This is a genomic window from Sphingomonas kyeonggiensis, from assembly GCF_014204495.1.
GTDB classification, from domain to species: Bacteria; Pseudomonadota; Alphaproteobacteria; order Sphingomonadales; family Sphingomonadaceae; genus Sphingomonas; species Sphingomonas kyeonggiensis_A.
Genome location: NZ_JACHLN010000004.1, coordinates 507,703 through 561,602, shown reverse-complemented (window position 1 = coordinate 561,602; position 53,900 = coordinate 507,703). Strand labels below are relative to the sequence as shown.

At 68.3% G+C, this 53,900-nt stretch carries 41 protein-coding genes (1 of these 41 running past the window's edge); 25 read left to right on the top strand and 16 right to left on the bottom strand.

Annotated features, from left to right (window positions below):
* Window positions 1-326 precede the first annotated feature (326 nt).
* From HNP52_RS21705 to HNP52_RS21675, 7 genes are read left to right on the top strand one after another with little or no spacing between them, the layout of a single operon-like run.
* Window positions 327-887, top strand: coding sequence for a TetR/AcrR family transcriptional regulator (locus HNP52_RS21705; protein WP_221416616.1), 561 nt, complete (start codon window positions 327-329; stop codon window positions 885-887).
* 20 nt (window positions 888-907) lie between these two features.
* Window positions 908-1,909 (top strand): 3-oxoacyl-[acyl-carrier-protein] synthase III C-terminal domain-containing protein, encoded by a 1,002-nt coding sequence (locus HNP52_RS21700; RefSeq protein ID WP_184170639.1) that lies wholly within the window; start codon window positions 908-910, stop codon window positions 1,907-1,909.
* Complete coding sequence (locus tag HNP52_RS21695) at window positions 1,906-2,886, top strand: NAD(P)-dependent oxidoreductase (RefSeq protein WP_184170636.1); 981 nt, start codon at window positions 1,906-1,908, stop codon at window positions 2,884-2,886. The genes HNP52_RS21700 and HNP52_RS21695 overlap by 4 nt, the downstream gene beginning before the upstream one ends.
* Entirely contained in the window at window positions 2,879-3,715 is an 837-nt protein-coding gene (locus HNP52_RS21690) for an MBL fold metallo-hydrolase (protein WP_184170633.1), read from the top strand. The genes HNP52_RS21695 and HNP52_RS21690 overlap by 8 nt, the downstream gene beginning before the upstream one ends.
* Window positions 3,712-4,845: a hypothetical protein gene (locus tag HNP52_RS21685; protein ID WP_184170630.1), complete on the top strand. Its 1,134-nt coding sequence runs from the start codon at window positions 3,712-3,714 to the stop codon at window positions 4,843-4,845. Before HNP52_RS21690 ends, HNP52_RS21685 begins: the two co-directional genes overlap by 4 nt.
* Window positions 4,842-5,969 (top strand): GNAT family N-acetyltransferase, encoded by a 1,128-nt coding sequence (locus HNP52_RS21680; protein WP_184170627.1) that lies wholly within the window; start codon window positions 4,842-4,844, stop codon window positions 5,967-5,969. Before HNP52_RS21685 ends, HNP52_RS21680 begins: the two co-directional genes overlap by 4 nt.
* The gene (locus HNP52_RS21675) at window positions 5,966-6,967 is read left to right on the top strand and encodes a Rieske 2Fe-2S domain-containing protein (RefSeq protein WP_184170624.1); all 1,002 of its coding nucleotides are present in this window, start codon (window positions 5,966-5,968) and stop codon (window positions 6,965-6,967) included. Before HNP52_RS21680 ends, HNP52_RS21675 begins: the two co-directional genes overlap by 4 nt.
* Here HNP52_RS21675 and HNP52_RS21670 read toward each other — a convergent pair.
* The gene (locus HNP52_RS21670; RefSeq protein WP_221416591.1) at window positions 6,958-8,214 is read right to left on the bottom strand and encodes a F390 synthetase-related protein; all 1,257 of its coding nucleotides are present in this window, start codon (window positions 8,212-8,214) and stop codon (window positions 6,958-6,960) included. The two genes, HNP52_RS21675 and HNP52_RS21670, sit on opposite strands and share 10 nt — an antisense overlap.
* 133 nt (window positions 8,215-8,347) lie before the next feature.
* Here HNP52_RS21670 and HNP52_RS21665 point away from each other — a divergent pair, with 133 nt between their 5' ends.
* From HNP52_RS21665 to HNP52_RS21620, 10 genes are all read left to right on the top strand, one after another.
* Entirely contained in the window at window positions 8,348-8,929 is a 582-nt protein-coding gene (locus tag HNP52_RS21665; RefSeq protein ID WP_184170618.1) for an ANTAR domain-containing response regulator, read from the top strand.
* Entirely contained in the window at window positions 8,926-10,134 is a 1,209-nt protein-coding gene (locus HNP52_RS21660; protein WP_184170615.1) for a CmpA/NrtA family ABC transporter substrate-binding protein, read from the top strand. Before HNP52_RS21665 ends, HNP52_RS21660 begins: the two co-directional genes overlap by 4 nt.
* A gap of 225 nt (window positions 10,135-10,359) precedes the next feature.
* Window positions 10,360-11,649 carry a NarK/NasA family nitrate transporter gene (locus HNP52_RS21655; RefSeq protein ID WP_184170611.1) on the top strand — a complete coding sequence of 430 codons (1,290 nt, stop codon included), beginning with the start codon at window positions 10,360-10,362 and terminating at the stop codon, window positions 11,647-11,649.
* The gene (locus HNP52_RS21650) at window positions 11,649-12,830 is read left to right on the top strand and encodes an alginate export family protein (RefSeq protein ID WP_184170608.1); all 1,182 of its coding nucleotides are present in this window, start codon (window positions 11,649-11,651) and stop codon (window positions 12,828-12,830) included. The genes HNP52_RS21655 and HNP52_RS21650 overlap by 1 nt, the downstream gene beginning before the upstream one ends.
* Window positions 12,831-12,840: 10 nt before the next feature.
* The gene (gene nirB, locus HNP52_RS21645; protein WP_184170605.1) at window positions 12,841-15,306 is read left to right on the top strand and encodes a nitrite reductase large subunit NirB; all 2,466 of its coding nucleotides are present in this window, start codon (window positions 12,841-12,843) and stop codon (window positions 15,304-15,306) included.
* The gene (nirD, locus tag HNP52_RS21640) at window positions 15,303-15,641 is read left to right on the top strand and encodes a nitrite reductase small subunit NirD (protein WP_184170602.1); all 339 of its coding nucleotides are present in this window, start codon (window positions 15,303-15,305) and stop codon (window positions 15,639-15,641) included. The genes nirB and nirD overlap by 4 nt, the downstream gene beginning before the upstream one ends.
* A gap of 1 nt (window position 15,642) precedes the next feature.
* On the top strand, window positions 15,643-18,231 hold the full coding sequence (locus HNP52_RS21635; protein ID WP_184170599.1) for a nitrate reductase: 2,589 nt from the start codon (window positions 15,643-15,645) through the stop codon (window positions 18,229-18,231).
* A complete protein-coding gene (cobA, locus tag HNP52_RS21630) occupies window positions 18,224-18,994 on the top strand; it encodes a uroporphyrinogen-III C-methyltransferase (RefSeq protein WP_184170596.1) in 771 nt (256 codons plus the stop codon). The genes HNP52_RS21635 and cobA overlap by 8 nt, the downstream gene beginning before the upstream one ends.
* Complete coding sequence (locus HNP52_RS21625; protein ID WP_311768527.1) at window positions 18,991-20,223, top strand: molybdopterin molybdotransferase MoeA; 1,233 nt, start codon at window positions 18,991-18,993, stop codon at window positions 20,221-20,223. The genes cobA and HNP52_RS21625 overlap by 4 nt, the downstream gene beginning before the upstream one ends.
* A gap of 61 nt (window positions 20,224-20,284) precedes the next feature.
* A complete protein-coding gene (locus HNP52_RS21620; RefSeq protein WP_184170593.1) occupies window positions 20,285-20,956 on the top strand; it encodes a TonB family protein in 672 nt (223 codons plus the stop codon).
* Between the two features lie 3 nt (window positions 20,957-20,959).
* On the opposite strand, the gene HNP52_RS21615 is transcribed toward HNP52_RS21620, so the two are convergent.
* The 9 genes from HNP52_RS21615 to HNP52_RS21575 form a co-directional block, all read right to left on the bottom strand.
* Window positions 20,960-22,039: a cytochrome-c peroxidase gene (locus HNP52_RS21615; protein WP_184170590.1), complete on the bottom strand. Its 1,080-nt coding sequence runs from the start codon at window positions 22,037-22,039 to the stop codon at window positions 20,960-20,962.
* Entirely contained in the window at window positions 22,039-24,525 is a 2,487-nt protein-coding gene (locus HNP52_RS21610; protein ID WP_184170587.1) for a TonB-dependent siderophore receptor, read from the bottom strand. Before HNP52_RS21610 ends, HNP52_RS21615 begins: the two co-directional genes overlap by 1 nt.
* 112 nt (window positions 24,526-24,637) lie before the next feature.
* Complete coding sequence (locus HNP52_RS21605; protein WP_184170584.1) at window positions 24,638-26,119, bottom strand: tryptophan halogenase family protein; 1,482 nt, start codon at window positions 26,117-26,119, stop codon at window positions 24,638-24,640.
* A gap of 10 nt (window positions 26,120-26,129) precedes the next feature.
* A complete protein-coding gene (locus tag HNP52_RS21600) occupies window positions 26,130-27,167 on the bottom strand; it encodes a cupin-like domain-containing protein (RefSeq protein WP_184170581.1) in 1,038 nt (345 codons plus the stop codon).
* Window positions 27,164-27,901 carry a SapC family protein gene (locus HNP52_RS21595; protein ID WP_260396301.1) on the bottom strand — a complete coding sequence of 246 codons (738 nt, stop codon included), beginning with the start codon at window positions 27,899-27,901 and terminating at the stop codon, window positions 27,164-27,166. The genes HNP52_RS21600 and HNP52_RS21595 overlap by 4 nt, the downstream gene beginning before the upstream one ends.
* Window positions 27,902-27,990: 89 nt before the next feature.
* Window positions 27,991-31,101, bottom strand: a complete 3,111-nt coding sequence (locus HNP52_RS21590; RefSeq protein WP_260396300.1) for a TonB-dependent receptor — start codon at window positions 31,099-31,101, stop codon at window positions 27,991-27,993.
* A 466-nt stretch (window positions 31,102-31,567) separates the two neighbouring features.
* Window positions 31,568-32,236 (bottom strand): nitroreductase, encoded by a 669-nt coding sequence (locus HNP52_RS21585; protein WP_184170575.1) that lies wholly within the window; start codon window positions 32,234-32,236, stop codon window positions 31,568-31,570.
* A 52-nt stretch (window positions 32,237-32,288) separates the two neighbouring features.
* The gene (locus HNP52_RS21580; protein ID WP_184170572.1) at window positions 32,289-33,431 is read right to left on the bottom strand and encodes an acyl-CoA dehydrogenase family protein; all 1,143 of its coding nucleotides are present in this window, start codon (window positions 33,429-33,431) and stop codon (window positions 32,289-32,291) included.
* Between the two features lie 134 nt (window positions 33,432-33,565).
* Window positions 33,566-35,653, bottom strand: a complete 2,088-nt coding sequence (locus HNP52_RS21575; RefSeq protein ID WP_184170569.1) for a 3-hydroxyacyl-CoA dehydrogenase NAD-binding domain-containing protein — start codon at window positions 35,651-35,653, stop codon at window positions 33,566-33,568.
* An 82-nt stretch (window positions 35,654-35,735) separates the two neighbouring features.
* On the opposite strand from HNP52_RS21575, the gene HNP52_RS21570 reads away from it, so the two are divergent.
* Genes HNP52_RS21570 through HNP52_RS21560 form a run of 3 tightly spaced genes read left to right on the top strand, consistent with a single transcriptional unit; the run spans window position 35,736 to window position 38,713 of the window.
* A complete protein-coding gene (locus HNP52_RS21570) occupies window positions 35,736-36,497 on the top strand; it encodes an SDR family NAD(P)-dependent oxidoreductase (RefSeq protein ID WP_184170566.1) in 762 nt (253 codons plus the stop codon).
* A 12-nt stretch (window positions 36,498-36,509) separates the two neighbouring features.
* Entirely contained in the window at window positions 36,510-37,499 is a 990-nt protein-coding gene (locus HNP52_RS21565; RefSeq protein WP_184170563.1) for a nitronate monooxygenase family protein, read from the top strand.
* Between the two features lie 11 nt (window positions 37,500-37,510).
* Window positions 37,511-38,713, top strand: a complete 1,203-nt coding sequence (locus HNP52_RS21560) for an acyl-CoA dehydrogenase family protein (RefSeq protein ID WP_184170560.1) — start codon at window positions 37,511-37,513, stop codon at window positions 38,711-38,713.
* 146 nt (window positions 38,714-38,859) lie between these two features.
* Here HNP52_RS21560 and HNP52_RS21555 read toward each other — a convergent pair whose 3' ends face one another.
* Together HNP52_RS21555 and HNP52_RS21550 are read right to left on the bottom strand one after the other, a co-directional pair.
* Window positions 38,860-39,948, bottom strand: coding sequence for an acyl-CoA dehydrogenase family protein (locus HNP52_RS21555; protein WP_184170557.1), 1,089 nt, complete (start codon window positions 39,946-39,948; stop codon window positions 38,860-38,862).
* Between the two features lie 228 nt (window positions 39,949-40,176).
* The gene (locus tag HNP52_RS21550; protein WP_184170554.1) at window positions 40,177-40,920 is read right to left on the bottom strand and encodes a helix-turn-helix transcriptional regulator; all 744 of its coding nucleotides are present in this window, start codon (window positions 40,918-40,920) and stop codon (window positions 40,177-40,179) included.
* Between the two features lie 118 nt (window positions 40,921-41,038).
* Here HNP52_RS21550 and HNP52_RS21545 point away from each other — a divergent pair, with 118 nt between their 5' ends.
* Window positions 41,039-41,617, top strand: a complete 579-nt coding sequence (locus tag HNP52_RS21545) for a DUF3617 domain-containing protein (RefSeq protein ID WP_184170551.1) — start codon at window positions 41,039-41,041, stop codon at window positions 41,615-41,617.
* Window positions 41,618-42,087: 470 nt separating this feature from the next.
* A complete protein-coding gene (locus tag HNP52_RS21540; protein WP_184170548.1) occupies window positions 42,088-44,103 on the top strand; it encodes a hypothetical protein in 2,016 nt (671 codons plus the stop codon).
* Window positions 44,104-44,176: 73 nt separating this feature from the next.
* Here the strand turns inward: HNP52_RS21540 and HNP52_RS21535 are convergent, their stop codons facing one another.
* A complete protein-coding gene (locus HNP52_RS21535) occupies window positions 44,177-45,709 on the bottom strand; it encodes an acyl-CoA synthetase (RefSeq protein WP_184170545.1) in 1,533 nt (510 codons plus the stop codon).
* 145 nt (window positions 45,710-45,854) lie between these two features.
* On the opposite strand from HNP52_RS21535, the gene HNP52_RS21530 reads away from it, so the two are divergent.
* From HNP52_RS21530 to HNP52_RS21520, 3 genes are read left to right on the top strand one after another with little or no spacing between them, the layout of a single operon-like run.
* A complete protein-coding gene (locus HNP52_RS21530) occupies window positions 45,855-47,324 on the top strand; it encodes an acetyl-CoA acetyltransferase (RefSeq protein WP_184170543.1) in 1,470 nt (489 codons plus the stop codon).
* Complete coding sequence (locus tag HNP52_RS21525) at window positions 47,321-47,956, top strand: glutathione S-transferase family protein (RefSeq protein WP_221416590.1); 636 nt, start codon at window positions 47,321-47,323, stop codon at window positions 47,954-47,956. Before HNP52_RS21530 ends, HNP52_RS21525 begins: the two co-directional genes overlap by 4 nt.
* Complete coding sequence (locus HNP52_RS21520) at window positions 47,953-49,104, top strand: CaiB/BaiF CoA-transferase family protein (protein ID WP_184170540.1); 1,152 nt, start codon at window positions 47,953-47,955, stop codon at window positions 49,102-49,104. The genes HNP52_RS21525 and HNP52_RS21520 overlap by 4 nt, the downstream gene beginning before the upstream one ends.
* 62 nt (window positions 49,105-49,166) lie before the next feature.
* Here the strand turns inward: HNP52_RS21520 and HNP52_RS21515 are convergent, their stop codons facing one another.
* The 3 genes in view from HNP52_RS21515 to HNP52_RS21505 are tightly spaced (at most 5 nt apart) and all read right to left on the bottom strand, a layout consistent with a single transcriptional unit that may run on beyond the window.
* A complete protein-coding gene (locus HNP52_RS21515) occupies window positions 49,167-50,831 on the bottom strand; it encodes a GMC family oxidoreductase (protein ID WP_184170537.1) in 1,665 nt (554 codons plus the stop codon).
* Complete coding sequence (locus tag HNP52_RS21510) at window positions 50,831-51,745, bottom strand: oxygenase MpaB family protein (RefSeq protein ID WP_184170534.1); 915 nt, start codon at window positions 51,743-51,745, stop codon at window positions 50,831-50,833. Before HNP52_RS21510 ends, HNP52_RS21515 begins: the two co-directional genes overlap by 1 nt.
* Before the next feature lie 5 nt (window positions 51,746-51,750).
* Window positions 51,751-53,900, bottom strand: partial view of a TonB-dependent receptor gene (locus HNP52_RS21505; RefSeq protein WP_184170531.1) — the 3' portion only. The gene runs 325 nt beyond the window's last position; the window shows 2,150 of its 2,475 coding nt (coding positions 326-2,475); the start codon falls outside the window, past its right edge — the gene reads right to left on this strand; its stop codon occupies window positions 51,751-51,753.

Sequence of the window (53,900 nt, the reverse complement as noted above, 5' to 3'; positions counted from 1 at the left end):
GACCTGGCGGGCAATGGCTGGAAGCGCGAGCAGCTCCAGCTGAGCATCGGCACGCGCTTCGACATCCTGAGCAGCGGCTGGTCGTTCGACTTCGAAACCGGCCTGCGCGCCGGCCAGGGCGAACGCGCCGGTACCCTCCAGATCCGGCTGTCCAAGCGCTGGTAACGGCTGCAAACCCCCGGGGCGGCTAACGCCGCCCCGGGAGCGTTCCGGAAACATGAACGCGCATACCCTCCGCGCGCAAATCTATTGAACAGTGTAAAGTTCGGGAGCAGGTTGGACCCGTGGCACGCCGGTCCGATCATACCCGGGACGAGCTCCGGACCATGATAGTCCATGAGGGGCATCGTCAGATATCAGAAGTCGGCTTTGCGCGGTTCTCCGCGCGCGAGGTGGCGAAGCGGATCGGCTACTCGATCGGCACGGTCTACAATGTGTTCGGCAGCCACGACATGCTGGTTGTGGCGATCAACGCCCGGACGCTGGCGCAGTGGCAGGCGCATGTCGAGACACGCCTGGCGGCTGCGACCGGCAATCGGCTTCGCGTGCTGGTCGAGGCCTATTTCGAGTTCGCCATCCTGCATCGCCATGCCTGGACGGCGCTGTACGATCACCGGCTGCCCGACGATGTCGAGGCACCCGAATATTATCGCGACCATATCCGTTCGCTCACCGGGATCGTGCGCGACGAGATCGCCGCCGCGCTGCCGGCCGAGCGCCGGGACGAAGCCGATGCCCTGACGCGATCGCTGCTGGCGACGGTGCACGGCCATTGCTTCTTCACGCTCAACGGCACCTTCGCGCTGCTCGGCGAAACCGATCCGCTCGACACCGTCCATGCCCGCGTGCTCGAGGCAATTCGTTGCGCCCCCTTTACAAGTAAATAGACACTGTTCAATATATTCGCATGAATGCGACTCGGGGCCTCGGTTTTCGCTTCGCTGGCAGCGGTATCGCGCTGCCGAGGACCGCCGTTCCTTCGGTGGAAATCGATGCCCGGCTCGGCCGGGATCCCGGCTGGACCGAAGCGAATTTCGCGATCGCCACCCGCTATTGGGCGCGGGGCGACGAAACCAGCTCCTCGCTCGGCGCCGCTGCCGCGTCCGCGGCCTTGGCGGCAGCGAACTGGGATGCCGGCGATCTCGATGTGGTGATCTCGGCATGCGGCGTGATGGAGCAGCCGATCCCGGGCAACGCCCCGCTGATCCAGCGCCGGCTCGGCATCGGCGCGAGCGGCATCGCCGCGTTCGACGTCAATGCGACCTGCCTGTCTTTCCTCGTCGCGTTCGACACGCTGTTGATGGGAATGGCGGTCGGCAAATGGCGCCGGGGCCTGATCGTGTCGGTCGACCTCGCCTCCGCCGCGCTCGATTTCGGTTCGCCCGAGTCATCGGTGATCTTCGGCGACGGCGCAGCCGCTGTGGCGATCGAAGCCGACGGCCCCAGCCGCCTGCTTGCCTGCCGGCTCGCGACCTTCGGCGACGGGTCTGAATTGTGCCGGCTCGAATCGGGCGGCACCCGCATGCGCCCGACCGAGGATCTCGACGCCTTCCTGGCGGTATCCAAGTTCCGGATGGACGGCCCCGCATTGTTCGCCGCGACCGCCAAGCGCTTCCCGCGTTTCCTGCGCGACCTGCTCGCCGAAGGCGGTGTGGCGGCCGAAGGGCTCGATACGATCGTGCCGCACCAGGCAAGCGCCGCGGCGATCGAGCATCTCAAGCGCTCGGTGCCGGATGGCCATGCCAGGACGGTCGACATCTTCCGGGACCATGGCAACCAGATTGCGGCGGGCATGCCGCATGCGCTCCATGTCGCGCGTGAGCGAGGCCGGCTCGCGCCCGGTAGCCACAGCCTGCTGATCGGGACATCGGCCGGCGTATCGCTGGGCGGCGCGGTGATCCGCTGGTGACTCGTCATGCGCTGGTGACCGGAGCGACCGGCGGACTGGGGCGCGAACTCGTCGGCCAGTTGCGCGCGGTCGGATATCAGGTGCGCGCGACCGGGCGCGACAGGGCGATCGGTGCGCGGCTCGGAGCGGAATTCCTGCCGGCCGATCTGGTCACCGATCCGCTGGAGCCGCTGCTCGGCGGCGTGGATGTAGTGTTCCACCTCGCCGCGCTCTCGTCCCCCTGGGGATCGCGTGCGGCTTTCGAGGCGATCAACATCACTGCGACCCGGCGGCTGGCCGATGCCGCGCGCGCGGTGGGGTGCGAGGGGCTGGTCTATGCTTCCACGCCCTCCATCTACGCCGAACCGCGCGACCGGATCGGCCTGACCGAGGACAGCCCGGTCGGGCCGCGTTTCGCCAATGACTATGCCGCGACCAAATATGCCGCCGAACGGCTGGTCCTGGCCGCCGACGCGCCGGGCTTCCGCAGCGTCGCGATCCGCCCGCGCGCGATCGTGGGGCCGCATGACACTGTCCTGCTGCCGCGAATCCTGCGCGCCGGGCGTCGTGGGCGGTTTCCGCTGCCGGGCGGAGGCAGGGCACTGATCGAGCCGACCGATGTGCGCGATGCCGCCGCCGCCTTTGTCGCCGCCGACCGCCGATTGGCGGCGGCGGGCGGGCAGGCGATCAATATATCGGGTGGCGATCCGCGGCCGGTGCGCGAACTGCTGGGCCAATTGTTCGCGCGGATCGGAAGCGCGCCGCGCCTGGTGACGGTGCCGACCGGGCTGGCGATGACAATGGCCGGCGCGATGGAACGCGTTGCCGCGCTGCTGCCCGGCAGGCCGGAACCGCCGGTGACGCGTTACAGCGTCATGACCTTCGGCTTCTCGCAGACGATGCAGCTCGATCGCGCGCGCGATCTGCTCGATTGGGTGCCGCGCCACGGGATCGAGGCGATGATCGCCCATGCCCTGCCGGAGGCGATCGATGCGTGAGGTGGAGGTCAGGCTGATCCGCGCCGGGCATTGCGTCCACCCGCAGCGCGCAACGATCCGCGACGGCAGCCTGCGCCCGGCGATCTTCCCCGCGCTTTCGATCCTGATCGTCCACCCGCAGGAGGGGCCGATCCTGTTCGATACCGGCTATGACCCGGCATTCTTCGCCGCGACCCAGCCCTTTCCCGAACGCTTCTATCGCTGGCTGACCCCGGCCACGCTGCCGCCGGGCGCGGACGTGGCGAGCCAGTTGCGGCGCTTCGGCTTCGATCCGGGCGACGTCCGCCATCTGGTCCTGTCGCATTTCCACGCCGATCATATCGCGGGCACCCATGCCTTTCCGAATGCCGCGATCCACTGCGCGCGTGCCGGGCTCGACGCCGCATGTTCGAGCGGGCGGGTGAAGGCGTTGCTCGGTGGCGTGCTGCCGGCGTTGCTCCCCGCCGATATCGCGGCGCGCGCGCGCTTCTTCGAGGATGCGCCGCGCATTGCCCTGCCCGGCGCGTTGCAGCCCTTTGCCGAAGGGGCCGACATATTGGGCGATGGCAGCCTGCTCGCGGTCGAGCTTCCCGGCCATTGCCCGGGGCATTGGGGCATGGTCGTTGCCGACAGCCTGCACGGCGAGCATTTCCTGGTCGCCGATGCCGCCTGGTCGAGCGACGCGATCCGACGGAACATGCCGCCGCCCCGCCTGACCAGCAGCCTGCTGGGCCATGCCGGGCGAGTCGAGCAGACGCTAGCGAAACTGCATGCGCTCTGGCAGCGCAATCCGGCGATCCGGCTAACCCCGACGCATTGCCCCGAACGCGCCGCCGAAGCCGAGGCGTGAGCAGGATCCTCATCACCGGCGCGCGCGCGCCGGTCGCGGTCGATCTGGCGCGATCCTTTGCGGCGGCGGGGCATGAAGTTCATCTCGCCGATTCGATCGCCGGTTGGGCGGCGCGCCTGTCGCGGGCGGTGGCCGCGACGCACCTGCTTCCGCCGCCGCGCAGCGATTTCGCGGGGTTCGCCAGCGCGCTGCGCGACCTCGTGGCCAGGCTCGACCCGGTGGCGATCATCCCGACCTGCGAGGAAGTGTTCTACGTTGCGGCGGCGGGTCTCGGCGATCGCTTGCTGGCGCCACCGCTTGGGACGCTCCGTACGCTGCATTCGAAGCTGGCTTTCGTCGAGCATGCTCGGGGACTGGGCATAGTGGTGCCCGAAACCTGGCGGATCGAGGCTCGTGCCGAACTTGAGGATTTGCCGGTCGCATTCGAAGAGCTGGTGCTGAAGCCCGATTTCTCCCGCTTCGCGACGGAGACTCTGGTCCGGCCTTCGCGTGCGCAACTGGCGGCGTTCGATCCATCCGCCGACCGGGCCTGGGCGGCGCAGCGTTTCGTGGCGGGCGAGGAACTGTGCCTCTGGTCCTTTGCCCGGGCAGGGCGGTTGGTCGCCGCGGTCGTGTACCGCCCGGCCTGGCGGCACGGCAGGGCGGCGTCCTATGCGTTCGAGGCCGTCGATTGCCCGGCGGCGGTCGAAGTCGCACGCAGGCTGGCTGCGGCGAACGCGCTGACCGGGCATCTGTCGCTCGATCTGATCCTCACGCCGGAGGGAGCGGCGGTGCCGATCGAGTGCAATCCCCGTGCGGTGAGCGGGGTGCATCTGTTCGATGCGCGGCCCGAACTCGCGGATGCGATGCTCGGCCGGGGCGAGGTGCAGCCTGTCGAGGGCTTGCGCTATCTCGGTCCTGCGATGGTCTTGCTGGGGCTGCCGGCTGCGATCGGGGGCGGGCGGCTTGGCCAGTTGGCGCGCGACGTCAGGCTCGGGTGCGATGCGGTGGGGCGGCCGGGCGATCGCCGCCCGGTGATCGGTGCGATGCTCGATGCCGCGCACTTCGCCAGGCAGGCGCTGCTATCGCGCGGGAGTGCGGCGGGTGCGACCACGGCCGACATCGAATGGAATGGTGAGCCGATCGCATGATCCTGTTCGATCCGCTCGACCCGCCGCCGGGCGCGTGGCCGGCCGGCTGCGATTCGCGTGCCTATATCGAAGGCATCGCGCGGGCAGGCGTGGGCGCGATGATCCCCAATGTCGCCACGCGCTGGATGGCGCTCCGCTCGGGCGCGCGCGTCTATCCGGTGACGATCAATGAAGGCGGGGTGGGAGGCAGCTATGTCTGCCTGCCGCACAGCGCCTATATCCTCTATGCGCGGGCCGAGCTCGATATCGTCGATACCGGGTGGCTGCGGCCTCTGCTGCGCGCGATGATCGCCGCCGCCGATCGGCTGCTGCGCTGGGGCAAGATCAATCGCGTCGTCCATGTCGACAACTGGATGCTGTCGACCAACCTGCACGGCGACTGGCAGGGTGACGATCTCCCGGCGATCCGCGCCTTCCTGGCCGCGCGTTTTCCGACGCATGCCATCGCGGTCCGCTCGGTTGACGGCTGGTCCTCGCCGGGCCTGCTCGACGCGGCGCGGGAAGACGGCTGGCGGCTGCTCGCCAGTCGCCAGATCTGGGTGACCGGCGACCTGGAAACGCAGTGGCGCGCGCGGCGGAATACTGGGCACGACTTCCGCCTGCTTCGCCGCAGCGGGCTGGCGATCGACGAGTTCGCGGTGATGACCGAAGCCGATGCGGCGCGGACCGCCGAGCTCTATCACCTGCTCTATGTTGGCAAATATTCGCCGCTGAACCCGATCTTCTCGCCGGACTGGATCCTGATGACCTGGCGGGAGGGTATCCTGCGGTATCGCGGGGCACGCGACGCGCGGGGCACTCTGCTGGCGGTGACGGGCGCCCTGGTGCGGGGCGATGTGCTGACCCCGCCGATCGTCGGCTACGACACCGCCCGGCCGCGGCGAGAAGGTCTGTATCGCATCGCCACGCTCCTGTTCACGTCGATGGCGCACGAGCAGGGCATTCGGCTCAACGGTTCGGCCGGTGCCGCGCAGTTCAAGCGCAACCGCGGTGCCACCGGGGTGATCGAATATACCGCGGTCGCCGACGGCCATCTGCCCTGGCGACGGCGCGCCGTGCTGGGCTTGATGCAGGCCGCGCTCGATCGGCTGGCAGTTCCGTTGATGAGGAGGCGAGGGCTATGAGCGAGGCGTGGCCGGTGGCGATTGCGCAGGGCTGGCATCCGTTGGCGGCATTGGACGCGCTCGGCAGCAAGCCGGTGGCGCGGCGGCTGATGGGTACGCTGGTCGTGCTGTTCCTGAGCGCGGGCAAGCCCGTCGTCATGCTCGATCGCTGCCCGCACCGCGCGCTCAAGCTTTCCGACGGCTGCGTGCGGGGCGGCGCAATCGCCTGCCCCTATCATGGCTGGCGCTTCGGCGCGGACGGCCGCTGCGTCGAGGTCCCCGGCTCCGATGAGGTGCCGGCGGTCTCCGCGCGGGTCCTGCCGGTCGAGATACGCGCCGGGCTGGTCTGGACCTGCCTGGCGGAGACCCCGCCGCCATTTCCCCGCCTGCCTGCGCTGCTCGACGATCCGGCGCTCGACCATTTCCGCTGGCTGGTCGCACCCAGCCGGATGCGGTTGCTCGACGGGATCGAGAACATGCTCGACGCCTCGCACCCGCATTATGTCCATCCCTGGTTCCTGCGCGGTACCGGCAAGCGCCGGGCGATGCGGGTGGAGGTGTCGCTCGGGCCCGACGGCGCGCAAGCCGTCTATCACGAGAACGCCCGTGCCGAGGGCATCATGCCGCGCCTGCTTGAGGGCAAGAGGACGGTGTCGATCGGCCGCTATTTTCCGCCGACGATCGGGCAGCTCGAATTCCGCACCGACCGCGGCCTGAGTGTCTCGCTGACCGCGATCTTCGTGCCGGAGGACACGGACCTGGTGCGTCCCTATGCCCTTTTCTCCACCCGCCGGGGCATCGCGCCCAACTGGCTCAAGCGCTGGGTGCTCAAGGCGTTCAACCTGCCGCTGCTGCGCCAGGACCAGCGGGTGCTGGCCGATCAGGTCGAGGCGCTGAAGGACTGGGGGGCGGTCGATTTCGCGATCGGCCCGGCCGACCTGATCGGGCCGACGGTGTGGCGGCTGGCCAATGGCAGGCCGCAGGCGGTCGAGCAGCGCGAGGCGATACTCTACCTCTGACGCCACTCCCGCCGGACGCGGCGCAGCTTCCGGTCGAAATCGACGGTCAGTCCGCGCGTAACGGTGATTTCCGGCCGCACCACGCCGGCGCGATCGAACAGGCCCGCCAGCGAGGCGGACACCCGCGCATCGCTCTCCGGCGAAAGCGCGGGGTCGAGCGCGACGCTGATCCGGTCCGCCGCGGTCTGGACGATGCGGAAGTCGGTGATCGCCCGATCGGCATCGACCACGGCGTTGCGCAGCACATCCGGCGTGATCATGCGCCACTGCCCGCCGGCATCCTGCAGCTCGAACACGTCGTCCTGCCGTCCCTCGATCCGCGCGACCGCCTGTAGCGGAGAACCGCAGGCACAGCGTTCGTCGGACAGGACCAGCAGGTCGTTCATCCGGTATCGCGCCATGATCTGGGTCCGCCGCGTGAAATCGGTGACCAGCGGCGTCACCAGCCCGCTGTCCCCCGATGGCTGCCATTCGAACCGCACCGCATCCTCGGCGAGGTGCAGCGTGCCGTGCGGGCAGGCGACGCCGAACAGTCCCTCGGTCGCCATATAGATCTCGCGCACCCTGGCGCCGGTCGCCGCCTCGATCACCGCGCGGTCCAGCGGATCGAGCACTTCGGCGCCGCTGAACAGGTTGCGCGCGGTCAGCCGGCCGCTCTCCGCCAGCCTGCGCAGCACCTTGGGCGGCGCCACGATCGTGTCGGGCGCGAAGGCGCCGAGCTGGTCGGCCCAGGCATCGACACCCAGCGCCAGGTCGAAGAAGCGCAGGCTGATCCGCCGCCCCCGCTCGGCCGAGCGATAGAGCGTCGAGAAGCCCGGCAGGGCGAGCGCGACCCGGTGCCGCCGCCACAGCACATCGGGCAGGGCCTTGGCGAGAATCGTTCCCAGCCAGACAAAGCGTTCGGCTTCGCTGATGACGTAATAGCCGCGATTGCCGCTCGTCCCGGTGCTTTGCCCGATCGGATGGCCCCGCACCCGATCCGCACCCGCATCGAGGGCCGCGCGGACTTCCTCCGCCGTGATGCGGGGGCGGTTATAGGCGGCGAAATCGGCGGTCAGGATCGCCTTGTCCATCACCGGCAGTTCCTCGAGGCGGCGAACCGGCTCCCCCGCAAAGGCATCGACGCGCGGCACCGCGGCCTTCATCCAGCCGGCAAGCCTCGCGGCCTGCCAGCGTCGCACGTCGTCAGGCGTTGTCAGCCGCCGGGTCAGCCGGCGCGTGCGCACGAAAGCGGAGACGGCGCTCATCACAGCAAGCATGGCGCCAGTGTAGATATCGCCATGGCCGCGTCCACTGCGACGGCGCAGATTTGCGGGAGTCCGAAGTTGACGCCGGGCATGCGCCGGATAAGCCTCGCGCGCGTAGGCTTGGGGACCGGCGTTGCGCATTGCCATCATCGACGACAGCGGGCTGCGCGCCACGATCCTGGAGGAGGGATTGCGCGAGGCCGGCTTCGAGGAAATCGAGATCGTGCCCCCGCACGGTGCCTTTGTCGCGCGGCTCGAGCGGATGGCGCCCGACGTCGTGCTGATGAACCTCGGCAACGCCAATCGCGATTCGCTGGAGGAGATGCTGACGGTGAGCCGCGCGCTCGCCCGGCCGATCGCGATGTTCGTCGACCAGTCGGACGAGGGGATGATCGGCGCGGCGATCGATGCGGGCGTCTCGGCTTATGTCGTCGACGGGCTGCGCAAGGACCGGGTGAAGCCGGTGCTCGACCTGGCGATCCGCCGCTTCAATGCCTTTTCCAGGCTGCAGACCGAGCTCGATGCCGCGCGCACCGAGCTTGCCGAGCGCAAGACGCTCGATCGCGCCAAGGCGATCCTGATGCAGAGCCGGGGCCTCAGCGAGCCCGAAGCCTATGCGCTGCTGCGCACCACCGCGATGAAGCAGGGGCGGCGCATCGCCGAAGTCGCCGAAGCCCTGATCACCGCCGCCGACCTGTTTGGAGACGGGCGATGACGCCGCTTTCGATCGCCTTCCTCCCCCTGACCGACAGCGCGCCGCTGATCGTGGCGCGCGAGCGTGGCTTCGCCGAGGCCGAGGGCATCGCCCTCACCCTGGTGCGCGATACCAGCTGGGCGACGGTGCGCGACCGGCTGGTCTATGGCCAGGTCCAGTGCGCGCACATGCTGGCGCCGCTCGCCGTTGCGGTCACGCTCGGCCTCAGCCAGGCGCCCTGCGCGATCGCCGCGCCGTTCAAGCTCAACGACAATGGCAATGCGCTGACGCTTTCGGCCGAGCTGGCGGCCGCGCTCGATCCCGATCCGCGCAACCGGGTGCAGGATCCCGTCGCCACCGCGCATGATTTCGCCGCCGCGATCGGGCTGCATCGCCGAAAGCCGGTGATCGGCATCGTCCATCGCTATTCGAGCCACGCGCTGATGCTGCGCTACTGGCTTGCCTATGCCGGGGTGAACCCGGACCGCGACGTGACCCTGCGCGTGCTGCCGCCCTCGCTGATGGTGCAGGCGCTGCGGCTGGGCGAGATCGACGGCTTCATCGCGGGCGAGCCCTGGGGCAGCGTCGCGGTGGCCGAGGGGATCGGCGAGATCGCCGCCGCGGGCGTGAACATCTGGCAGCGCGGCGTCGAGAAGGTGCTCGCTACCCGCGCCGACTGGGCCGAAGCCAATGCCGATCAGCTCGGCCAGCTGCTCCGCGCGCTCGACCGCGCCGCCGCCTGGTGCGACGATCCGGCCAACCGGGAAGATGTGGCAGCCCTGCTTGCCCGCTCCGACTATGTCGGCCAGCCCGCCGAGCTGATCGCCCAGGCGCTGGCCGGGCGGATGCCGCTGATGCGTGGCGGCGAGGTGATCGACCTGCCCGATTTCCTGGTCTTCCACCGTGGCGCCGCCAACTTCCCGTGGCGCAGCCAGGCGCTTTGGATCTACTCGCAGTTCGTTCGCTGGGGGATGGTCGAGCCGAGTGCCGACGCCGAGCGTGCCGCCGCCGGCGTGTTCCGCTCCGACCTGTACCGCAGCGCGCTTGCCGGGCGCGGCGTCGCGATGCCGGGCGCGAGCATGAAGGTCGAGGGTTCGCTGGCGAATCCGCTCGCAGCTGCGTCGCATCAGGGCAGCCTGATGCTCTCGCCCGATCGGTTCTTCGATGGCAAGTCTTTCGATCCGCAGGATATTTCCGGCTATCTGCACGCCTTGAAACAAAGCTGAAATTTTTGCACTTGCGAAGAAACCCACTTCGCGTCAGCTTATGCGAGTCGCCCGAATGGCCGGGGGACGCTTATCGGATGTCCGCGGCGACGTAGGCGCGAACATCCACCGGAATTCAGCAAAGCCGCTGTCCGATCACCGCCTCGCGGGGGATCGGCAGCGGCTTTTTTCGTGCCTGCGGCACATCAGATTTTTCGTGCCGGAGGGCACGGGGGAGCAGAGCGGATGAAGATCGCGGAACTGGCGCGCGAAGGCTTCGAGGCGATCGGCGGGGGCGCCGATATCGATTCCTTTCCGGCACGCAAGGCAAAGTCGGCATTCTGGAGCAGCGGCCACACGCCGACGCTGATCGCCGCCTTCCTCTATTTCGACCTGGCCTTCATGGTCTGGGTGCTGCTCGGCCCGCTTGCGCCGGAGATCGCCAAGGACCTGCACCTCAGCCCCGCGCAGAAGGGCCTGATGGTGGCAACGCCCACCCTGGCCGGCGCGGTGCTCCGCCTGCTTGTCGGCCTGCTCGCCGATCGGATCGGGCCGAAGCGCACCGGGGTGATCGGCCAGGTGATCGTGATCGCCGGACTGCTCACCGCCTGGCGGCTGGGCGTCCACAGCTTCGCCGGCACGCTGGCGCTGGGCGGTGTGCTCGGCTTTGCCGGTGCCAGCTTCGCGGTGGCGCTGCCGCTCGCCAGCCGCTGGTATCCGCCCGAGCATCAGGGCAAGGCGATGGGCATCGCCGGCATGGGCAATTCGGGCACCGTGCTTGCCGCGCTGTTCGCGCCGATGCTGGCCAAGGCGTTCGGCTGGAACGCCGTGCTCGGCCTGGTCTGCATCCCGCTGGCGATCGTGCTGGTCGTCTATGTCGTGCTGGCCAAGGACGCGCCGAACCAGCCCGCGCCCAAGCCGCTCGCCGCCTATCTCGAGCCGCTCAAGACCGCCGATGCCTGGTGGTTCATGCTGTTCTACGGCGTCACCTTCGGTGGTTTCTCCGGCCTCGCCTCGTCGCTGACCATCTACTTCACCGATCAGTTCGCGCTGAGCACGGTAGTCGCCGGCTATTGCACCGCGGCCTGCGTCTTCGCCGGGTCGCTGGTCCGTCCGCTCGGCGGTGCGCTCGCCGACAAGGTGGGCGGCGTCGCGGCGCTGACCGCCGTCTATATCGTCGCGGCGCTCGCGCTGCTCGGCGTCAGCACCTCGCCGGCCAGCCTCGGTGTCGCGCTGACCCTGTTCGTCATCGCGATGCTCGCGCTCGGAACCGGCAATGGCGCGGTGTTCCAGCTGGTGCCGCAGCGCTTCGGCAAGGAGATCGGCATCCTGACCGGCCTGGTCGGCATGGCGGGCGGCATTGGCGGCTTCTACCTTGCCTCCTCGCTCGGCTTCGCGCGGCAGGCGACCGGTGGGTTCGGCCCGGGCTTCCTGATCTTCGCGATGCTGGCGCTGGGCGCACTTGCCGGCCTGACCTTCGTCAAGGGCAAGTGGCGGACGCGCTGGGTCGCCGCGGCGCAGGGCGTGCGGATCTGATGCGCGCCGCGCTCCTCCTTCCTCTGGCCATCGCCGCGACGCCGGCGATGGCGCAGGAAATGAAGCCGATCGTCGATGCGCGGCTTCGCTATGAAGGCGTCGACCAGGCCGGGCTCGCACGGGATGCCGATGCGCTCACGCTGCGCGTCCGCGCCGGGTTCGAGCTCAAGCAGGGTGATTTCGCGCTGCTCGCCGAGAGCGAAGGCACGCTGGCGCTGAGCGAACGCTACAACAGCACGGTGAACCGCCGCACCGCCTGGCCGACGGTGGCCGATCCCGAGAATGTCGAGATCAACCGGATCCAACTCCAGTATCGCGGGATCAAGAACACCGTCTTCACCGCCGGCCGCCAGCGCATCGCGCTCGACGACCAGCGCTTCGTCGGCAATGTCGCCTGGCGCCAGAACGAGCAGACCTTCGATGCGGTGCGCGTCGAGAGCAAGGCGCTGGGGCCGGTGGCGATCGACCTGACCTATGCCTGGGCGGCGCGCACCATCTACGGCGTCGAGAGCCCGATAGCGGGGATCGGCGGCGACAATGTCTTCGCCGGCGCGAGCGTGAAGCTCGGCCCGGTCAGCGCCAAGGGCTTCGCCTATCTGGTCGACCAGGACGCGACCGGCCGGCGGCAATTCTCCAGCCAGACCTATGGCGGGCGCGCCACGACCGCGTTGCCGCTCGGCCCGGTCAAGCTGTCGCTCGCCGCCAGCTATGCCCGCCAGTCGAACTGGCGCGACAATCCCAATCGCTATGCCGCCGATTACTGGCTGGCCGAGGGGCAGCTCCAGGTGAAGGCCTTCGGGGTGAGCGGCGGCTATGAGGTGCTCGGCGCGGACAAGGGGCTGGCGAATACCAGCTTCCAGACCCCGCTCGCCACGCTGCACAAGTTCCAGGGCTGGGCCGACAAGTTCCTCGTCACGCCTGCCGACGGCATCCGCGATCTCTATGCCGGCGGCAGCTATGCGCTGGCGCTCGGCAAGGCGCCCGTGATCACGCTGCAGGCGATCTACCACCGCTTCGACAGTGACCGGAACGCGCGCCGCTACGGCGAGGAATGGGACCTGCAGCTCGGTTTCAAGCCGCTCAAGCGCGTCGCCGCCCTGATCAAATATGCCGATTACCGCGCCGCCAGCTTCGCGACCGACACGCGCAAGCTGTGGCTCGAGCTCGATTTTACCCTGTGAGGTTGCACGCATGACCCATCACATCGACCGCCCGCATTTGGTGGTGATCGGCAACGGCATGGCCGGTTGCCGCGCCGTGGAGGAACTGCTCGCCCGCGATCCGGGTCGCTACCGCGTGACGATCTTCGGCGCCGAGCCGCATGTGAACTACAACCGGATCATGCTCTCGCCGGTGCTCGCGGGCGAGAAGACGTTCGACGAGATCGTGATCAACCCGCGCGACTGGTATGACGGCAACGGCATCGAGCTGGTCGCCGGCGACAGCGTCACCGGGATCGACCGCGCGGCGCGGACCGTCACCGCCGCCAGCGGTCGCACGGTCAGCTATGACAAGCTGCTGATCGCCACCGGTTCGGATCCCTTCATCATCCCGGTACCGGGCAAGGACCTGCCCGGCGTCATCAGCTTCCGCGACATGAAGGATGTCGACGCGATGCTGGCCGCTGCGGGGAAGGGCGGCGACGCGGTGGTGATCGGCGGCGGCCTGCTCGGGCTCGAGGCGGCGCATGGCCTGACCCTGCGCGGCATGAAGGTCACCGTGCTCCATTTGATGCCGACGCTGATGGAGCGCCAGCTCGACGAAGCGGCGGGCTGGCTGCTCAAGTCCGAGCTCGAATCGCGCGGCCAGACGATCCTCACCGGCGCCGACACCGCCGAGATCCTCGGTACCGATCATGTCGAGGGCGTGAAGCTCAAGGACGGGCGGGTGATCCCGGCGAGCCTGGTGGTGATGGCGGTGGGCATCCGCCCCTCGACCGCGCTTGCCCGCGAGGCCGGGCTGGCGGTGGGCCGCGGCATCCAGGTCGATGATCACATGGTCACCAGCGACGCCAATGTGCTCGCGGTCGGCGAATGCGTCGAGCATGACGGCAATGTCTATGGCCTGGTCGCGCCGCTCTGGGAGATGTGCCGGGCGCTCGCCGACGGGCTGGTCGAGGCACATACTGGCTATCGCGGTTCGGTCACTTCGACCAAGCTCAAGGTCTCGGGCATCGACCTGTTCTCCGCCGGCGATTTCTCGGGCGGCGACGGTGCCGAGGACATCGTCCTGCGCGATGCCAGCCGCGGCATCTACAAGCGCGTGGTGGTGAAGGACGACCGCATCGTCGGCGCGGTGCTTTACGGCGACACGGCCGATGGCAGCTGGTATTTCGATCTCCTGAAGAAGCAGGAGGACATCTCCGATCTCCGCGACCTGCTGATCTTCGGCCAGGCATTCGCCCAGGGGGGTGGGCAGGCGGACCCTAAGGCGGCCGTTGCGGCGCTCTCGGACGATGCCGAGATCTGCGGCTGCAACGGCGTATCCAAGGGCCAGGTCGTCGCCTGCATCGAAAAGGGTGCGTGCAGCCTCGATGCGGTGCGCGCGGGGTGCAAGGCCTCGGCGAGCTGCGGCTCCTGCACCGGGCTGGTCGAGACGCTGCTGGCGGTCACGCTGGGCGATGCGGTCCAGTCGGGTCCCAAGACGATGTGCAAATGCACCAGCTTCGGCCATGACGATGTCCGTCGCGAGATCGTCGCGCAGGGCATGCGCTCGATCCCCGAGGTGATGCAGAAGCTCCACTGGTCGACGCCCGACGGCTGCTCGTCCTGCCGCCCGGCGCTCAACTATTACCTGCTCTGCGCGCTCCCCGGCCACTATCAGGACGACCAGCAGAGCCGCTTCGTCAACGAGCGGATGCACGCCAATATCCAGAAGGACGGCACCTATTCGGTCGTCCCGCGCATGTGGGGCGGGATCACCACCCCGCAGGAGCTGCGCGCGATCGCCGATGTCGTCGAGAAGTACGATGCGCCGATGGTCAAGGTCACTGGCGGGCAGCGGCTCGATATCTTCGGGATCAGGAAGGAGGATTTGCCGGCGGTCTGGGCCGATCTCAACGCCGCCGGGATGGTCTCGGGCCATGCGTACGGCAAGGCGCTGCGCACGGTGAAGACCTGTGTCGGCTCCGAATGGTGCCGTTTCGGCACGCAGGATTCGACGGGGCTCGGCGTGAAGCTCGAGCGCGGCTTCTGGGGGAGCTGGATGCCGCACAAGTTCAAGATGGCGGTCTCGGGCTGCCCCAGGAACTGCGCCGAGGCGACGATCAAGGATTTCGGCGTTGTCTGCGTGGATTCGGGCTATGAGCTCCATGTCGGCGGCAATGGCGGCATCCATGTCCGCGCGACCGATCTTCTGGTGAAAGTCGCGACCGAGACCGAATCCCTCCACTACGCCGCCGCCTTCGTCCAGCTTTACCGCGAGGAAGCTCGCTATCTCGAGCGCACCGCGCCGTGGATCGAGCGGGTCGGGCTGCAATATGTGAAGGACCGGATCGTCGAGGATGCGGAACTCCGCGACGCGCTCGCCGCGCGCTTCTGGCATTCTCAGACCTTCAGCCAGGACGATCCCTGGGCCGAGCGCGCCGCCGGCCAGGAACGCGAGCAGCATGCGCACATGGCTGCTTTCAATCCCATCCGCGTGGAGGAAATCGCATGATCGGCGAATGGCTTGATATCGGCTGGCTGCAGGAGATCCCGGTGCGCGGCAGCCGCACCATTCCGGTCGAGGGCGGCGAGGAGATCGCGGTGTTCCGCACCGGCGACGACAAGGTGTTCGCGCTGGTCAATCGCTGCCCGCACAAGGGCGGCCCGCTCAGCCAGGGCATCGTCCATGGCCACAGCGTCGCCTGCCCGCTGCACAATTGGAACATCGCACTGGCGACCGGCCAGGCGCAGGGCGAGGACAAGGGCTGCACCCCGGTGATCCCGGTCAAGATCAGCGCCGGCCGCGTGCTGATCTGCCGCGCGAGCACGCTGAAGGCGGCGGCATAGCATGACGGCGACCCGCACCACCTGCGCCTATTGCGGCGTCGGCTGCGGGATCGTCGCGACGCGCACCGGTGCCCGCTCGGTCGAGATCAAGGGCGATCCCGAGCATCCCGCCAATCATGGCCGGCTCTGCTCCAAGGGCACGCATCTTGGCGAGACGGTCGGGCTCGAAGGACGCCTTCTCCACCCGATGATCGGCAAGCGCCGTGCAAGCTGGGACAAGGCGCTCGACCTGGTCGCCAAGCGCTTCCGCCAGGCGATCGCCGAGCATGGGCCGGACAGCGTCGCCTTCTACGTCTCCGGCCAGTTGCTGACCGAGGACTATTACGTCGCCAACAAGCTGATGAAGGGCTTTATCGGCTCGGGCAACATCGACACCAATTCGCGGCTCTGCATGTCGAGCGCGGTCGCCGGCCATGTCCGCGCATTCGGCGAGGATGTCGTGCCGGCCAGCTATGACGATCTCGACGCCGCCGACCTGATCATCCTGGTCGGCTCGAACACCGCCTGGTGTCACCCGATCGTCTATCAGCGGATCCGCGCGCGCTGCGATGCAGGGGCCAAGCTGGTGGTGATCGATCCGCGCCGTACCGAGACCTGCGAGGGGGCCGACCTGCACCTCGCCATCCGGCCCGGCAGCGACGTCGCGCTGATGAACGGGCTGCTCGCCCATTGCCGCGAAGCCGGTCTGGTCGACGAGGCCTATCTCGCCGCGAGCGTCAGCGTGCCCGAGAATTTCTGGGACAGCGTTGGAGAGGGAAGCGACCTGTGGTCGGTGGCACGGACATGCGAAGTGCCGGCCGCCGACCTCAGGCGCTTCTATGAGCTGTTCGCCGCGCATCCGCGCACGATCACGCTGTTCAGCCAGGGCATCAACCAGTCGATCCGCGGTACCGACCAGGTCAACGCGATCCTCAACCTGCACCTCGCCACCGGCCGGATCGGCAAGCCGGGTGCCGCGCCCTTCTCGATCACCGGCCAGCCCAATGCGATGGGCGGGCGCGAAGTCGGCGGACTGGCCTCAAGCCTTGCCTCGCACATGGATTTCGCGCCCGGGAACCGCGCACGCGTCCAGCGCTTCTGGGCATCGCCCACGATCGCGCCCAAGCCCGGCCTCAAGGCAGTCGATCTGTTCCGCGCGATGGGCGAGGGCCGGATCAAGGCGCTGTGGATCATGGCGACCAACCCGGCGGTCTCGATGCCCGATGCCGGCGCCGTCCGCGATGCGCTCGCCCGCTGCCCCTTCGTCGTAATCTCGGACGTGATCGCCGAAACCGACTGCACCCCCTTCGCCAATGTCCGCCTGCCCGCCACCGGCTGGGGCGAGAAGGACGGTACGGTCACCAATTCGGAACGCCGGGTCAGCCGCCAGCGCGCCTTGTTCGAAGCGCCCGGCGAGGCAAGGCCCGACTGGTGGATCATCAAGGAAGTCGGCCGTCGCATGGGCTGGCCCGGCGACTTCGCCTATGCTCGCCCCGCCGACATCTTCCGCGAGCATGCCCGGCTTTCCGCCTATCAGAATGACGGTGCCCGGCTGTTCGACCTGGGTGACAAGGTCGCGATCGGCAATGCCGATTACGAGACGATGGCGCCGTTCCGCTGGGGCGGTGATGCCTTTGCCGATGGCCGCTTCCCGACGCCCGATGGCCGCGCGCGGCTGGTGCCGGTGGCGCAAATGCCGCTGCCTGCACCCCTCGCCAACTGGCCGCTGACGCTCAACACCGGTCGCTACCGCGACCAGTGGCACACGATGACGCGCACCGGGCTCAGCCCCAAGCTCTCGCGCCACCGCGAAGAGCCCCTGGTCGAGGTTCATCCCGAGGATGCCGCCGCCCATGGCCTGGAGGACGGCGGCCTCGCCCGCGTTTCGACCCCGCAGGGCGCGAGCCTGTTCCGTGTCCAGTTCAGCACCGGCCAGCGCCGGAGCGAGATCTTCACGCCGATCCACTGGACCGACCGGCAGTCCACTGGCGGCCGCACCGGCCTGCTTCCCCGCCCGCTGGTCGATCCGCATTCGGGCCAGCCCGGCTTCAAATCGACGCCGGCGAAGATCGAGGCGGTCGCTCCCGCCTGGCGCGGCTTCCTGATCACTACCGAAGCAATGGACCGCCCGGATTGCCTTTGGGCCACCCGCGTCTCGGTGCCCGGCGGCGCGCTCTACGAGCTCGCCGGCGACGGCGATGCACAGGCGATCGAAGCCAGGTTGCCGCGCGGCGAACGGGTCGAGAGCTTCGACCGTGCCCGCGGATCGCACCGGGTTGCGGTGATGCGCGACGGCCGGCTGGTCGCGGCGCTGTTCCGCACCGAACGTGGGCTCCTGCCCAGGCGTGAATGGCTGGTCGAACAGCTCGGCCAGGCCGCCACCGCTGCCTTGCTCGCCGGCGCACCGCCCGGCGCGCGCGAGGATCGCGGGCCGATCATCTGCCTGTGCTTCGATGTCGGCCTCAAGACCATCGTCGCGGCGATCGGCAGCCAGCGGCTCACCACGGTCGAGGCGGTGGGCGCGGCTCTGTCGGCGGGTACCAATTGCGGTTCGTGCCGCCCCGCGATCCGCCGGATCCTCGACGAAAACAGGAGTGCCGCCAATGGATGAGTTTCTTCCGGGCGAAGTCTGGCTGGTCGGTGCCGGGCCGGGCGATCCCGATCTGCTCACCCGCAAGGCCGAGCGGCTGCTGCGCGCCGCGAGTGTGGTCTTCTATGACGCGCTGGTCGGCCCCGGCGTGCTGGCGCTGATCCCCGAACATGTACGCCGTGTGCCCGTCGGCAAGCGATCGGGCCGGCATTCGAAGGACCAGGGCACGATCGATGCGTTGCTCGTCGAGGCCGCGCTGGACGGCGAGAAGGTGGTGCGGTTGAAGGGCGGCGATCCCTCGGTCTTCGGCCGCTCGACCGAGGAGATCACGGCGCTAGCCGCTGTCGGCGTTCGCGCACGCATCTGTCCCGGCATCACCGCGGCGAGCGCGGCGGCGGCCTCGGCCGGCATCTCGCTGTCGTTGCGGGGCCTGGCGCGCCGCGTCCAGTTCGTCACCGCGCATGTCCGGGCCGGCGAGAAGCTGGCGCTCGACTGGGCGGCGCTCGCCGATCCCGCCGCCACGACGGCCTTTTATATGGGGCGCGGTGCCGCGGGTGAAATCAGCCGCCAGCTGGTTGCGGCGGGACTGGACCGGGCGACGCCGGTGCTGATCGCCTGCGACATCAGTCTGCCGGGCGAACGGCTGCTCCACACCCGGCTCGACCTGCTGCCGATCGCGGCTGCGGCAATCGCGGAGGACAAGCCGACCCTGCTTCTGGTTGGCGCGGCGGTGGCAAGCACCGGCGGCCAGTTGGCTGCGATGCTGGCGGAGCAAGCGCAGTGAAGCATGTCCGGGTGCCGATCGACGAGCGCGTGCCTTGTGGCGCCGCGCTGCGGTTCGATGCCGCCCAGGCGATCCTCGCCGCGGTTGCCCAGCCACTGGGCACGGAACGCGTGTCGCTGGCCAGGGCGGGCAGGCGCGTGCTCGCCGAACCGGTCCGTGCGGCGATGGACATCCCGGCTCGGGATCTTGCTGCAATGGACGGTTTTGCGGTGCGTGAAGCGGATCTTGCTGCCGGCTGGCGCCGATTTGCCGTGATCGGTGCTGCCTATCCGGGCGCGCCTTTTCATGGTGTGATCGGGTCCGGCGAGGCGGTCCGGATCATGACCGGCGCGCTGATGCCCGCCGGCGCCGACCGGGTGTTGATGCGCGAGTTGGTCAGCGCCGAAGCTTCGATCGCCACGCTCGACGGCGCGGTTCCCGCCAAGCCCCATGTCCGGTTGCGAGGATCGGATACCGTCGCCGGAACGGTCGTGCTGCCGGCGGGCAAGCTTCTCGATCCACGCGCGCTCGTGGTTGCCGCCGCCGCCGATGCAGCGGAACTCATTGTCTGGCGCGCGCCGCGCGTCCGTGTGATCGCGACCGGCGATGAACTGGTACCCGCCGGCGAGGCGCGGGCGAGGGGCGGCATCCCCGACAGCCTGTCCGAAGCCGTGCTGCTGTTGGCGCGCCAATGGGGCGCCAGGCCGCTCGGCGCCGTGCAGGTGCGTGACGACGAGGCGCTGCTCGTCGCCGCGGCCGAGGCTGCGCTGGCGGATGCCGATGTCCTTGTCCTGTGTGGTGGCGCCTCGCGCGGGGATCGTGACTTCGCCAGGTCGGCGCTCCTGCCACTGGGCCTCGAGCTGCTGTTCGCCGATGTCGCGATCAAGCCGGGCAAGCCCGTCTGGCTCGGGCGGATCGGTACCAGGCTGGTGCTCGGCCTGCCGGGGAACCCGACCGCGGCGATGACGGTCGCACGCCTGTTCCTCGCGCCCCTGCTCGCCGGATTGGGCGGTCGTGGCGTGCAGGCGGCGCTCCGCTGGGAAAGCCTGCCGTTGACGCAGGGCATCGAAGCCAATGGCGACCGCGAAGCCTTTCTGTGCGCCGAGCGGGCCGATGCGGGTGTGCAGGTGATCGCGGGGCAATCCGCCTCGGGCCAGTCCATGCTTGCGCGCGCCGACATGCTGGTCCGCCGCTTGCCGGGCGAACCGGCGTTGGCGGCCGGCAGCACAATGTCCTCGCTCCGCTTCTGATTTTGTTGTTATTGCGACGCGTTCGCGATAATGCGCGCGCGTGTATTCACCCAAACGCTCATTGTCGGAACGGTCCGGCGCCGTCACCCTTACCCTGCTGCTGACGGCCGCGCCGCTCGGGGCGGTTCTCGCGCTGTTCGCCGCGCCGATGCCGCAGACCGCCAGCACCCGCGCAATGCGGATCTTCGACGTTTCCGCCGAGAGCATCGCACCCGAACCCGAGCCTGATTCCGAAACTGCAATCCGATCCGTCGTGCAGCCGGCTATTTCCGCGCCGTCGCCCGTGCCGGTGGTTGCTCCGAAGCCGGTGCGGGCGGTGGAAGCCGCATTGGCGCCGCCGGCGACGCTTGCCGTCGCAGGGCCTATCCAGGCAGCGCCTGCCGCAGCCGAGAACCCAGCGCGCCCGACATCCACCGGCGCGGAAAGCGGTCGTGCAGCCAAGCCGACCGAGCGCCGCGAGGAGGCCGACCAATATGGCCGCGCCGTCTTCCGCGAGATCCGGGCGCGGCAGAGCTATCCGGCCGAGCTGGCACGCGCGGGGCTTACCGGTACCGTGGTGGTGGAACTGAAGGTCTCGTCCCGCGGCCGGGTCTATGCGGTTGTCGCGATATCCTCCGAGAATGCGGCGCTCGATCGCCTGGCGTTGGCGCAGGTGCAGGCCACGCTTCTCCCCCCGCCGCCGCGAGGGGAGCCGCGTGTCTTCCGCATCCCGATGACCTATCGCTCGCGCTGAGGCTCACAACATCTCGAGAAACGCCACGAGCGCGGCGCGTTCCTCGGCGGTGAGCGCCACTTTCTTCAACTGCGGGTCGGGCTGGGGTGGCGGCGCCTTGGTGGTGGCGCTCTGCACCTTGCGATCGACCCCGCCGCCCGCGGCATAGAGGTTCACCACCCCGGCCAGGGTGGGGAAGATGCCGTTGTGCATATAGGGCCCGGTCCGCCGCAGCGCGCGCAGCGAGGGCGTACGGAACCGGCCGACATCGATTGGATCGTGCGTCACGCCGAAGCGCCCGACATCCTCGAGCCGGCGGCCGTAGAAGCTGATGCCGAGGTTGTGGAACTTCTGGTCGGTCAGGAGCGGCCCGTTATGGCAGTTCGCGCAGCGCGCCTTGGTGCGGAACAGGTGCAGGCCTAGCAGCTGCTGGTCGGTCATCGACGCGGTGCCGCGGGTGAACACCCGGTCCCAGGGGCTGGTCGGCGGCCGCAAGGTGCGCTCGAAGCTCGCGATCGCCCGGGCAATGTCGTCCATCCGGATACGCTTGACCCCGAACGCCTGCCGGAAGGCGTCGCGATAGTCCTTCTCGCCATTAATCCAGTGCTCGACCCGTCCCGGCTTGGCCGCCATCTCGACCAGGTTCGGGATCGGCTGCAGCGCCTGGTGCTCCAGCGTCGGGCTGCGTCCGTCCCAGAACAGGCTGCGCATATAGCCCGCGGCGAACAGGCTCGGCGCGTTGCGCTGGCCGCGCTGGCGGTCATGCCCGAACGACGTCTTCAACCCGTCGCCGAACCCCAGCTCGCGGGCATGGCACGATGCGCAGGCGAACTGCCCGGAAGCCGAGAGCCGCGGCTCGTTGAACAGCCGCGCGCCCAAGGCCACCCGCTCGGCATCCACGCCGGCGGGGCGCTGGGCCGGCGGCAGGGGGCCGAACTCGACGAATTCCACCCCCGGATCGACTTCCGCCTTCGGCCAGCTCGACACCGGCCCGGCATAGGCCCGGCGCAGATCGACCGGCTCCGCGTCCTGCCGGAACGCCGCCGTCAGGAACAGCAGCGTCGATCCCAGCAGGGCAAAACGGGAAACCCGTTCCACGCGCATCAGAACTTGTACGACAGGCCGAACCAGGCCGAGCGGCCGGTTTGGTAGGGATTCGAAGTCAGGGCGTACTCCTGCATCGGAACGCGGTTAAGCAGGTTCGAAATGCGCGCATCGAGCGTCAGCGTGCCGAGCCTGCCGCGGATCACCTCAAGTTGCGCGTTGAGGTTCATGTCGAGGCTGGCGCGGTAGTGCCTGAGCGCCACCACGTCGTAGCTGACCCCGTTGATCGTCTGGTTCACGCCCGAATCCTCGATCCGGTCGAACCCGTTGCGGAAGCGCGCATTGACGTTGGTGGTCAGCCGGTCGTCGAGCCAGCGCCCGGTCCAGGTCATGTTGGCGATGAACGGCGAGGCGAATTCCAGCCGCTGGTTCTGGTCGAGGATCGACAGCGCCGAGACCAGCTGGCCGTTGTAGACGTACATCACGTCCGCATCCTCGACATTGTCGCTGGTCAGCATGTAGTCGGTGTTGCTGGTATAGGCCTTGGAATAGTTCACGTTCGCCGCGATGCTGTGCTTGCCGAAGGCACGGGTCCATTCGAGCGAACCGCCCCGGTAGCGACTGCGCCCGTCATTGTTCGGCGTGTAGAGCGTGTAGGTCGTGGTGGCCCCGGTCTCGAGCGTGCCGGTCACCCGCGTCGCCACCGAGCGCGAGAACTCGTCCTTCGCCCAGCGGAACACGCCCTTGAGGCGCACCGTCCCGCCCAGCACCTTGCCGGTCACCGCGCCGGTCAGTTCGTCCGAATAGGGCGTCTTGAGATCGGCATTGGCGTAGCTCGTCGAATGGGTGGTGCTGTAGAGCGTCCAGCCGCTGTCCGAATAGGTCAGCCGCCCGCCCGAGCTGACCCCGTTGCGGCGATAGGTGAAATTGTCCGGATATTGCTCGCGCAGTGCATAGGCGAGCATCGAACGGCCATAATAGCGATTGGCGCCGCCGGTGAGCGACCAGCCCTTCCACAGATCGACCGTGGCCGACAGGCGCGGCGCGAAATTGTGGTTCCCCAGGAAGCTCTCATAGTCGTAGCGCACGCCGCCGCGCAGATCGACCGGCCCGGCCTTCACCGAATATTCCGCCCAGCCGGCGATGCTGTCGAGCTCGACCTCGGCGCGATAGGCGCGATATTCGCTATACTGGCCCAGCGCATATTGCCCCGTCGTGCAGAGCAGGCTCTCGCCGCTGGCGCAGACGATGTTGGTGCCGCTGGTCGGGCGCGAATAGGCATAGTTGGTCTCGGGCCGGCTGCGCATCGCGGTGATCCGCTGATAGTCGATGCCGCCGCGCAGCTCGCCCGGGCCGATGTCGCGCGCCGCGGTGAAGCTGAGCCCGAAATTATCCTGCCACTGGTCGACATTGCCGAACCCGCCGATCGTGCAGTTCGCGTTGCTGCACACCGCGCCATTGGTGCTGGTCGAGGGGATCGAGTAATTGTTCGGCGGCGCCGTGCGCCCGGAATCATTGTGGCTGAACCGCGCCTTCAGCGTCCAGCGCGTCGCACCGCTGTTCTCGAGCTGCAACTGCCCGGCCAGGCCGCCGCCCTTCGACGTGAGGAGATTGTCGACGCCATTGTCGTCCGAGGATTCGCTTTCATAGGGCGAATAGGTGAACTGCGCGGTCAGCTTCATCGTCGGCGACAGATCGGCGACGCCGCGCAGCATCAGGTTGTCGCTGACGCTGCTCTGGCCATAGGGGCGCGAGCCATAGGCCGCGCCGCGATAATAGGTGACGTCGGCCCGCGAGCGATTGGCGGCGATCAGGAAGGCGACATCCTCCGAGACCGGCACGTCGACAGTCGCGCCGAACCGCCATTTGCGGAAGCTCGGCCGGTCGGGCAGCGCGGCGCCGTTCAGCGCGGCGCGCGACGCGTCGGAAATGCGGTAATCGACCAGCTCGTCCGAGGTGAAGCTGACCGTGGCCGAGCCGCCGAACTTGTGCCGGGGATCGCGGGTGCGGATGTCGAGCGCGCCGCCGGTGAAGCGCCCGAACTCGGCCGAGATGTTCGAATCGCGTACCACGATCTCGCCGACCAGGTTGGAATCGAGCCACAGATTCTGCGCCGAATTGCCCACCGGCTCGGCGAAGTGCTGCGGGTTGTCCTGGGTGATGTCGAGCCGGCTATTGGCATCGATGCCGTCGATGGTGATGAGATTGTCATAGGTCCGCCCGCCCGAGATCGAGATGTCGGCGGGGCGCAGGTCCTGCAGGTCCTCACGCGATGCCCGGCCCTCGGCGCGATCGAACTGGACCGTCGGCAGCGCCTTGAGCAGCTGGTTCACATCGCCCGATCCGGGCGCGCGCGCCTTGATCTCCTGCTCGCGGATGATCGTGATGCCGGTGTCGTTGCCCGCCTGCAGCTCATAGCTCGGCGCGGCCTTCTCGCCCTCCGCCACGGTTTCCGGCAGCGCCTCCGCCTGCTGTGCCTGGGCGGTGCCGGCCGCGAGCAGCCCGAAGGCGAGGGCGGCGAGGGAGGCGGAGAGACGAAGATGCATTGCGGACCCCTTTTGGTTTTAGGGGCCGCGCCATAGCAGCTGAAATTGCTAATGCAAACGATTCGCAATATTAGTTGTGCAAAGGTGCCGGCCTCGCCCGGCGCGCCTCAGCTCATGCCGCAACGAACCTTTCGAGGAACGCCTGGTGCGCCGGCATCTGCGCCACCGTCCGCGTGATATCGGCCTTGAGCTTGCCGAGCGCGCCCTGCAGCTCGCCCTCGACGATCATCCGGCCCATATGGTGATGGCTGCGCGGCTCCAGCCGCTGGCCCAGCATCACCTGCACCCAGCTGTCGACGCGGAACAGGTCGTCCGAGGCCTGCCAGGCGATCGCCCCGTCGCGGAAGGCGGCGATCCGCTCCTCGAGCGAGTCCGGGATGTCCATCGTCCGGCAATGCTCCCAGAAGCCGCCATCCGCGCGCTCGTTGAGGCGATAATGGAGGATGATGAAGTCGCGGATCCGCTCGATCTCGGTGCGGCTCAATGCGTTGAACCGCTCCGCCACGCCTTCGCTCACCCCGCCGAACGGGAAGAGCTGCACCAGCCGGGTGATCGCGATCATGATCAGGTGGATGCTGGTCGATTCCAGCGGCTCGACAAAGCCGCTGGCCAGCCCGAGCGCGACGACATTCCTGTCCCACACCTTGCGCCGGCGCCCGGCCTTGAAGCGGATCAGCCGCGGCTCGATCAGCTTCTCGCCTTCGATCCGCGCATCGAGCAGCGCGCGGGCGGCCTCGTCGTCGAGGAAGTCCTTGGCATAGACCAGCCCATTGCCGACCCGGTGCTGCAGCGGGATGCGCCATTGCCACCCCGCCTGGTGCGCGGTCGCGCGGGTATAGGGAACCGCCGGGCCGACCGAGGCGGTCTGCACCGCGAGCGCGCTGTCGGTGGGCAGCCAGTGGCCCCAATCCTCATAGCCGGCGTGCAGCGCCTGCTCGATCAGCAGCCCGCGAAAGCCGGTGCAGTCGATGAACAGATCGCCTTCGATCCGTTCGCCCGAAGCAAGCGTGAGCGCGGTGACGAAACCGGTCTCGGGATGCTGTTCGACCGCTTCGATCTTGCCTTCGATCCGGTTGACGCCCAGCGGCTCGGCGAACTTGCGCAGAAAGCGCGCATAGAGCCCGGCATCGAGGTGATAGGCATAGTTGATATGCCCCTGGTCGGGGATGGCGAAGCGCTCGGCCCTGGCCGCCTGCAGTTCGAAGCAATAGTCGCCCAGCTCGCCGCCCCAGCCTTCCTCGCGGGCATGCAGCCAGAAATGGTGGAAATCGCCCATCCAGTTCGATTTGCCGAGCTGGCCGAAGCTGTGGATGTAGCGATCGCCTTCGCGCGCCCAGTCCTCGAACAATATGCCCAGCTTGAAGGTGGAGAGCGTGTCGCGCAGGAACGCCTTCTCGTCGATGCCGAGCAGCTCGTGGAAGGTCCGGGCGGTCGGGATGGTGCTTTCGCCGACGCCGATCGTGCCGATCTCGTCGCTTTCCACCAGCGTGATCTCGAGCAGCGGCCCGAGCAGCTTGGCGAGCGCCGCTGCGGCGATCCAGCCTGCGGTGCCGCCACCCGCGATCACGACGCGCCGCACCGGTGCCTGGTCCATCTCGTCTCCCCTAGCGATTGAGCTTGTTGATCAATTGGGCGCGCAGCCGCCGCGCCGATGTCGCGTCGATCGGCGCGAGCGGGCCCTGCGCATGCGCCGGCAGATGCGCCGCGGCCTGGTCCGCGGGTCCGAAGACATAATAGTCGAACATCGCCTTCCACGCCGCCTTCTCGGCGTCCGGCCGGTCGCGCAGGCTCAGCATGGCGTGGAGCAGCGTGGTCTGCGGCGTGTCGAGGAATGCCGGCGCCTCGTTCCACCAGTAATTGACCAGGATGTTGAAGCGCCCGAGCGCCTCGACATGATGCCACCAGAGCGCCGGGTAGAAGAGCAGGTCGCCCGGCTCCAGCTCGGCCACCTGTGCGCTGGCCATCGCGTCGCGGAAGCGGGGATGCGCGGCGAAGTCCGGATCGGCGAAGTCGACCATCGAGATCACCTGCCCGCCCGGCGTCGGCTCCAGCGGGCCGGGATAGAGATTGGCGATCTGGTTGGGCGGGAACAGGGTGAAGCGGCGCTTGCCCGCGGCGCAGATCGCCATGTTATGCGACATGTCGTGATGCGCATGCGCGGTGGTGCGGGTGCCGATCCAGATGCTCGCCAGCACGCCGTGCGCGAACATCGGATCGTCCAGCGGCAGGTCGTTCTCGGCGCGGAAGCCGGGCAGATACCGGTCGAGGTCGGTCGAGCCGATATAGAAGCTGGCGGGGGAGGGCGCGTCCAGCTGCGCGCGGATCCGCTCCAGGAAATCGGCCATGCCGACCCGGGCGCCCTCGAAATTGAAGCCGGTCAGCCCGGCATTGTAGTGGAAGCGCCCGCCGATCTCCGGCGCCCCGGTGAAACCCACCACCGGCTGGCCGGAATCGAAGCGCTCGACATAGGCGATCGCGGCATCGTCGGACGCGCGGGTGGCGGCGACCAGCGGCCAGTCCTTCGCGACGCCGCGCAGGATGATCGGCGCCTGTGCCGCCAGCAGCTCGGCATAGGGAATGGCGTCCAGCGCGACGCCGGTCCGCTCGCGGACCCTGGGCGCGCTGGCGGCGAGGACGTTCACGCCCCGCCCAGTGCGTTCTTGCGCTCGATCAGGCTTGAAATGTTGCCGAGCGAGGCAGCGAGCAGGAAGGCCGCACCGAGATGCCCGGCGCGGTTGAGCTGGTCGAGCGCATCCGGGCCCAGCTCGGCGAGCTTCTCGGCGGAGAGGACCTCATGGTCGGAGATCACATAGCGCCGCTCCTCGTCGAGCATCAGCTCGAGCGCGACCGGCTGGATCAGCCCCAGCGCGTCGAAGGCGGCGTACATCGGCGCGGCATCGGCCATGCCGACATGGATCGCGCCGAGCACCCGGCCGAGATGATCGAGCATGCGGCTCTGCCCGCCCTGCGGCAGGAACAGCGGCTCGCCATCCGCCGCGTCGACGCGCGGATCGTCGAGGTCGATCTGGATCACCGGCGCGCCGCCATCGGCATTGAGGCCGATCAGGAAGGGGCCGCGCTGCAGGATCAGCGGGATATGGCGGCTGGTCCAGCGCTCGCCATCGAGGAACAGATTCTCGTCGCGGTCGAGCCCGAGCAGGGCGACGGCCTGCAGCCCTTCGGCGGGATCGCGCTGGAACAGGATCGGGAAGTCGCGCTGCGCTTCGCCGAATTCGGTGGGGAAGACGAGCGCGCGGTTGACTGCCTCGCCGTAAGCGGCGCCGTGGCGGAGCGCGACGCGGAGATCGGCATGGGCGACATTGTCGAGCGCGACCGGTCGGGACATCGGGAAATCCAGCTTGTTGGCGGCCAGCATGGCGCAAAGCGCAGCCGGCCTCAATCAGAGAGAAAGGGGCCGCCGCGCATGGCGGCAGCCCCAGTTCCCCCTCTTAACGTCGTGTCCGATCAGAACTTGAAGCGGGCACCGAGCAGGAAGCGCCGGTCGAGCTCCTGCGCGAACCAGAGCTGCTTCTCGTTGCGGGCATAGGTCCGCACCGAGGTCTCGGTCAGGTTGATGCCCTCGAGCGTCAGCGCGATGTTCGGCGTGAACTCGTAGCTGATCGTGGCATCGAGCTGGCCGAACGGCGCGGTGAACTCGGGGTTGCGCGAGCCCTGGCGGTTGATCCCCGAGAGGAACTTGTCGCGCCAGTTATAGGCCACGCGGGCCGAGAGGCCGTGCTTTTCGTAGATCAGCGTGCCGCTGAACGTGTCCGACAGGCCGAGCAGCGCGAACTGATCCTGCGAGGGATCGGCCCCGATGTTGAAGCCCACGTCGCCGCGCACCAGCGTATAGGCCGCCGCGATGCCGAAGCCCGTCGAGCCGAGGAAATACTGGCCGGCGAGCTCGACGCCGTAGATCTCGGCGTCCTTGTTGTTGATCGGCTGCGTCACCTGGAACTGGTAGAGCGGGTCGCTCGCATTGCCGTTCAGGTCATAGGTGTTGTTGATCGTCTTGACGAAATTGTCGTCGAGCGAGCGCGTGGCCGGATTGTAGTTGGCCGCGAACTGCGCGGTCGCCGCCGCCACCGATCCGGTTGCCTGGATCAGCGCCGACATGACGAACAGGTTCACGTCGCTGACATCGGCGCCCAGGCCGCCCAGCGCGCTCTTGGCCGAGCCCGACCGGCTGCCCGCCGCGCCCGAGCTCGGGTCGCGAAGCCCGAACAGCGAGGAGGTGAACTGGCCGTTGCCGATGAAGTTGCGCACGCGCTTGTCGAAGAACGCGACCGAGATGTAGCTGTCCGGCTTGAAATACCATTCCAGCGACGCGTCGAAATTGTCCGATTCCAGCGGACGCAGCCGGGCGTTGCCGACCGATGCGGTGGCGATGCCGCCATTGTTGATCGGGCGCGGCGGGCCGCCCACCGTGGTCGCCGTGTAGAGGTTGTTGTAGTTCGGCCGGGCGATCGTCTTGCTGTACGACAGGCGGCCGATCAGGTTCTTGGCGAACTCGACCTGGAAGTCGACCTGCGGCAGCAGGTTGCTGTAGCTGCCGCCGTCGGTAACGAACTGGGTCTGGTTCGAGATCGACACGGTGAAGTCGTTGTCCGACACCCAGGCGATGCCCGACGGGATGGCTTCCAGCGACGTCGTGGTCGACTTGGTGTGCTCGTAGCGGACGCCCGCGACGAGGCGTGCCGGCGCACCGCCCAGCTCACCCTTCCAGGTCAGCTGGCCATAGGCCGCCCAGATCTCTTCCTTGACCCGGTTGTCCTGGCTGCTGGTGACGCCCACGGCCTTGCCCTGGCTGGCATAATAGGGCGACAGGATCGAGTAGATGTCCGAGGCCACGCCGCGGAAGGCCACCTGCGATTCCGGATCGCCGCCGGGGTTGAACTTGTGGAACTTGCACTCGAGGCAGAAGGCCTGGAGCGCGCCCGGTGCGCGCGCCTGCACGTCGCCCGGATTGTTGATGCCCCAGTCGCCCAGCGTCTGCTGCGTGGCGCGGAAGGTCTGGTGCATGTCGGTGGTGCGATAATTGCCGCCGAAGTCGAAGCGGCTCTCCTCGCCCAGGTTCCAGCCGAAGTCGGCGCGCAGTTCCTTCACCTTCTGCTGCTGCGTCGAGCGATAGGTACGGCCGACCTGCGAACCGACGTCATTGACGTCGAGCGGGCCCGCGGCACCGAAGGTGATGTCCTGGCGCGGAATGCCGCTTGAATAGTCGACCGAGTGCGACGCGACGACGTTGGCGCCCATGCCGACCAGCGTCGAGCTGACGCCGTTGGGATTGTCCGGCGTGCTCGACGAGGTCGAGATATGGCCGTCCAGCTTCAGCCCGAAATTGCTGGCGAACTGCCATTCGAGGTTGAGGCCGTAATCCTCCAGCTTGCCCTTCTGCGCGCGCGACTGGGCCTCGAAGCCCTCGTCCTTCTGGCCGTTGATCGTCTCGTGCAGATACTGCGCGGTGGCGACGGTGGTGTTGCCGTCGAAGGTCACCACGTCGAACGGGCGGCTGAACCAGTTGGAGAGGTCCGAACGGGTCTCCTTCTGCTTGTTCTGCGCATAGAGCGCGTCGGCGGTGATCGTCAGCGCGTCGGTCGGCCTGAACTGGACGACCGCCTGGCCGTTGATGCGCTCGCGCGTGCCCTCGGCATAGTGGTAGCGGCTGTCGTTCGGGATCGCGACCAGCTGGTTGGGGTTGGTCGGCGCGTTGTTGACCACGGTGCAGGTCGGCGTCGGCGTCGTGGTGCCGGCCGGGCAGGCGCCGCCCGAGCGGGCGAAGCCGCCGGTCAGGAAGGTGCTGTACGGAACGATGTTCCAGTCGTTCGAGGTCGCCGCGATCGAAGTGTAGTTGCGCTTCTGGTAGCTGCCGAACAGCATCACGCCGAAGCGCTGGTCCGGATCGCTCCAGCTGACCACGCCCGAGAATTCCGGGGTGACCTTCGAGCCGCAGTCGATGCAGTCGTTGACGCTGGTGTCATAGACCGCCTTGGCGCCGATGCTGCCGTTGAGGCCGCTCTTGTTGTCGTCGAGCGGCTTGCGCGAGACGACGTTGATCGTCGCGCCGATGCCGCCCGAGGGAACCGCCGCGCGGCCGGTCTTGTAGACCTCCAGCGTGCGCACGCCTTCGGTCGCCAGGTTCGAGAAGTCGAACGAGCGGCTGGTGCCCTGCGCGCCGTCGGCATTCTGGTCGCCGCCGACCACCGACACCGCCGCGGTCGCCAGCTGGCGGCCGTTCAGCGTCACCATGTTGTAGGTCGGGCCGAAGCCGCGGACGGTGACCTGCGAGCCTTCGCCGTTGGTGCGGTTGATCGACACGCCCGGGATGCGCTGCAGCGATTCCGCCAGGTTGGTGTCGGGGAACTTGCCGATGTCCTCGGCCGAGATCGCGTCGACGATGCCCGGCGCCTCGCGCTTGATCTGGATCGAGCGCTCGAGGCTGGCGCGGATGCCGGTGACGACGATCGCGCCGTCATCCTGGGCGTCCTGGCCGCCGGCGTCCGCAGTCTGCGCCGTGCTGACAGCGTTGTCGGCCTGCGCATGGGCGAAGCTGGGCATGGCAAGGCCGGCGGCCATGGCGAAGATGGATGCAGAACGCGCAAGTATAGGTGTGCGCTTGAAGCTAGTCATAACCCCTCCTCTAAGCGCCACTTTCCGGGCGCGACTTTTTATTTATTTCGGGCGAGCGAAGTGCCTCCCTGATGTTATCGCTATCATCGGTTTTCCGTCTGTCAATTGGACCATGTCGATTGGAAGCGGTTCCAAATTCGGATTGATGCAAACTGTTGCATCGCTGCGACAGGACGGGGTGCAGCATCGCCCTTGAAAGCGCTTTCAGGGGCTGGCGAGGGGCGGCTTTCGGTCCGGATCGGAGCAATTGGCGGCAGCGAGTCGGCCCGCGCTCAACTTTTCCGTTCCCCGGCGAAGGCCGGGGCCCAGTTTCGGCGCATTATCCAAGGCGCGGGAACCTCACGACCGACATTGCAACTGGGCCCCGGCCTTCGCCGGGGAACAATCGGATCACCAAATCAACAGCCGCGCCTCAGTCGTGAAAGCGCGCCCATTCCCCAATCGGCGCGCGTTCGACCGGAAACCGGTTGAGCGGCGAATCGGGATCGCGAAAGCCGATCGCCATGCCGGTGAACAGCATCTGCTCCTCGGGCACACCCAGGAAGTCGCGCACCGTCGCGTGATGCGCCGACCAGGCCTCCTGCGCGCAGCTGTCGAGCCCGGCTTCGCGCAGGAGCAGCATCAGCGTCTGCAGGAACATCCCGCAATCGGACCATTGCGGCGGCCCGTGATCGCGGCGGAGGGTGCAGAACAGCCCCACCGGCGCGCCGAAGAACTGCCAGTTGCCGGCGAACCAGCGCAGCCGCGCGGCCTTGTCCTCGCGCGGAATGCCGAGACCGGCATACATCGCCTCGCCCACCTGGAAGCGGCGGCTGCGATAGGGTTCGCCGAGCGGGGCGGGGTAGACGGCGTATTCGGGCGGATCGCCGAACGGCGCCTCGGCCAGCCGCGCGCGCATGATCGCCTTCAGCCGCGCCATCGCGTCGCCCGACACGACATGGACATGCCAGGGCTGGAGATTGCCGCCCGAAGGGGCCCGCCCGGCGCGTCGTATGAGATCACGCAGCAGGTCCCCGTCGACCGGCTTGTCGAGGAATGCCCGCACCGAGCGGCGGCTGGCGACGGCTTCGCTGACGTTCATGGCTGCCCTCTCCAGTTTCCGTCGCCCAGGCTCAGGCCCGGGGTGACGAGGTTCAAAGCGACCGCCCGATCACTTCCTTCATGATCTCGTTCGTCCCCCCATAGATCCGCGAAACCCGGGCATCGCGCCACAGCCGCGCGATCGGATACTCGTTCATGTATCCCGCCCCGCCGTGCAGCTGCAGCGCCGCGTCGCACACTTCGCCCTGCAGGTCGGTGTGCCACAGCTTCGCCGCCGAGGCCTCCACCGCGGTCAGCTCGCCGGCGACATGCCGCCGGATCGCCCAGTCGAGATGCGCCCAGCCAACCTGCAGCTTGCTCGCCAGGTCGGCCAGCACGAAGCGCGTGTTCTGGAAGTCGAACACCATCTTGCCGAACGCCTTGCGCTCCTTGACGAAGGCCAGCGCCTCGTCGAACGCCCGCTGCGCCGCCGCCTGCGCGCCCACCGCGATCGACAGGCGTTCCTGCGGCAGCTGGTTCATCAGATAGGCGAAGCCGCGCCCTTCCTCGCCCAGGCAATTGGTGATGGGCACGCGGACATCGTTGAAGAACAGCTCGGACGTATCCGCCGAATGCTGGCCGATCTTGTCGAGGTTGCGCCCGCGCGCGAAGCCTTCGCGGCTGGCCTCGACCAGGATCAGCGACGTCCCCTTCGCCCCCGCCTCGGGATCGGTCTTGGCGACGACGATGATCAGGTCGGCGTTCTGGCCATTGGTGATATAGGTCTTGGAGCCGTTGACGACATAATGGTTGCCGTCCTTGCGCGCGGTGGTCTTCACGCCTTGCAGGTCCGATCCCGCGCCCGGCTCGGTCATCGCGATCGCGGTGATCACTTCGCCCGAGATCATCCCCGGCAGCCATTGCTGCTTCTGCTCCTCCGATCCGTAGTGGAGGATATAGTCGGCAACGATATCCGATTGCAGCGTGATGCCCGCCGACGAGCCGGACCAGGCCAGCTCCTCGCCGATGACGGCGTTGTAGCCGAAGTCGAGGCCCAGCCCGCCATATTCCACGGGCATGGTCGGGCAGAGCAGCCCGGCCTCGCCGCAATCGCGCCAGAACTGGCGATCGACGATGCCTTCCTCCTCCCAGCGCTCGAGATTGGGCGTCAGCTTGGCATCGAAGAACCTGCGCACCTGGTCGCGGAACAGCGCCTGTTCCTCGTCATAGGCGGTGCGCCCGTTGGTGTTCAGCACATCCCGTCTCCTTGGTGGTCTTCGATTCTATCGAGTTTCAGCTCTTTGCTTCCCCGGCGAAAGCCGGGGCCCAGGGTCGCAAAGGAAACCGCTCGGTTACCCTGGGCCCCGGCTTTCGCCGGGGAACCGATACCCTAAGCCACTTCCACAACCCGCCCCACCGGCGCCACGCTGCGATATTGGTGGATCGGCTTGCCCTGCTCCGCAAGCGCGCGCAGCAGCGGGGAGGGGGTATGCCCCATTTCCTCCAGCGCATCGGCGATCTTCGCCAGCCCCACGCCGTCCGCCCAGAACAGTGGGCCGCCGGTGAACACCGGCCAGCCATAGCCATAGACCAGCGCGACATCGACGTCGGAGGCGCGGATCGCCACGCCTTCCTCAAGGATCTTGGCGCCTTCATTGACCACCGGATAGAGCAGCCGCGCGACGATCTCCGCGTCGCTGAACTGGCGCTGCGCCACCCCGGTCTTCGCCGCGAAGTCGCGGATCACCTGCTCGGCGATAGGCGAGGGCGCGGCCCGGCGCTTCTCGTCATAGTCATAATAGCCGCCGCCTTTCTTCTGCCCCCAGCGGCCCATCTCGCACAGTATTTCCACCACGCTCGAAGAGCTGCTCGTCGCCGCATCCCAGCCGATCACGTCGAGCCCGACCAGGTCGAGCATCGCGAACGGCCCCATCGGGAAGCCATAGTCGAGCATCACCTGGTCCACCTCCCAGGGCAGCGGCCCTTCGAGGATCAGCGCCTGGGCGGCGGCCATGCGCGGCGCCATCATCCGGTTGGCGATGAAGCCGTCACACACCCTGCTCAGCACCGCGACCTTGCCGATCCGGCGGCCGATCGCCATCGCGGCGGCGACCACCTGCGGATCGGTCTCGGCACCGCGCACCACCTCCAGCAGCTTCATCACATTGGCCGGCGAGAAGAAGTGCATGCCGACCACGCTTTCGGGCCGCCCGGTCGCGGCGGCGATCGCATCGACATCGAGGAAGGACGTGTTGGTCGCCAGGATCGCGTCCGGCTTCGCCACCTTGTCGAGCCGCGCGAAGATCTCCTGCTTGAGCGACAGCTTCTCGAACACCGCCTCGATCACCAGGTCGACTGCGCTCAGCGCCTCGAACTCCAGGCTGGGGGTGAGCAGGGCCATGCGCTGCTCGAGCTGCTCGGCGGTCATCCGTCCCTTGTCGACCGTCACCTGATAGTTGCGCCGGATCGTCGCCACGCCGCGGTCGAGCGCTTCCTGCGCCTGCTCGACGATCGTCACCGGCAGCCCGACATTGAGGAAGTTCATCGCGATGCCACCGCCCATCGTGCCCGCGCCGATCACGCCGACGCGCCGCACCGGAATCTCGGGCAGGTCGGCGGCCAGGTCGGGCACCTTGGCGGTCTGGCGCTCGGCGAAGAAGAAGTAGCGCTGCGCGGCGGATTCGCGGCTGCGGAACAGCTCCCAGAACAGTTCCGCCTCGCGCTTCATGCCCGCGTCGAAGGGCAGGGTGACCGCGGCCTCGACCGCCTTGATGATGTTCTCCGGTGCCTTGAAGCCCTTGAAGGCGCGGGCATGCTTGGCGCGGAAGGCGTGGAACAGCGCGGGATCCTGCCCGGCGATCCTGTCGGTACGGTCGCGGATGCGAGTGCGCGGTGTGTCGAGCCGAGCCTTGAGGAACGCCACCGCATCGGCGTGCAGCGTCTCCTCGCCGGTGATCGCATCGACCAGCCCCATCGCCAGCGCATCCTTTGCGCGCACCGGCTTGCCGATCGCCATCATCTCCAGCGCCGCTTCGGCACCGACCACGCGCGGCAGCCGCTGGGTGCCGCCGGCGCCGGGCAGCAGGCCGAGCGCGACTTCGGGCAGCCCGAGCTTCGCGGAAGGGGTTGCGACGCGGTAGTCGCACACCAGGGCCGTCTCCAGCCCGCCGCCCAGCGCGGTACCGTGGATCGCCGCGACCACCGGCTTGGGCGATCCCTCGATCAGCGCGAGCACGTCGTGCAGCGGCGCGCCCGTCGGCGCCTTGTCGAATTCGCTGATATCGGCACCCGCGATGAAGGTGCGCCCGGCACAGATCAGCACGATGCCCTGCACGGCTTCATCCTCGATCGCCGCGCGAAAGCCCTGGTCGAGCCCGTCGCGCACCGCGGCGGACAGCGCGTTCACCGGCGGGGAATCGAGCGTGAGCGTCGCGATACCGCCCGCCACATCGAGCTGGGCGACCGAATTTATCTGCATGACTAAATTTCCTCTCGCGCTTTGTTTCTTTCGCATTTATTCGGCTAATTAAATCGAGAAACAACTAGCGGAGTGGAGAGGCGTGGGCAACGGGGAACGCGATCTTGCGGGGCGCGTGGCGCTGGTGACGGGCGCGTCCTCCGGGCTGGGCGCGCGGTTCGCCCGCCTCCTGGCATCGCGTGGTGCTCGGCTGGTGCTCGCTGCCCGCCGCGAATCGCTGCTCGCCGAATTGCGCGACTCGATCGTCGCCGGGGGCGGGGAGGCGATCGGCGTGGCGATGGACGTCACCGACGAAGCCTCGGTCCAGTCCGCCTATGACGCTGCCGAAGCCGCGTTCGGCACGGTCGATACGGTCATCGCCAATGCCGGCATGAACATGGAGGGCCCCGCGCTCGATCTCGACATCGCGGCGTTCGACCAGGTGCTGGCGGTCAATGTCCGCGGCGTGTTCCTCACCGTCCGCGAAGGCGCCCGGCGGATGATCGCGGCCAGGGCGGACGGGCGCGTGCTGATCGTATCGTCGATCACCGCCCAGTCGGTCTCGGCCGGGCTGGCGGCGTACAGCGCCTCCAAGGCCGCGGTACTCCAGCTCGGCCGGGTGCTGGCGCGCGACTGGGCGAACAAGGGCGTCAACCTCAACATCCTGTGCCCCGGCTATATCGAGACCGATCTCAACGCCGATTGGTTCGGCACCGAAGCCGGGCACAGGCAGATCGCCAAATGGCCCCGCCGCCGGCTGATGGACGGCGACGCGCTCGACGGGGCGGTCGCCTATCTGTGCGGCCCGGCGAGCCGCTTCGTCACCGGATCGGTGGTCACCGTCGATGACGGCCAGTCGCTCTAAGGAGGAAAATCCATGATCCGCACCCGTTTCACCGAGGCTTTCGGCGTCGAGCATCCGATCGTGCAGGGCGGGATGATGTGGGTCGGCACCGCCGATCTCGTCGCCCCCGTCGCCGAGGCCGGCGCGCTCGGCTTCCTCACCGCGCTCACCCAGCCGACGCCCGAGGCGCTGGTGAAGGAGATCGCCCGGGTCCGCGAGCGCACCGACAGGATCTTCGGGGTGAACCTGACGATCCTCCCCTCGATCAACCCGCCGCCCTATGCGGAGTATCGCCGCGCGATCATCGAGAGCGGCGTCGGGATCGTCGAGACCGCCGGCTACAAGCCGCAGGAGCATGTCGACGATTTCAAGGCCGCCGGCGTCAAGGTGATCCACAAATGCACCGCCGTCCGCCACGCGCTCTCCGCCGAGCGGATGGGGGTCGATGCGATCTCGATCGACGGTTTCGAATGCGCCGGCCATCCGGGCGAGGACGATATCCCCGGCCTGATCCTGATCCCCGCCGCCGCCGACAAGGTGAAGGTCCCGATCCTCGCCAGCGGCGGCTTCGGCGACGGCCGCGGGCTGGCGGCGGCCCTCGCGCTCGGCGCCGACGGCATCAACATGGGCACCCGCTTCTGCGCCACGCGCGAGGCGCCGATCCACGACAATTTCAAGGCGGCGATGGTCGCAAACGACGAGCGCGCGACCGAGCTGATCTTCCGCTCCTACCGCAACAGCGCCCGGGTCGCCCGCAACCGCATCGCCGAGCAGGTCGTCGCGATCGAGCGCGAGGGCCGCCCGTTCGAGGATGTCGCCGCCCTGGTGAAGGGCGCCCGCGGCCGCGAGGGGCTGGTGTCCGGCGACACCGATCACGGCATCTGGACCGCCGGCATGGTCCAGGGCCTGATCCACGACATCCCCACCGTCCGCGAACTGGTCGAGCGCATCGTCGAGGAGGCCGAGGCAATCATCGCCCGCCGCCTGGCGGCCATGCTCTCCCCCGAACCCGTACTCGCCTGAAGGAGCCCCGCATGGACATGGACTGGACCCAGGCCGAGCTCGCCTTCCGCGACGAGGTGCGCGCCTTCCTCGCCGACAAGCTCACCCCCGAGATCCGCCGCGCCGGCACGCTGGCGACCAGCGTCTATCCCGATCACGAAGCCAGCATGGCCTGGCAGCACATCCTCCACGCGCGCGGCTGGGCCGCCCCGCACTGGCCGGTCGAGCATGGCGGCTGCGACTGGAGCGTCGCCCAGCATTACATCTTCAACCGCGAGCGCATCGCGGCCGGCGCGCCCTCGCTCTCGCCGATGGGCATCCACATGGTCGCCCATGTCATCATCCGCTTCGGCACCCCCGAGCAGAAGGCCTGGTTCCTCCCCCGCATCCTCACCGGCGAAGTCTTCTTCTGCCAGGGCTATTCCGAGCCCGGCGCCGGCTCCGACCTCGCCTCGCTCCAGATGCGCGCCGAGCCGGACGGCGACGACTTCATCCTCGACGGCTCGAAGATCTGGACCACCCACGCCACCGAGGCGAACTGGATCTTCTGCCTCGTCCGCACCTCGAAACAGGGCCGCCCGCAACAGGGCATCACCTTCCTGCTCGTCCCCATGGACCTGCCCGGCATCGAGGTCCGCCCGATCCTGATGACCTCGGGCGAGCATGTGCAGAACCAGGTGTTCTTCGACAATGTCCGCGCCCCGCGCGCCAATGTGCTGGGCGAAGTCGATGCCGGCTGGTCGGTGGCGAAATACCTGCTCGAATTCGAGCGCGGCGGTGCCTACGCGCCCGCGCTCCAGGTCCGCGTCAGCGAGATCGAAGCCGCGGCCGCAGAGCGGCTCGCCGACTCCGTCCTCGCCACCCGCCTCGCCGAGCTGCGCATCCGCATCGATGTGCTCGAGATGATGGAGCTGCGCCTGCTCTCGGCCAGCGAAGGCGCCAGCGTCGGCGCGCTTGCCTCGATGATGAAGATCCTCGGCACCGAGCTGGCGCAGGACCTGGCCGCGCTCCATCTCGAGGCGGCGGGCGCCCAGGGCCTCGCCTATCAGCCGCATGTCGTAATGCCCGGCGGCGCGATCCCCGCCTACACCCCGCCGGCCGACGGCCACGCCACCGGCGCCCCCTGGCAGGCGCTCGCCCCGCTGCGCTACCTCAACGAGCGCGCCGGCTCGATCTATGCGGGATCGAACGAGATCCAGCGCAATATCCTGGCGAAAGCCGTGCTGGGGCTGTGATGTCCAGGGCGCGCTGCTTGCTTTAACGGTTCCCCGGCGAAGGCCGGGGCCCAGTTGCAATGTGGTTCGAGAGTCTCCCGCGCCATCGATGCTGCGTCGAGACTGGGCCCCGGCCTTCGCCGGGGAACACCGAATATTGCTACGACCTACGCCGCCCGCATCAGCGCCGCATAGCGCGCCACCTGCGCATCGGTGCTGCCGAAGCTCTGCGCGATCACCGTCGCCCGCTTGAAATAATGGCCGACCGCCAGCTCGTCGGTCATTCCCATCGCGCCGTGGAGCTGCACCGCGTTCTCGCCGATGAAGCGCGCCGCCTTGCCGATCGTCGCCTTGGCCGCGGCGACCGCGCGCGCCCGCGCCTCGGGCGGCGCCCCCAGGTTGAGCGTCGCGAGATGGCTCGCCGACACGGCCTGTTCGAGCGCCAGGAACATGTCGACCATCCGGTGCTGCAGCGCCTGGAAAGCCGCCAGCGGCTGGCCGAACTGCCGCCGCTGCTTGGCGAATTCCACGCTATCGTCGAGCATGCGCCGCAGCACGCCCACCGCCTCGGCGCACAGTGCGGCCCGCGCCGCATCGAGCACCGCTTCGATCACCGGCCCCGCCGCACCCGGCGCGCCGAGCAGCGCATCGCCGGGCAGGTGCGCATCGATCTCGACATCCCCGGCCGGCCGGTCGTCGATCAGCTGATAGCCCTGGATCGTTACCCCCGGCGTTCCGGCCTCGACCAGGAACAGCGAAGGCCCGTCTCCGCAAGTCCGCGCCGCCACGACCAGATGGCTCGCCCCCGGCACACCGACCACCACCGAAAGCTTGCCCCGAAGATGCCAGCCCCCCGGCGCCGGCTCGGCCGCGAGCATCGCGGGCTCGAGTGACGACGCGATCCGCACCGCGCCGCCGGCGATCTCCGCCAGCAAGGCCTCGGCTCGCGCGCCGCCGTGCGCCAGCAGCGCCGCGCCGATCACCACCGTCTCCAGGAACGGTTCCGCGACCAGCGCCTCGCCGAGCAGCTCGGAAACCAGCATCGCCTCGATCGGCCCGCCACCCATGCCGCCGGCCGCCTCGGGCAGCAGCACGCCGAGGATCCCCAGCTCCGCCAGCGCGCGCCACAGCGCCGCATCCTGCCCGCGCCCGGCGCCCACCCGCGCCCGCCGCGTCTCGAAGTCATACTGCTCGCGCAGATAGCGCCGCAGCATGTCGCGCAGCATCGCCTGTTCTTCGGAAAGCTCGAAATTCACCACCGGTCCTCCACCGGTAAAGCCTTGGCGAAGCAGGCGGATGCGGCAACTGCGAGAAGTGCTAGGGCGGGAAGAGCGCAAGTCGCTTCCCCGCCACCTTCCAGTTCCCCGGCGAAGGCCGGGGCCCAGTTGCCATGTCGCTCGAGAGTCTCCGGCGCCATCGAGAGTGCGCCGAAACTGGACCCCCGGCCTTCGCCGGGGAACGGAAGGGGCCGGGAGTGTCGAAACCTACCGCGCGCTCACAAACCCCAGCCCCGCCGCGATCTGGATCGCCTGCGCCCGTCCGGTGCTGCCCAGCTTGCCCCCCGCATTGCGCAAATGGAACCGCACCGTCGAGGTCGACAGCGACAGGATGATCCCGATCTCGCCATCGGTCTTGCCCGCCGCCGCCCAGCGCAGGCACTGGACCTCGCGCCGGGTCAGCACCATCGGCCCCGACGCCGCGCGCAGCCGCGAGGAGGCCTCGGCATGGCTCGCCACCAGCTTGAGCGCCAGTCCCTGCAGCCGCACCGCATGCTTCGCGAACTTCTGCTCGATCGCGTCGCCCTCGCGCCCGGCCCACACCACCGCGCCGACGATCGCGCGCGGCAGGTGCACCGGCGCGATGATCGCCGCCGCGATCCCCGTGGTCGCGGTCACCTGCCGGCAGTCGATCGACTCGAGCAGCGCGCTGGTCCGCCAGGTGCCGAGCCGGCCCTCGGCATAGAAGCACGGCTCGGCCATCACCCGCGCCACCTGCAGGAAGGGCGCATGCAGCGCGAGCCGGCGATTGTGCCAATATTGGTCCGAGGGATCGAGCCACTGGAAATGCGTCTCGGCATAGGGGCGGCCATCGGCATCGCGCATCGGCTCGGGGTCGGCGATGTCGCCCTGCGCCGCGACAAAGGGCAGGCCGATCGCCAGCCCCGCTTCGCGCACTTCCTCGATCAGCAGCGTGGTCTCGGCCCACGCCTGGTCGCGTTCGATCGCCATGCCTCTCTCCCGAACCCTGTAACGGGTACCAGCTTGATCTGTTTTGCCGGCAGGCGATGGTCTGCATCAAACAAGCAGCCTCCGGAAGCCAGAAAACGGAGCGAAATGGGAGAGTTGGATGACGCGATTTCAGGTGGGATCGGCGATCCCCTTCCTGTTGCTTGTGGCCGGCTGCGATTGGGGTTCGAGCGTCGATCTGCGCAATGAATCGGGCTCGGTCGTCGCCCAGCAGATCCGCAAGGTCGCGGCCAGCAGTGACTTCGCCCAGCCCGGGCGCTGGGAGACCAGGATCACCCTCAACCAGGTCGATGCCCCGGGCATGCCGGCGGGGTTCGTCGACAAGCTCAAGGCGAGCATGCGCCAGCCCCAGGTGGCCGCGAGCTGCCTGACCGCCGCGGACGTGAAGAAGGGCGCCTTCTATGTCGGCGAGGAGAACCAGGCCTGCCGCTATGAGCGCTTCGCGATGGGCAAGGGCAGGATCGACGGCATGCTGCGCTGCTCGGACCAGATGGGCACCCGCTCGATGGCGATGTCGGGCAGCTATGCCCGCGACACCTACAAGCTGGTCGTCACCACCGACAGCCAGAGCGCCCAGCAGCCGGGCGCGGCGGGCAAGGTATCGGTCACGATGACGATGGACGCGAAGCGCTCGGGGCAATGCCTGGGGACGGAAGGCAGGCCGCTGACGCGGCTGTAGGGCTTGGGTGAGCTTCGGGATGCGGCACTTGGCACTACAGTTCCCCGGCGAAGGCCGGGGTCCAGTTGCCATGTCGTTCGTGAGTCTCCTGCGCCATCGATAGTACGCCGAAACTGGGCCCCGGCCTTCGCCGGGGAACGGAACCAATCCTCCCCCTCCGGGGGAGGATTGAAGGCGGTGACCCAAACTCAACCCCGTCATCCCCGCGCAGGCGGGGATCCAGAGTCACGGGAAATGCCCTCTCGGCTTCCGCGCACGCCTCCACTGGCGATACGTGCAATTGCCTCGTCCACCCGAGCTACCCTGGATCCCCGCCTTCGCGGGGATGACGGAGTAAGCGGGGGATAACGCACCCAAACCTGCCACGTTCGCCAGCTTGCCGCCTCCGCACCCTCGCAGCATTTTCCGATCAAATGCCGGCACATGCGGCCCGTCCGCAGGGGTGACCGGCGACAATGGGAGAAGGTGCGATGGCCAACTGGACTGCCCTGCTCGCGAGCGCTGCGATACCCCTCACGCTTGCCCCCGCCGCGCTGGCACAGACCCAGCCGCTGCTCGACGAAGCCGCGATCCGCTCGCCGCTCGCCGCCGGGTGCGCCGGCAAGTCGGATGCGACGCCGCTGCCGGTCGATCCGCGCACGCTGATCGTGCCCAGCGTCAATTCGAACCCGAACGGCGCGGTCCGCTTCAATTCCTTCTTCACCAACCTGCACAATCCGGGGGCGCCCTGGGTCAACCGGCTGCCGGCGCGGCCCAGCACCTGCGGCGCCTGGCGCGCCAGCGTCGCGCGCGGCAAGCAGAACCTCGAGACGCGGCAATATTTCCTGCCCTTCTCGCGCGCCCAGGATTACGACAAGGTCTGGGCGGTCTGGGGGCTCTCCTCCAAGCCCGCCGATTTCAACGAGCAGGTCGAGAAGCGCTACGGCTTCTATCCCGCGCCCTTCCGCAATCCCTATCCGCTGCCGGGCGAGAACCCGAACACCACCAATGGCGGCTCGGGCCAGCTCCCGCTCGGCCTGATCCAGGGCAAGGGCGATGACGGCAAATGGACCGGCACGATCACCGCGTCCTGCTCGGCCTGCCATGACTCGCGGCTGGGCAATGCGAGCGAGTCCGGCTTCACCTGGGGCCTGGCCAACAGCGCCAACGACGCCGGCCTGCTCGCCTCGGACCTGTTCCGCACCAGCCCGGTCACCTGGCTCGGCCTCGCGCTGCCGATCCCGTGGAGCGACGGCCGCGGCTCCAGCGACGCGATCGGCCTGATCACCCTGCTGCCCGCCCTGTTCGACATGGACACGCTGCAGCTCGCCCCCAGCCTGCTCGAATATACGCCCGACACGCCGGCAGGCGGCATGACCAAGGCGCCGGCCTGGTTCAACCGTGCCTTCAAGACGCGGCAGTTCTGGGACGGTTCGCTGACTTCGGACAACGTCCATTCGGAGATGGCGTTCGGTGTCGCCTCGATCACCCGCGATGCCGCGGGCCGGCGCGCGCTGGAGAGCGATTTCGAGGACATCAACAACTTCCTGCTCTCGCTCTCGGCGCCCAAATATCCCGGCACGATCGATCGGCTGCTGGCCGAGCAGGGCGCGGTGATCTTCCACCAGCGCGATCTCTGGGCGAACGGCGCCAATGTCGAGATTCCGCGCCAGCCGGGCAACGGCTCCTGCGCGAGCTGCCACGGCGTCTATTCGCCGCGCTATGCCAACGACACCGCCTATCTGCCCGATCCGCGGCTCAAGGGCCTGCCGGGCAATGTCACGCCGATCGAGACGATCCAGACCGATCCGCGCCGGTTCAACCTGTTCGCCGATCCGCGCCAGCGCCGCGCCTGGAACAGCAGCTGGTGGGCGTACAACTCGCTCAGCCCGAGCTGGTATGGCTATCCGGTCGAGTCGCTGATCGCCAGCTCGATCCGCCGGGTCTATCGCGCGGTCTATGACAATGGCGGGCCGATCTATTCGCCGCTCGGGCCGAACGAATGGGTCGAGCCCAAGGGCTATGTCTCGCCGCCGCTCTATGGCGCCTGGGCGGGCGGGCCGTTCCTGCACAATGGCAGCGTCCCCGATATCTGGGGCATATTGAAGCCGTCGGATCGTCCGGCGGTGTGGAAGCGGCCCTATTCGCCGGCGGGCATCGGCGGCAAGAACCAGGGCTATGACTATAGCTATGCGTCCTACGACTTCGCCAAGCTCGGCTGGAAGTACGAGACGCTGAACTGCAGCAGCTCGCCTTCGGTCCCGCCCTATCAGCCGTGCAACGGCCAGGCGACGCCGGACCGCTTCTATTCGGCCTTCGCCAATTCGGCGGCGGGCTATCTCAACCTGGCCTACCAGACGCCGCCGCCGATCACCGACGAGCAGATCCGTTCGCGGATGAGCTTCAACAGCAACCTCTATGGCGACGGCAATGGCGGCCATACCTTCACCCAGTCGCTCACCGATGCCGAGCGGCTGGCGCTGCTGGAGTATCTCAAGACGCTGTGAGCGCCTTGCAATGTAGGATTTCATCTGGCTGGCTTGGGCGGCCGGTTTCCAGGCCGGCCGCTCCTTGAATCGGTCAGGCCTCGACTTGCGCCCAGTAGCGGTCGCGCAGCAGCCTTTTGTAGAGCTTGCCCGTGGGGTGGCGCGGCAGTTGGTCGACGAAATCGATCCGCCGCGGCTGCTTCACGCGGGAGAGCTGCGGGGCGAGCCATTCGGCCAGTTCCTCGGCGAGCGCGGAGGAAGGTTCGAATCCCTCCCCTGGCTCGACCACCGCGATAACCTGTTCGCCCATATCGGGGTGCGGTGCCCCGATCACCGCCACATCGGCCACCTTGGGATGGAGCACCAGCAGGTTCTCGATCTCCTGCGGATAGATGTTCACCCCGCCGGAAATGATCATGAAGCTCTTGCGGTCGGTAAGGTAGAGAAACCCGTCGGCATCGACATGGCCGACATCGCCCAGCGTGGTCCAGCCATGGCGGTTGGCGGCAGCTTCGGTCTTCTCAGGATCGTTGTGATAGTGAAATCCGGGCCCACCTTCGAAATGGACCAGCCCGGTTTCGCCGGTGGGCAGCGGTTCGCCTTCCTCGTCGCAGATCCGGATCGTCCCCAGCACCGCGCGACCCACCGATCCGGGGTGGGCCAGCCAGTCCCTGGCGCCGATCATCGTCAGGCCATTGCCTTCGGTCCCGGCATAATATTCGAGCAGCACCGGCCCCCACCAGTCGATCATCGCCTGCTTGACCGGCACGGGGCAGGGCGCGGCGGCATGGATCGCCATGCGCAGGCTGGTCAGGTCGTGCCGGCTGCGGGCTTCGTCGGGCAGCTTGAGCATGCGGATGAAATGGGTGGGCACCCATTGCGCATGCGTCACCCGGTGCCGCTCGATCAGCGCCAGCGCCTGATCGGGGTCGAACTTCTCCATGACGACCACCGTGCCGCCCAGCCGGTGCACCGCCATGCACCAGCGCAGCGGCGCGGCGTGGTAGAGCGGGGCGGGGGAGAGATAGACGGTATCGCCGTCCACCGCCGCATGCCGGGCGATGCCGACCATGGCGTTGGGCATGGTGATGTCGGTCTCGGGCAGCTGCGGGCGGATGCCCTTGGGCCGCCCGGTGGTGCCCGAGGAATAGAGCATGTCGGTGCCGGCGCGCTCGTCTGCGATGCGGCTGGTCGGCATCGCGCCGGCCTCGGCTTCCCAGCCGCGGAAAGGCGGCACGGCGCCATCGAGCATGAACAGCGCCACGTCGTCCAGCGCCACTTCCGCCGCCACCGCGCTCGCAACCGATGCCAGTGCCCGGGAGGAGATCAGCACCCGCGCGCCGCTGTCCTGCACAATGAACGCGGCTTCGCTCGCCGTCAGCCGCGAGGATACCGCGACGAAATACAGCCCGGCCCGTTGCGCGCCCCAGGCGATCTCGAGGAAGCGGAAATGGTTTTCGAGCAGCACCGCGATCGCATCACCCGGCTGGAAACCCAGCGCGCGGAACAGCTGCGCCGCCTGGTTCGAGCGGGCTTCAAGCTCGCCGTAGGTCAGGGTCTGGCCAGTTTCGGCCAGGATCAGCGCGGGTTTCTCCGGCGCGGTTTCGGCGTGGACGCAGGGATGCATTCGGCCCTCTCTCCTCTCCTCGGAAGCGGTTTCCGCTCTCCGATGCGCAGCATAGCCGAACCGCGGAAATGCGCTGCTATCGCTAGTGATAGTTCCGCAGGCCGGGGCGGGCGGCGATACCGGGTGGGCGACCAGGGAGAGGAAAATGGCGCCAGACACGCCCGTGATTGTGGGCATCGGGGAGTCGATCGACCGCCCCTTCGCGATTGCGTCGGCCAAGGAGCCGCTGACGCTGATGGCCGAGGCCGTGCGCGCCGCCGATGCGGATGCCGGTGTCGGGCTGCTCGGCCAGGTCGATGCGCTCGACGTGGTGAGCATCGTCAGCTGGCGCTATGCGGATGTCGCCGCGTCGCTCTGCGCCGAGCTCGACATCGCACCGCGTACACGGGCCTTTCACGAGGTTGGCGGCGAATCCCCGATCGGCCTGCTCCACGAAGCGGCGCTGCGGATCGCCCGGGGGGAAAGCAAGGTTGCGCTGGTCTGCGGTGCGGAGGCGCAGCACAGTGCGGCGCGGGCCAAGCGCGAAGGCGAGATGCCACCCTGGACGCCCTTCGCCAGGGACGCACCCTCGCCGCTACGCGGGGCCGATATCGTCCACCCGCTCGCGCTGCGCCACGGCCTGTCGACCCCTACCCAGGTCTATCCGCTGTTCGAGATGGCCAGCGCCGCCGCCTGGGGCCAATCGCCGGAGGAAGCACGGGCGGAGTCGGGCACGCTCTGGGCGCGATACGCCAAGGCCGCCGCCGAGAACCCCCGGACCTGGATGCGCAAGGCCCCGACCGCGCATGAGATCGTCACGCCTTCCGAGGCCAACCGGCTGATCGCCTGGCCCTATACCAAGCTGATGGTTGCCAACCCGGCGGTGAACCAGGGCGCGGCGGTGATCGTCACCAGCCTTGAGGTCGCCCGCGCGGCCGGCATCCCCGACCAGCGCATGATCCATATCCTCGGCGGGGCGGCGGCCAGCGAGCCGCGCGATTTCCTCGCGCGCGATGGGTTCGCAGGGAGCCCGGCGCAGGACGCGGTACTCGCCGCGGCATCGGCGCTGGCGCCCGGCGGCTTCGACGCGCTCGAGCTGTACAGCTGCTTCCCCTGCGTCCCCAAGATGGCGCGCCGCAGCCTGGGTCTCGGCCCCGATGTCGAACCGAGCGTCACCGGCGGCCTGACCTTCTTCGGCGGCCCGCTCAGCAACTATATGCTGCACGCCGCCTGCGCGATGGTGCGGGTGCTGCGCGGTGGCGGCACCGGGTTGCTCTACGGCCAGGGCGAGTTCGTCACCAAGCATCATGCGCTGGTCCTGTCGCGCGAGCCCGGCGTGCCTATCGCTCCCGGCTATTCGGTGCAGGCCGCAGCGGATGCCCGGCGCGGACCGGTGCCCGAACTGGTCGAACCGGAACCGGGGCCGGCGACGCTCGAAAGCGCGACGGTCCTGTACCAGCGCGACGGATCGGTCGATCGCGGCGTGGTCGTGCTGCGCACGCTTGAAGGCGCTCGCACCCTCGCCACGGTGCCGTCCGAGGATAGCGAGACGCTCGCGCTGATAACCGGCGAAGCGCGTTTTCCCGTCGGCCTGATCGGCACGATCAACGACCAAGGCCAGTGGAGCCCGCAATGACGATCCCAACCCTGTATCATTGCCGAGACGCCCGCTCGTTCCGCGTGCTCTGGATGCTGGAGGAGCTGGAAGCCGGATATCGGCTGGAACTGCTGCCCTTCCCGCCACGGGACCGCGCGCCCGGCTATCTCGAGCTCAACCCGCTCGGCACCATCCCGCTCTTCCTGGAAGGCGAGGCGCGGATGACCGAGTCCGCCGCGATCTGCCAGTATCTCGCGACTACGCGGGGTGACGGCCGCTTCGCCATCGCTCCCGGCGAGTCCGGCTATGCGGCCTATCTCGACGCGCTTTCGTTCGGCGAGGCCACGCTCACTTTCCCGCAGACCCTGGTGCTGCGCTACGCGATGCTGGAGGCTGAGGCGCGGCGGGTGCCGCAGGTCGCGGACGACTACCGGCAATGGTATCTCGCTCGCCTGCGCGGCCTCGAAGCGATGCTGGCCGAAGGCGATCATGTCGCCGGTGGCCGCTTTACTGCCGCCGACATCTCGGTCGGCTATGCGCTGATGCTCGCCGAGTTCCTCCGCATCGGTGATGGCGGCCTGCCGCGCGTCGCCGCCTATTGGGAGCGGCTGCGCGCACGCCCGGCCCTTGGTCGTGCCAAGGCGGCGCAGCTGAAGGAGCAGGCAGCATGATGCTGGAGGGCATCCGCATCGTCGACATGACGACGATCGTGTTCGGCCCCTATGCCACCCAGATGCTCGCGGACATGGGCGCGGAGGTGATCAAGGTCGAGGCGCCGGGTGGCGACCAGACCCGCCAGTTCGGCCGATCCCGGGCTGCTGCGCGGCAGATGGGGCCAGTGCATTGCACGCTCAACCGCGGCAAGCGCGCGATCGCGCTCGACCTCAAGGTGCCCGAAGACGCCGAAACCATGCGTCGCCTGCTCGCCACCGCCGATGTGTTCATCCACAATGTCCGCGGCGAGGCGATGGAGCGGCTCGGCTTCGGCTATGAAGCGGTGCGCGGGCTGCGCGGCGACATCGTCTATGTCCATTGCCAGGGCTTCGGCTCGGGCGGCCCCTATGCCGGCTTGCAGGCCTATGACGACGTCATCCAGGCCGCGACCGGCACCGCCACCCTGTTGCCCCGCGCCGACGGCAATCCGGCGCCGCGCTACCTGCCCTCGCTGATCGCCGACAAGGTTGCCGGGCTCTACGGTGCACAGGCGGTGCTCGGTGCTTTGGTCCACCGGCTGCGCAGCGGAGAGGGGCAGTTCGTCGAGGTGCCGCTGTTCGAGAGCTTCGCGCATTTCATGCTGCAGGAGCATCTGTTCGGCGCCGCCTTCGATCCGCCGCTCGAGCCCGCCGGCTATCCGCGCCAGATCGATCCCAATCGCCAGCCTTTCCCGACGGCCGACGGGCATGTCAGCATCGTGCCCTATACGCCGGCGACGATCGCCAAGCTGTTCGAGCTGCTGGGTGCGACGGACGTGTTCGACGATCCCCGCTTCGCCACGCCGATGGACCGGTTGCGCAATATCAGTGCGCTTTATGGAGAGATCGCGCGGTTCACCCCGGCGAGGACCAGTGCGGACTGGGTGAAGATCCTCAACGCCGGCGGCGTGCCCTGCATGCCGGTCCGTGATCTCGATGCGATCCGCGACGACCCGCATTTGGCGGCGACGGGTTTCTTCCGTCCGCGAAGCCATCCGGAGGAGGGCGACTATGTCGAGATGCCGCTCCCGATCCGCTTCGGGGTGCGGGGGGTGCCCGAGGGCGTTGTCCCGCCGGGGATCGATGCCGATGGGGAAGCGATAAGGTCGGAGCTGGGGCAGCAATAACCGCGATCCCGGCTTCCGCCGGGATGACAGCTGGTGGCGAACGAACCTACGTGTCCGAGCGGCTAAGCCGCCACCCGCGCCTTGGCCGCCGCCAGGATCATGTCGCTGGCCTTTTCCGCAATCGCGATCGTCGGCGCGTTGGTGTTGCCCGAGACGATCCGCGGCATGATGCTGGCATCGACCACGCGGAGCCCGGCCACCCCGTGCACCCGCAGCTCGGGATCGACCACCGCGCGCGGGCCATGCCCCATCATGCAGGTGCCGACCGGATGATAGAGCGTCGTCCCCGCCCGTCGCGCATGCGCGAGGAGATCGGCATCGCTCTGCAGCTCGGCACCCGGCTGGAGCTCATGGTCGATGAAGTCCGCCAGCGGCGGCTGCGCCGCGATCCGCCGGCCCCAGCGCAGGCCGGCGACGATCACTTCCTGGTCCAGCGGATCGCTCAGGTAATTGGGCGTGATCCGGGGCGGCGCCAGCGGGTCGGCCGAGCGGATGCGCACGGTCCCGCGCGATTCCGGGCGGAGCTGGCACGCGGCGATGCTGATCCCCGGCAGCTTCTCCAGCTGCATCTTCTGCAGCCGGGCGAGCGCATCGCCGTCCACCGTCGCGGGCAGGATGTGGAACTGGATGTCGGGCGAGGCGAGATCGGGCCGCGAGCGGCAGAATGCGGCGATGTGCGCGGCGGACAGGGTGAGCAGCCCCTTGCGCGCCACCGCATAGCGCGCGACTTCGCCGAGCAGCCGCAGGCCGCGGCTAAGCTCGTTGACCGAGACGGTGCCGGGCTTGAGCCGGTAGTTGGCCGAGATCAGCAGATGGTCCTGGAGGTTCTCGCCCACACCGGGCAGGTCACGCACCACGGCGATACCCTGTTCGCGCAGCAGGTCGCCCGGACCGATACCCGAGAGCTGGAGCAGCTGCGGCGAGTTGATCACGCCGCCTGCCAGGATCACCTCGCGTGCCGCATGGGCGACCAGCCGCTCGCCGCCGCGCACGAATTCCACGCCGGTCGCACGCCCGTCCGCGATCTTCACCCGCGTTGCCTGGGCATGGGTGACGACGCGCAAATTGGGCCGTTCCATCGCCGGGTGCAGATAGGCGACCGCCGCCGAGCAGCGCCGCCCGTTGCGCACGGTCAGCTGGTACCAGGCGACGCCTTCCTGTTCCGGCCCGTTGATGTCGCGCTGGGGCAGGCCAAGTGCCTCGCACGCCTGTACCACTGCCTCGGATACCGGATGCGATCCGGCGGGATCGGTCACGCTCAGCGGGCCGCCTGCGCCGTGCGTCTCGCACGCGCCGTGCTGCTGATCCTCGGAACGGCGGAAATAGGGGGCGATGTCGTCCCAGGCCCAGCCTTCGCAGCCCATCTGCCGCCAGCCGTCATAGTCGGCGCGCTGGCCGCGCACATAGAGCAGCCCGTTGATCGAGGAGGAGCCGCCCAGCACCTTGCCGCGCGGCCAGATATGGCGGCGGCCCTCGGTGCCGGCGTCGGGCTCGGTACGGTAGAGCCAGTTGACCTTGGGATCCTTCAGCGTCTGTGCATAGCCGACGGGGACGTGGATCATCAGGTTCGACAGGAACTGCCCGCGCTCACGCAACGGCCGGTCGTCGCCGCCCGCCTCGAGCAGCAGCACGCGGTTGCGGCCATCGGCGCTCAACCGGTCGGCGAGCACGCAGCCGGCCGAGCCGGCGCCCACGATCACATAATCGGCTTCGAAACTTTCGGGCATCAGGCTTTCCGGCGGCGATAGAGATAGTTGGCGGGCAGGCCGAGCCGCTTGCTGGCCTCGACCGGCGGGGTGCCCGGGATCGGCAGCCGCTCGAACAGCGCGCCGAGCGTACGGACGGTGCGGAGTTCCCAGCCGCGCAGGCGCCATTCCGCGCCGTCCAGTTCCAGCGTCTTGCGTGCCCAGTCGGGCAGCAGCGCGATCGCCGCGCGCACCATCATCCCCTGGAAGGGACGGAGCGGCAGCGGCACGCCCCGGGTCGCGAGCATGATGTCGAGGAAATCGCCGATGATGGCGTGCGGCTCCAGCCGTGGCCGCATCGCTTCGAACTGTGCCTGCTGCTCGGCGACCGACAGCGGCGCGCCATGCGCGAGGAACAGCTCGGCCGAGGGCCTGGCCTCAACATAGGACCGGTCCTTCTCCGCTGGCGTCAGGGTGCGGCAATAGGCCGAATAGGCTTCCATGAAGCCGAAGCCGACCGTGCATTGCACCCAGTCGAGCAGCTCGGGATCATTGGCGTGATAGGCCTCGCCGCGCGGTGTCTGTCCGCGCACGCGCTCGTGCATGCGTGTGACCCCGGTGATCACCTTGGTGGCGACACTGGCGGGGGCATAGACGCTGACATGGGTGACATAGCCGGTGCGCTGCAGTCGGGTCAGCGGATCGGTCGGGAAGATCGAGTGTTCCCACACGCCCGATCGCACGCGCGGCTCGCCCAGTTCGAGCAGCACCGCCGTGATCCCGCCGACGAACAAGGCGACGGGGTTCTTGAACACCGCCCAGGCGACCGAGTCCGGCGGATAGAGCGCCGGCGCGCCCGGCGGGTTGGCATAGTCGATGCGCGGCAGGATCCGCTTGCCGCCCGGCGCCGCGACGGGCACGGGGTCGGGTGGAAGCGGGATGGCCTGCTCGCGCATCGGGATCAGAAGCCGGCGGTCAGCGAGGCGCCGAAGGTGCGCGGCCGTCCGGCATAGCGGACGTTGAGGTTCTGGTTGTCCACCACCGAGGTCCAGTAATATTCGTTGGTCAGGTTGCGGGCCCAGATCGTCAGGCCCCATTTGCCATCGGCGCTGGCGATGCCGATGCTGCCGTTTACCAGCGCATAGCCCTTGATCCGGAACAGCGGGTCTTCGCCGAAATCGCTGTGCGTCTCGCTCTGATAGGTCGCGTTGGCGGTCGCCTGGAAGTTCAGGCTCGACGAGATCGGCAGGTTGAGCGTCGCGGTGCCGCTGGTCGAGAATTCCGGCGCGAACGAGAATTCCGAACCGTCATAGTTGGTCGGGATGCCTGCCGCATTGGCGCCGGTATAGTCGGTGATCTTGGTCTTCAGGTACGTCGCGTTCCAGGCGAAGGTGAAGGCCGGCGAGGGGCGCAGCGTGATCTCGCCGTCGATGCCCCAGGCATGCGAGCTCGGGATGTTCACCAGCCGCTGCAGCGCGCCGAAGGTCGGGTCGGCCACGTACGAGCTGAACTGCTTGTCGGTATAGTCGTAGTAGAAGCCGCTGACGTTCACCTGTGCGAACCGGCCGCCCACCGCGGTCTTGATGCCGGCTTCATAGGCGGTCAGCTTCTCCTGCCGGGCCGGGGTGAACTGCACCGCGCGATTGGCCGGCACGATCGGCACCACGCCCGATTTCACGCCGCGCGCCACCGAAGCGTAGAGCAACGTGCCCGGCGCCGCCTGGTAGTTGAGCGAAAAGCGGCCCGAGAAATTGCTCTCGTCGAGCACCGAATGGACCAAAGTGTCGGTATTGGTCGCCGGATCATAGGTGGTGCAGCCGTCCTTCTGCACCATCGGCGCGAGCAGGCCATAGCTCTGGAAGATCACCGCGCGACCGGCGGTGTTCACGATCGGCAGGTAATTGCCATTGTAATCGACCGAGCAGCCGTCCAGCTCGCCATGATCGATGCCCAGGCGAGCGCCGGCATTGATCTTGAAACCGCTGCCCAGGTCGAATTCGGCCGTCGCGAAGCCGCTATACGTCTCGTTATAGCCGCTCGCCCGGCCCGCGCCTTCGCGGAAGCCGACCGCCACCTGTGCTGGCGTGTAGCCGCCGGTATTGAAGATCGCATTGGTCACCGGATTGGCGAGGATACCCTGCGCGGCGAGGCGCAGGTACACGACCGAGCTGTTCTCGCCGATCAGGAAGCGGCTGTTCTCGCGCAGGTCGTCATGGGCGTAATAGCCGCCCACCGTCCAGCGGAAGCCCGGGCCATTGCCTTCGAAGCGCAGTTCCTGCGAGAAGGACTTGATCCGCGCATCATATTGCGTCGAGACGATTTCCCACGGCGCGCCGCTGAAATCGACCACGTCCTTGCGGGTGAAGTCGTTGTATCCGGTGAGCGAGATCACCGAGAGCTGGTCGTTGGGCGACCAGGTCAGCCGCATCTGGGCCGAGACGAAGTCGGACTTGGCGCGGGGCGGCCCCATGCCGGTGGCGAGGCCCACCGTTGCCGCACGCGCCGGGGCGGGCTGCCAGCCGGCATCGCTCGCCTTGGTCGGCTGGTGGTTCTGCAGATAGGCGAGCAAGGCCGCCGAATTGAAATCGCCCGGTCCCACGGCGGGCGAAGCGGCGGAGAGCCGGTTGGTCAGGTTGAGGCTGATCGCCTGGCCCGCCTGCGTATCCGAACGGTCGCGCCAGCCCGAGACGGTGATCAGGCCCTCGAACTTGCTCGACGGCTGGAAGCTCAGCGAGGCGCGGGCGCCCCAGCGCTTGACCTTGCCCAGCTTCTCGCCGCGGCTCTGGTCGATCTGCCAGCCCTCGTCGCTGTTCTCGTCGCGGCCCGAGACGCGCAGCGCGGCATTGTCGCCCAGCGGCAGGTTCAGATAGGCCTCGACATTGTAGGTCTTGTAGTTGCCTGCCTCGATCGTGCCGCCCGCGGCGAAATCCTTGCCCGGCTTGGCGGTGATGAAGTCGATCAGGCCGGCAGTGGTGTTGCGGCCGTAGAGGGTACCTTGCGGTCCCTTGAGCACTTCGACGCGCTCCAGGTCATAGATCGGCCCGCCCGCCATCGACGGATAGGGATAGGCCAGCTCGTCCTGGTAGATGCCCACGGTCGAAGTGGCGGTGA

Excerpts from the sequence above, each read along its gene's own strand:
- HNP52_RS21705 (WP_221416616.1), top strand. The coding sequence starts at position 327 with ATGATAGTCCATGAGGGGCATCGTCAGATATCAGAAGTCGGCTTTGCG.
- HNP52_RS21700 (WP_184170639.1), top strand. The coding sequence starts at position 908 with ATGAATGCGACTCGGGGCCTCGGTTTTCGCTTCGCTGGCAGCGGTATC.
- HNP52_RS21690 (WP_184170633.1), top strand. The coding sequence starts at position 2,879 with ATGCGTGAGGTGGAGGTCAGGCTGATCCGCGCCGGGCATTGCGTCCAC.
- HNP52_RS21680 (WP_184170627.1), top strand. The coding sequence starts at position 4,842 with ATGATCCTGTTCGATCCGCTCGACCCGCCGCCGGGCGCGTGGCCGGCC.
- HNP52_RS21675 (WP_184170624.1), top strand. The coding sequence starts at position 5,966 with ATGAGCGAGGCGTGGCCGGTGGCGATTGCGCAGGGCTGGCATCCGTTG.
- HNP52_RS21670 (WP_221416591.1), bottom strand. The coding sequence starts at position 8,214 with ATGAGCGCCGTCTCCGCTTTCGTGCGCACGCGCCGGCTGACCCGGCGG.
- HNP52_RS21660 (WP_184170615.1), top strand. The coding sequence starts at position 8,926 with ATGACGCCGCTTTCGATCGCCTTCCTCCCCCTGACCGACAGCGCGCCG.
- HNP52_RS21655 (WP_184170611.1), top strand. The coding sequence starts at position 10,360 with ATGAAGATCGCGGAACTGGCGCGCGAAGGCTTCGAGGCGATCGGCGGG.
- HNP52_RS21650 (WP_184170608.1), top strand. The coding sequence starts at position 11,649 with ATGCGCGCCGCGCTCCTCCTTCCTCTGGCCATCGCCGCGACGCCGGCG.
- nirB (WP_184170605.1), top strand. The coding sequence starts at position 12,841 with ATGACCCATCACATCGACCGCCCGCATTTGGTGGTGATCGGCAACGGC.
- nirD (WP_184170602.1), top strand. The coding sequence starts at position 15,303 with ATGATCGGCGAATGGCTTGATATCGGCTGGCTGCAGGAGATCCCGGTG.
- HNP52_RS21635 (WP_184170599.1), top strand. The coding sequence starts at position 15,643 with ATGACGGCGACCCGCACCACCTGCGCCTATTGCGGCGTCGGCTGCGGG.
- cobA (WP_184170596.1), top strand. The coding sequence starts at position 18,224 with ATGGATGAGTTTCTTCCGGGCGAAGTCTGGCTGGTCGGTGCCGGGCCG.
- HNP52_RS21615 (WP_184170590.1), bottom strand. The coding sequence starts at position 22,039 with ATGCGCGTGGAACGGGTTTCCCGTTTTGCCCTGCTGGGATCGACGCTG.
- HNP52_RS21610 (WP_184170587.1), bottom strand. The coding sequence starts at position 24,525 with ATGCATCTTCGTCTCTCCGCCTCCCTCGCCGCCCTCGCCTTCGGGCTG.
- HNP52_RS21605 (WP_184170584.1), bottom strand. The coding sequence starts at position 26,119 with ATGGACCAGGCACCGGTGCGGCGCGTCGTGATCGCGGGTGGCGGCACC.
- HNP52_RS21595 (WP_260396301.1), bottom strand. The coding sequence starts at position 27,901 with ATGCTGGCCGCCAACAAGCTGGATTTCCCGATGTCCCGACCGGTCGCG.
- HNP52_RS21590 (WP_260396300.1), bottom strand. The coding sequence starts at position 31,101 with ATGGCCGCCGGCCTTGCCATGCCCAGCTTCGCCCATGCGCAGGCCGAC.
- HNP52_RS21585 (WP_184170575.1), bottom strand. The coding sequence starts at position 32,236 with ATGAACGTCAGCGAAGCCGTCGCCAGCCGCCGCTCGGTGCGGGCATTC.
- HNP52_RS21575 (WP_184170569.1), bottom strand. The coding sequence starts at position 35,653 with ATGCAGATAAATTCGGTCGCCCAGCTCGATGTGGCGGGCGGTATCGCG.
- HNP52_RS21565 (WP_184170563.1), top strand. The coding sequence starts at position 36,510 with ATGATCCGCACCCGTTTCACCGAGGCTTTCGGCGTCGAGCATCCGATC.
- HNP52_RS21560 (WP_184170560.1), top strand. The coding sequence starts at position 37,511 with ATGGACATGGACTGGACCCAGGCCGAGCTCGCCTTCCGCGACGAGGTG.
- HNP52_RS21550 (WP_184170554.1), bottom strand. The coding sequence starts at position 40,920 with ATGGCGATCGAACGCGACCAGGCGTGGGCCGAGACCACGCTGCTGATC.
- HNP52_RS21545 (WP_184170551.1), top strand. The coding sequence starts at position 41,039 with ATGACGCGATTTCAGGTGGGATCGGCGATCCCCTTCCTGTTGCTTGTG.
- HNP52_RS21540 (WP_184170548.1), top strand. The coding sequence starts at position 42,088 with ATGGCCAACTGGACTGCCCTGCTCGCGAGCGCTGCGATACCCCTCACG.
- HNP52_RS21535 (WP_184170545.1), bottom strand. The coding sequence starts at position 45,709 with ATGCATCCCTGCGTCCACGCCGAAACCGCGCCGGAGAAACCCGCGCTG.
- HNP52_RS21530 (WP_184170543.1), top strand. The coding sequence starts at position 45,855 with ATGGCGCCAGACACGCCCGTGATTGTGGGCATCGGGGAGTCGATCGAC.
- HNP52_RS21525 (WP_221416590.1), top strand. The coding sequence starts at position 47,321 with ATGACGATCCCAACCCTGTATCATTGCCGAGACGCCCGCTCGTTCCGC.
- HNP52_RS21520 (WP_184170540.1), top strand. The coding sequence starts at position 47,953 with ATGATGCTGGAGGGCATCCGCATCGTCGACATGACGACGATCGTGTTC.
- HNP52_RS21515 (WP_184170537.1), bottom strand. The coding sequence starts at position 50,831 with ATGCCCGAAAGTTTCGAAGCCGATTATGTGATCGTGGGCGCCGGCTCG.
- HNP52_RS21510 (WP_184170534.1), bottom strand. The coding sequence starts at position 51,745 with ATGCGCGAGCAGGCCATCCCGCTTCCACCCGACCCCGTGCCCGTCGCG.